Origin of the sequence: Campylobacter concisus (assembly GCF_003049065.1) — a bacterium.
GTDB classification, from domain to species: domain Bacteria; phylum Campylobacterota; class Campylobacteria; order Campylobacterales; family Campylobacteraceae; genus Campylobacter_A; species Campylobacter_A concisus_BE.
The window spans coordinates 171,302-228,972 of sequence record NZ_PISC01000001.1 but is presented as its reverse complement, the minus strand read 5'-3'; the positions used below and the strand labels follow the sequence as shown (position 1 = coordinate 228,972).

At 39.0% G+C, this 57,671-nt stretch carries 51 protein-coding genes and 2 tRNA genes (1 of these 53 cut by a window edge); 17 read left to right on the top strand and 36 right to left on the bottom strand.

Annotated features, from left to right (window positions below):
* The 34 genes from CVS81_RS01125 to gpmI form a co-directional block, all read right to left on the bottom strand.
* On the bottom strand, positions 1–651 hold the start of the coding sequence (locus tag CVS81_RS01125) for an asparagine synthase-related protein (protein ID WP_107964810.1). It extends 978 nt beyond the left edge of the window; 651 of the gene's 1,629 nt are visible here — the first part of the coding sequence; its start codon is at positions 649–651; its stop codon lies beyond the left edge, outside the window.
* An 11-nt stretch (positions 652–662) separates the two neighbouring features.
* Positions 663–2,387, bottom strand: coding sequence for an ATP-binding cassette domain-containing protein (locus CVS81_RS01120; protein ID WP_107964809.1), 1,725 nt, complete (start codon positions 2,385–2,387; stop codon positions 663–665).
* Positions 2,388–2,389: 2 nt separating this feature from the next.
* Positions 2,390–3,964: a hypothetical protein gene (locus tag CVS81_RS01115; protein ID WP_107964808.1), complete on the bottom strand. Its 1,575-nt coding sequence runs from the start codon at positions 3,962–3,964 to the stop codon at positions 2,390–2,392.
* Positions 3,961–5,028 carry a hypothetical protein gene (locus tag CVS81_RS01110; RefSeq protein WP_107964807.1) on the bottom strand — a complete coding sequence of 356 codons (1,068 nt, stop codon included), beginning with the start codon at positions 5,026–5,028 and terminating at the stop codon, positions 3,961–3,963. Before CVS81_RS01110 ends, CVS81_RS01115 begins: the two co-directional genes overlap by 4 nt.
* Positions 5,025–5,795 (bottom strand): oxidoreductase, encoded by a 771-nt coding sequence (locus CVS81_RS01105; RefSeq protein ID WP_107964806.1) that lies wholly within the window; start codon positions 5,793–5,795, stop codon positions 5,025–5,027. Before CVS81_RS01105 ends, CVS81_RS01110 begins: the two co-directional genes overlap by 4 nt.
* Positions 5,796–5,821: 26 nt before the next feature.
* Positions 5,822–7,114: a glutamate-1-semialdehyde 2,1-aminomutase gene (locus CVS81_RS01100; RefSeq protein WP_107964805.1), complete on the bottom strand. Its 1,293-nt coding sequence runs from the start codon at positions 7,112–7,114 to the stop codon at positions 5,822–5,824.
* Positions 7,111–7,827, bottom strand: coding sequence for a cytidylyltransferase domain-containing protein (locus CVS81_RS01095; protein WP_107964804.1), 717 nt, complete (start codon positions 7,825–7,827; stop codon positions 7,111–7,113). The genes CVS81_RS01100 and CVS81_RS01095 overlap by 4 nt, the downstream gene beginning before the upstream one ends.
* Positions 7,827–8,873, bottom strand: a complete 1,047-nt coding sequence (locus CVS81_RS01090; protein ID WP_107964803.1) for a nucleotidyltransferase family protein — start codon at positions 8,871–8,873, stop codon at positions 7,827–7,829. Before CVS81_RS01090 ends, CVS81_RS01095 begins: the two co-directional genes overlap by 1 nt.
* On the bottom strand, positions 8,870–9,529 hold the full coding sequence (locus CVS81_RS01085; RefSeq protein WP_107791151.1) for a PIG-L deacetylase family protein: 660 nt from the start codon (positions 9,527–9,529) through the stop codon (positions 8,870–8,872). Before CVS81_RS01085 ends, CVS81_RS01090 begins: the two co-directional genes overlap by 4 nt.
* Entirely contained in the window at positions 9,526–10,407 is an 882-nt protein-coding gene (locus CVS81_RS01080) for a formyltransferase family protein (RefSeq protein ID WP_107791150.1), read from the bottom strand. The genes CVS81_RS01085 and CVS81_RS01080 overlap by 4 nt, the downstream gene beginning before the upstream one ends.
* Positions 10,404–11,567 carry a UDP-N-acetylglucosamine 2-epimerase gene (neuC, locus tag CVS81_RS01075; protein WP_107964802.1) on the bottom strand — a complete coding sequence of 388 codons (1,164 nt, stop codon included), beginning with the start codon at positions 11,565–11,567 and terminating at the stop codon, positions 10,404–10,406. The genes CVS81_RS01080 and neuC overlap by 4 nt, the downstream gene beginning before the upstream one ends.
* The gene (gene neuB / locus CVS81_RS01070; protein ID WP_107964801.1) at positions 11,564–12,565 is read right to left on the bottom strand and encodes an N-acetylneuraminate synthase; all 1,002 of its coding nucleotides are present in this window, start codon (positions 12,563–12,565) and stop codon (positions 11,564–11,566) included. Before neuB ends, neuC begins: the two co-directional genes overlap by 4 nt.
* Entirely contained in the window at positions 12,555–13,442 is an 888-nt protein-coding gene (locus CVS81_RS01065) for a methionyl-tRNA formyltransferase (protein ID WP_087582844.1), read from the bottom strand. Before CVS81_RS01065 ends, neuB begins: the two co-directional genes overlap by 11 nt.
* Before the next feature lie 30 nt (positions 13,443–13,472).
* Complete coding sequence (locus CVS81_RS01060; protein WP_107964800.1) at positions 13,473–14,624, bottom strand: LegC family aminotransferase; 1,152 nt, start codon at positions 14,622–14,624, stop codon at positions 13,473–13,475.
* Positions 14,611–15,798, bottom strand: a complete 1,188-nt coding sequence (locus CVS81_RS01055; protein WP_107964799.1) for a UDP-N-acetylglucosamine 4,6-dehydratase — start codon at positions 15,796–15,798, stop codon at positions 14,611–14,613. Before CVS81_RS01055 ends, CVS81_RS01060 begins: the two co-directional genes overlap by 14 nt.
* Positions 15,799–15,893: 95 nt before the next feature.
* A complete protein-coding gene (gene argS, locus CVS81_RS01050; RefSeq protein ID WP_107964798.1) occupies positions 15,894–17,477 on the bottom strand; it encodes an arginine--tRNA ligase in 1,584 nt (527 codons plus the stop codon).
* A 9-nt stretch (positions 17,478–17,486) separates the two neighbouring features.
* Positions 17,487–17,708 carry a twin-arginine translocase TatA/TatE family subunit gene (tatA, locus tag CVS81_RS01045; protein ID WP_021087958.1) on the bottom strand — a complete coding sequence of 74 codons (222 nt, stop codon included), beginning with the start codon at positions 17,706–17,708 and terminating at the stop codon, positions 17,487–17,489.
* A 51-nt stretch (positions 17,709–17,759) separates the two neighbouring features.
* Positions 17,760–18,371, bottom strand: a complete 612-nt coding sequence (gene gmk / locus CVS81_RS01040; RefSeq protein ID WP_107964797.1) for a guanylate kinase — start codon at positions 18,369–18,371, stop codon at positions 17,760–17,762.
* Positions 18,372–19,901: a Highly acidic protein gene (locus tag CVS81_RS01035; RefSeq protein WP_107964796.1), complete on the bottom strand. Its 1,530-nt coding sequence runs from the start codon at positions 19,899–19,901 to the stop codon at positions 18,372–18,374.
* 56 nt (positions 19,902–19,957) lie between these two features.
* Positions 19,958–20,719: a flagellar biosynthetic protein FliR gene (gene fliR / locus CVS81_RS01030; RefSeq protein WP_107964795.1), complete on the bottom strand. Its 762-nt coding sequence runs from the start codon at positions 20,717–20,719 to the stop codon at positions 19,958–19,960.
* 90 nt (positions 20,720–20,809) lie between these two features.
* On the bottom strand, positions 20,810–21,454 hold the full coding sequence (locus tag CVS81_RS01025) for an ABC transporter ATP-binding protein (RefSeq protein ID WP_107964794.1): 645 nt from the start codon (positions 21,452–21,454) through the stop codon (positions 20,810–20,812).
* Complete coding sequence (gene tsf / locus CVS81_RS01020; RefSeq protein WP_107964793.1) at positions 21,454–22,518, bottom strand: translation elongation factor Ts; 1,065 nt, start codon at positions 22,516–22,518, stop codon at positions 21,454–21,456. The genes CVS81_RS01025 and tsf overlap by 1 nt, the downstream gene beginning before the upstream one ends.
* Complete coding sequence (rpsB, locus tag CVS81_RS01015) at positions 22,518–23,306, bottom strand: 30S ribosomal protein S2 (protein WP_002941277.1); 789 nt, start codon at positions 23,304–23,306, stop codon at positions 22,518–22,520. The genes tsf and rpsB overlap by 1 nt, the downstream gene beginning before the upstream one ends.
* Before the next feature lie 190 nt (positions 23,307–23,496).
* Positions 23,497–24,636 (bottom strand): beta-aspartyl-peptidase, encoded by a 1,140-nt coding sequence (gene iadA, locus CVS81_RS01010; protein ID WP_107964792.1) that lies wholly within the window; start codon positions 24,634–24,636, stop codon positions 23,497–23,499.
* A gap of 10 nt (positions 24,637–24,646) precedes the next feature.
* Positions 24,647–24,856: a hypothetical protein gene (locus CVS81_RS01005; protein ID WP_021092152.1), complete on the bottom strand. Its 210-nt coding sequence runs from the start codon at positions 24,854–24,856 to the stop codon at positions 24,647–24,649.
* On the bottom strand, positions 24,846–25,565 hold the full coding sequence (locus CVS81_RS01000) for a polyphenol oxidase family protein (RefSeq protein WP_107964791.1): 720 nt from the start codon (positions 25,563–25,565) through the stop codon (positions 24,846–24,848). Before CVS81_RS01000 ends, CVS81_RS01005 begins: the two co-directional genes overlap by 11 nt.
* A gap of 10 nt (positions 25,566–25,575) precedes the next feature.
* Positions 25,576–26,190: a riboflavin synthase gene (locus tag CVS81_RS00995; RefSeq protein WP_107964790.1), complete on the bottom strand. Its 615-nt coding sequence runs from the start codon at positions 26,188–26,190 to the stop codon at positions 25,576–25,578.
* A gap of 424 nt (positions 26,191–26,614) precedes the next feature.
* Positions 26,615–27,457, bottom strand: coding sequence for a YwqG family protein (locus CVS81_RS00990; protein ID WP_107964789.1), 843 nt, complete (start codon positions 27,455–27,457; stop codon positions 26,615–26,617).
* 11 nt (positions 27,458–27,468) lie between these two features.
* Positions 27,469–28,323, bottom strand: coding sequence for a CbrC family protein (locus CVS81_RS00985; protein ID WP_107964788.1), 855 nt, complete (start codon positions 28,321–28,323; stop codon positions 27,469–27,471).
* 205 nt (positions 28,324–28,528) lie between these two features.
* Complete coding sequence (gene accA, locus CVS81_RS00980) at positions 28,529–29,464, bottom strand: acetyl-CoA carboxylase carboxyl transferase subunit alpha (protein WP_002941254.1); 936 nt, start codon at positions 29,462–29,464, stop codon at positions 28,529–28,531.
* Between the two features lies 1 nt (position 29,465).
* Positions 29,466–30,677, bottom strand: coding sequence for a beta-ketoacyl-ACP synthase II (locus tag CVS81_RS00975; protein WP_021085320.1), 1,212 nt, complete (start codon positions 30,675–30,677; stop codon positions 29,466–29,468).
* A gap of 34 nt (positions 30,678–30,711) precedes the next feature.
* Complete coding sequence (acpP, locus tag CVS81_RS00970) at positions 30,712–30,945, bottom strand: acyl carrier protein (protein WP_002941395.1); 234 nt, start codon at positions 30,943–30,945, stop codon at positions 30,712–30,714.
* An 86-nt stretch (positions 30,946–31,031) separates the two neighbouring features.
* Positions 31,032–31,775 (bottom strand): 3-oxoacyl-ACP reductase FabG, encoded by a 744-nt coding sequence (gene fabG, locus CVS81_RS00965; protein ID WP_009294788.1) that lies wholly within the window; start codon positions 31,773–31,775, stop codon positions 31,032–31,034.
* A gap of 36 nt (positions 31,776–31,811) precedes the next feature.
* Positions 31,812–33,275, bottom strand: coding sequence for a 2,3-bisphosphoglycerate-independent phosphoglycerate mutase (gene gpmI, locus CVS81_RS00960; RefSeq protein ID WP_107964787.1), 1,464 nt, complete (start codon positions 33,273–33,275; stop codon positions 31,812–31,814).
* A 79-nt stretch (positions 33,276–33,354) separates the two neighbouring features.
* Here gpmI and mraY point away from each other — a divergent pair, with 79 nt between their 5' ends.
* From mraY to CVS81_RS00925, 7 genes are all read left to right on the top strand, one after another.
* Entirely contained in the window at positions 33,355–34,419 is a 1,065-nt protein-coding gene (gene mraY, locus CVS81_RS00955) for a phospho-N-acetylmuramoyl-pentapeptide-transferase (protein WP_107964786.1), read from the top strand.
* Between the two features lie 3 nt (positions 34,420–34,422).
* Positions 34,423–34,938 (top strand): hypothetical protein, encoded by a 516-nt coding sequence (locus tag CVS81_RS00950; protein WP_107964785.1) that lies wholly within the window; start codon positions 34,423–34,425, stop codon positions 34,936–34,938.
* 4 nt (positions 34,939–34,942) lie between these two features.
* Complete coding sequence (gene murD / locus CVS81_RS00945; RefSeq protein WP_107964784.1) at positions 34,943–36,160, top strand: UDP-N-acetylmuramoyl-L-alanine--D-glutamate ligase; 1,218 nt, start codon at positions 34,943–34,945, stop codon at positions 36,158–36,160.
* 169 nt (positions 36,161–36,329) lie between these two features.
* On the top strand, positions 36,330–38,204 hold the full coding sequence (locus tag CVS81_RS00940; protein WP_107964783.1) for a hypothetical protein: 1,875 nt from the start codon (positions 36,330–36,332) through the stop codon (positions 38,202–38,204).
* A 105-nt stretch (positions 38,205–38,309) separates the two neighbouring features.
* Complete coding sequence (locus CVS81_RS00935) at positions 38,310–43,586, top strand: hypothetical protein (protein ID WP_107964782.1); 5,277 nt, start codon at positions 38,310–38,312, stop codon at positions 43,584–43,586.
* 126 nt (positions 43,587–43,712) lie between these two features.
* Positions 43,713–43,788: transfer RNA gene (locus CVS81_RS00930), tRNA-Phe, on the top strand.
* A gap of 30 nt (positions 43,789–43,818) precedes the next feature.
* Positions 43,819–43,909, top strand: a tRNA-Ser gene (locus CVS81_RS00925).
* A 480-nt stretch (positions 43,910–44,389) separates the two neighbouring features.
* Here the strand turns inward: CVS81_RS00925 and CVS81_RS10165 are convergent.
* The gene (locus tag CVS81_RS10165; protein ID WP_258031156.1) at positions 44,390–46,633 is read right to left on the bottom strand and encodes a molybdopterin oxidoreductase family protein; all 2,244 of its coding nucleotides are present in this window, start codon (positions 46,631–46,633) and stop codon (positions 44,390–44,392) included.
* Positions 46,634–46,893: 260 nt separating this feature from the next.
* Positions 46,894–47,712 carry a tungstate ABC transporter substrate-binding protein TupA gene (gene tupA / locus CVS81_RS00910; RefSeq protein WP_103558927.1) on the bottom strand — a complete coding sequence of 273 codons (819 nt, stop codon included), beginning with the start codon at positions 47,710–47,712 and terminating at the stop codon, positions 46,894–46,896.
* Positions 47,713–47,784: 72 nt separating this feature from the next.
* Between tupA and tupB the strand changes: the two genes are divergently transcribed.
* The 10 genes from tupB (at position 47,785) to CVS81_RS00860 (ending at position 57,408) form a co-directional block, all read left to right on the top strand.
* Positions 47,785–48,477, top strand: coding sequence for a tungstate ABC transporter permease TupB (tupB, locus tag CVS81_RS00905; protein ID WP_107964781.1), 693 nt, complete (start codon positions 47,785–47,787; stop codon positions 48,475–48,477).
* Between the two features lie 9 nt (positions 48,478–48,486).
* Entirely contained in the window at positions 48,487–49,440 is a 954-nt protein-coding gene (gene tupC / locus CVS81_RS00900; protein ID WP_107964780.1) for a tungstate ABC transporter ATP-binding protein TupC, read from the top strand.
* Positions 49,441–49,685: 245 nt separating this feature from the next.
* Positions 49,686–50,381: a molecular chaperone gene (locus CVS81_RS00895; protein ID WP_107964779.1), complete on the top strand. Its 696-nt coding sequence runs from the start codon at positions 49,686–49,688 to the stop codon at positions 50,379–50,381.
* Positions 50,371–50,544 (top strand): twin-arginine translocation signal domain-containing protein, encoded by a 174-nt coding sequence (locus CVS81_RS00890; RefSeq protein ID WP_002941238.1) that lies wholly within the window; start codon positions 50,371–50,373, stop codon positions 50,542–50,544. The genes CVS81_RS00895 and CVS81_RS00890 overlap by 11 nt, the downstream gene beginning before the upstream one ends.
* A 30-nt stretch (positions 50,545–50,574) precedes the next feature.
* Positions 50,575–53,400: a formate dehydrogenase subunit alpha gene (locus tag CVS81_RS00885; RefSeq protein ID WP_107964778.1), complete on the top strand. Its 2,826-nt coding sequence runs from the start codon at positions 50,575–50,577 to the stop codon at positions 53,398–53,400.
* Position 53,401: 1 nt separating this feature from the next.
* On the top strand, positions 53,402–54,043 hold the full coding sequence (gene fdh3B, locus CVS81_RS00880; RefSeq protein ID WP_021087450.1) for a formate dehydrogenase FDH3 subunit beta: 642 nt from the start codon (positions 53,402–53,404) through the stop codon (positions 54,041–54,043).
* Between the two features lie 219 nt (positions 54,044–54,262).
* Positions 54,263–55,045 (top strand): formate dehydrogenase accessory sulfurtransferase FdhD, encoded by a 783-nt coding sequence (fdhD, locus tag CVS81_RS00875; protein ID WP_107964777.1) that lies wholly within the window; start codon positions 54,263–54,265, stop codon positions 55,043–55,045.
* The gene (locus CVS81_RS00870) at positions 55,038–55,781 is read left to right on the top strand and encodes a winged helix-turn-helix domain-containing protein (protein WP_107964776.1); all 744 of its coding nucleotides are present in this window, start codon (positions 55,038–55,040) and stop codon (positions 55,779–55,781) included. Before fdhD ends, CVS81_RS00870 begins: the two co-directional genes overlap by 8 nt.
* Positions 55,782–55,806: 25 nt before the next feature.
* Positions 55,807–55,995 (top strand): hypothetical protein, encoded by a 189-nt coding sequence (locus tag CVS81_RS00865; protein WP_002941192.1) that lies wholly within the window; start codon positions 55,807–55,809, stop codon positions 55,993–55,995.
* Between the two features lie 87 nt (positions 55,996–56,082).
* Positions 56,083–57,408 (top strand): aminotransferase class V-fold PLP-dependent enzyme, encoded by a 1,326-nt coding sequence (locus tag CVS81_RS00860; protein ID WP_107964775.1) that lies wholly within the window; start codon positions 56,083–56,085, stop codon positions 57,406–57,408.
* Positions 57,409–57,671: the final 263 nt, after the last annotated feature.

The window sequence follows — 57,671 nt, the reverse complement described above, 5'->3', positions numbered from 1 at the left end:
TTTAGCAGACAGATACTTTAGAGCAGACACCACTAGCCTAGAATCATTCCCAGCACTCAAAGGCACTACTATCTGTCTATTACCTATGTTTTTTAACATTTTTCTAAAAATTTTTAATGTTACATCAAATAACTCTTCTTGATAGGTTTTGTAATCTTTTTTTTCTATTTCTCCAAAATATTTATAGTACTGTATATACTTAAAATTATCATCTTTAAAAACTACTAACTCTCCAGCTTTTAAAGCATATAGCCCTTTATAAAAAGTTTTATTACCTATCGTATATCCAGACATAGAAGCCTCCAAAAGCACTGTTGTATCAACACCTACTTTTGAGTCATTTTGATTAATTATATTCTGTGGGTTGTTACTAATGTAAAAATTTTTATCAAATTTATAAAAAAATAACGGTGTACTTCTTATTTTATCTACCAGTATAAAAGATAGATCATTTTTCTGTACAGCAATAGCAAAGTGCCCATCGATACTATGTGATAGTTCTGCTATGCTACTTTCATCCTCTATACTATAAAGTAGCTCTATTAATTCATCTATAGAGTGAGAATATATGTACCCTTTTAAATATATACTCATCCCGTCTTTTTCAAATTTGTTCCAAAATTGATCTTGTTTTATATCTATAACTACCATATCATTCCTATCTAATCCATAAAAATACTCTGCTCATTGCACATAGATCTAAATTTAGAACTTTGATCATATAAATTTTTAAAAGTGCCACAGCTTAAAATTTCTCCATTTTCCATTAATAATATTAAGTCGCTGCCCATTACAGAAGATAGCCTATGTGCTACGGTTATAATTATCTTATCTTTTTTTATGCCATTTATAACACTTATTATACGTTTTTCTGTGATCGAGTCCAGAGCACTAGTAAATTCATCCAATATTAAAAGATCTGGCTCCCTATATAACTCTCTAGCTAAAGCAATAAGTTGTCTTTGTCCACCAGAGATATTTGTTCCATTCATATTTAGTTTTTCAACCCTTATCTTATCTATTCCGAGTAAATTTACTATGCCATCATACTTTTCTTTTTCAAACAATTCACCAAAAACAATATTATCCATAATACTTCCATCAAAAATAATGACTTCTTGTGATACATATCCGATCTTATTTCTAAAACTTAGATTATCGATACTATTTTTATTAATAGTTAGTTGCCCCGATAATGGCCTATATAAAAAAGTAAGTGTGTTTAAAAGAGTACTTTTACCAGACCCAGATTGTCCAACTAAAGCGTAGCTATTACCCTTTTTAAATTCAACATTTATATCCTTTAGTATAACCTTGCTATCTACAGAAATGAAGACATTCTCCATTTTGGCAGAGCCTATGGTTGAAATATGTTGTAAAGTATCATTTTGGCTTTGTTTTTCTACATTTTTTAAAATATAATTATATACATTCATAACAACTTCCACTGAGCCTATATTTATTAAAAAGTCTTGATACGAGTGCTGTATACTAAGTATCTTAACCAAGGTTCTATATAGTAGCAATCCTAAAAACACAACCGTCACAGTACTTTCATGAAACATTATTTCGTTGATAATAATTGTTGCCGAAATAGCCATTACACCAATAAATTCGGACATATTCTTTGGTATGGAATTTAAAAAAGACATTTTTTCCATATTATTACTATAGTCTTGTGAAATTTTATTAAAATTTATATTGTTATATTCACACCTATTGGTAGCTTTAATATATTTCATGCTATTTAATATTTGCAGTACTGCAAGATTTGTCTTGGCACTATAATCAACAACCGTTTTAGAATACCTAATAATAGCTTTTGTAATTTTTCTTTGAAGCACAACCACGACTAATCCGACCCCCAAAGACACTAAAACGAGCGTAAAACTAATATACATGGCAAAGAACAAATATGCCAAAGAATAAATAGCATTAACCCAAATTTGGAGAAAGTAACGTATAGACAAGGCACTCTTTTCTATCTCTTTTACAAAAATATTATTTAATACATCAATGCCCATTTTGTTATATTCTACAAAATCCATACTATACAAATTTGTCATAATGTTCTTTTTTACATTAAACATAAACTGATAACTAGACTTATAAATATAGAAATTTTGAATGTTTAAAAATATAAATTTAACAACAAATACTACAACAATTAAAATAGCAATATTAATTGTTGAATATTGTAAGCCAATGCTAGAAAAAATAAAATTGATTATATTAACAAGATCAGAACTACTCTGAGTATCCAAGAGAGGAATAAAAAAACCGATTCCAACTATCTCAAAAAGTGCACTTATGATCATTATAAAGAATAAAATAAAAATTGGAATTGGGATATTTTTTCTAAAATAATTTAAAATCTTTATACTCATGTCTATTGAAACCTATAAGCAAATTCAAAATCCATAATATACTTTCTATTAAAAGCTTCGGCAAATTGATCCTTATTGATTGTAGCCAAACCATTTTCAAAAGAACAATCAACAAAAGCTACTCTATTTTTTAGTGTTTCCTTTGCCTCAGATGTAAGCCCTGCTTTACATAAATCTATTAAGATCAACGGAGTATTAGAAGAAACAACTTCATTAAAAGATGTAGAATCAGCAAACGGAGTAATAACACAATCTACACTTTCTAAAAATTTATCCATAGGGCATTCATCCACATAACTAACATTATTAAATAATGATAATACCTTATCCTTAGGCCTTAAGGCCCCTTTTGGATGTGATTTTATACATACTTCGTAATCTTCGCCTATTAACTTTAATAACTTATATTTAAATTCGAAATATTGCAAATCACTAGGGTTAAAAATAGCCCTTCTGTTGACCCATAAATTTGAAGAAAGTATCCCTATTTTTTTAATATTTTTACCTTCAACAACCACATGCCCTTTATTGCTGCTACAACCAACACTTTTTTTTGTTTTAAGACATTTAAATTGTATGCTTAGTCCGTATTTATGTATCCTTTTATGTATTGTATCGACATCAAATTTATTAAATATATAAAAATTATTAGGTATTAAATATTCTATATACAGCCTAGGATCAAATTTATAATCAATATGAGAAATGGAGCCAGAATGCATACAAGAATTTGTTTCTACGCCAAAATTCTTAAGAACAGAAAAAATGACCCTGCTTTTGTAATTACCCATCGTTCCAGTAAATATTTTACTAAAATATATTTTCTTATTTTTCATTGCATTTTTGCAGTTTTTATAATCAATATATCCCTTATAAACTATTTTCTTTAAAATTGCCACCAAAAGATTGTAAAATTTATCTTTATCTATCTCTTCTGAGATTATTTGGGTTATATTTTTTGATATGTTCTCAATGAAACTATTCAACTTAGGATCATCAAATTTCACAATATCGTTTACTTTTATCTCGTCAAAAAAATATTCAAAGTCTATAATTGAATATTTTATATTTGAACTATTTAAAAACTCTATTAGCCATTTATTTCTATTTAAAACAACAACCTGTTCTTTTTTTGAAAAAAATATAAATATCTTTTTCAAAAAATACTTATAGTCCTTTTTATTATATATCTCAGATAAATAAAAATTAACAAATGGCACTTCTTTTCCACCAGAATACAGATCTGGCAAATAATATGGGGAGAGACATCTTTTGCCAATCTTGCTATCAATTATATTTTTATCAGTATAGATTACATCAAAACCACTTTTTTTTAAACGAGCATCTGCAAGGATATTAGAATATAATGCGATCAAATTTGAGATAATAAAAGGACATGTTATTTTTAAAACATCAGAAATCTCATCATTTTGATTTTTTATATAGTCAAAATAAAGAAAATCAAATACTTTTTCAACAAACCCATCAACATCATCACAATCAACAGGATCCCCTTGATTAATAGAAGATTGATATGATATATCTGGAGAGCAGTAAATATCTAAATAAAACTTCATGTCATACTTTCAAAAGAAGAAACACATGCCTCTCTAAAGCTATCTATATCTTTTAACAGTAAATTTTTATCAAAATATTTTACACCTCGAAATATTGGCACCATTTTTGTACCCATGCCTCTTTTAAAATGTGCTATATTTATCTGTTTTTCGTCCAAATAGTCTAAAAATCCATCCACTAAGTTATACCCTGCAGGCTGAGAGTACTCCATATGCTTAAAACCCATATCATGAAAATACTCGGTGGCTTTTTGCAAAATGGCGTGATATATAGGAATTCTCATATTTGTAAATTCTGGATCATCTGCAGCACTCATATATACAACAACTTCGCTCGTATGTAAAAAATAGCAAAGACCTATAAATTGGCCTTTATATCTTAATCCTATAATAGTAGCATTGCCATTTTGTAACATTTCATACTGCTTGTCAAATGTTATTTTAGGTCTTGTCTCTCTACCTGCGGCCTTTTTGTGAAGCTCTCTATATGCCTCATGGATTTCATAACTTGGATTTTCTTTAGATACGACAACAAAGTCATATTCACTATTTTTAAAAATTCCATTTATTAACGGCTTATAGCACTTTCTTAGTCTTGACCACAAAGTACTTTTTTCATCGCATAGATCAAGCACGCAGTTGCTGCCAGTAGCGTCTATAAAGCCATATTTGATAAGAAAGTTATATTTGTTAAAAAACTCCATAACTAAAGAGTCCAAATAAAACATTATCTTACTAACATTATAGCTTTTACTTATCTCAAAAATTTCTTTAAAAACTATGTCATAAACTCTATCGCTTATAGCAAGCGGAGCAACCGTAAAATATCCAGACAAAGATATAGAGACAACGCCATTTGCTTGCTCTACTGGCAAAAAACAAATTCCAACACACTTGTTGCTCTCAACAACCACAAAGCTTTCATCGCTAAGTATATCTTTAGAATAAAATTTCATATAGTCCAGATATGAGCTTAGATATCTTGGGCTGTGAATATTTTCTGAGATATATTCCTGCCATCTAGCTTCAAATTTCTCGCGATCCTCTTTATGGCGCACTATCATATGCTAAATCCATCATCAACTACGATATTTTGACCATTCACATACCTACTCATATCGCTAAGTAGATATACCAAGGTGCCTTTTAAGTCACTATTGTTTAGCATGCCCTTGTTCAGACACTGATCTTTATATTTTTCCAAAAAAGGCTCTGGCTGGTTATCAAATATACCGCCAGGACTTAGCGCATTTACCTTTATATTCATCCCTTTAAAATACTTTGCCATATATTTAGTAAGGTGAATAAGTCCTGATTTTATGGCAGCATATTCAACCGGCATAGTCATTGTTGTGTTATTATATATTTCAAATTTTGGAGCAACCACGCCATAGATCGAGCATATATTTATGATATTTCCATATCCTTGCTCTTTAAAATATCTTGCAAACTGCTGAGATGCGGCGAAATAACCACCCAAATTTAGTCCCAAATTTTCTATAAAGTCACTATACTCAACATCAAAAAAGTGCCTTCCATAGTTCTTATTTCGAGGGTATGCATTATTTACTAGTGCATCTATCCTTTTATACTTATCATGCAAATATTTTATACAAGCCTCCAAAGAGTCTTTAGAGGTGATGTCGAGTTTTACAAAGTCTATATTTTTTGAATTTAGCTCTTTAGATAGCGCCTCTTTTGCCTCTTGCCCTATTTTTTCATTTATATCCGCGATAATAGCTATGCCGTTGTTTTCAACAATGGCTTTTATAAATTCTTTACCAATAAGTCCAGCTCCACCGGTAACGACAACTACTTTATCTTTTAACACTGCTGTTCCTTATATAAATTTTACTTTTAGTTAAATTTTCTAAACACTGGCTTGATAGGGCTACCTACTAAATATCTTTCATATCCCTCATTAACTGCCTTTCTATAAACTTCAAAAGTTTTTTCTAGTGCGTTTTTAGTCTTTGTAAGTTCATTTTCTCCGTGAGCATAAGAAAGTGCCACCCAAGGAATAAGCACACCATTTTTGATCATTTCTTGAGAAAAAAGAGTTCTTAGCCCTAAAGAATTTTGACCATTTTTATCAAAGGTCAAATAGTACGGGCTGCACTCGATCCCGCCTGCTACGAAATTTCTTTCGATTTCATATTTTTTTGCAAGCTCATTTATCATCGAGATTAGTTTTGTGCCATAGTTCCAAATATACTCAACCACATTATGCTCTTTCATAAATTTCATAGCCGCAACAAAAGCACCTAAGCCACTCATCTCAGCGCCGTGTGTTGTTGATAGTAAAAAAACTCTCTCTTTTCCTTCAAATTCTATACTGCCAAGCTTCATTATCTCTCTTTTTCCAGCAATAGCCGCAACTGAAAATCCATTTGCCATTGCCTTTCCGAAAGTGCACAAATCAGGCTTAATGTCGTAATAATATTGAGCCCCTTTTAAATGCCATCTAAAGCCAGTTATCATCTCGTCAAGTATAAATACTGCTCCATTTTTATGGCACAGATCTCTTACTTTATGTAAAAAGTTATCTTTTGGATGCTCTGTTGCCGCTGGCTCTAAAATCACACAAGATATTTGATTAGGAAATTCATCAAAAAGCCTCTCTAGGCTTTCAATGTTGTTATAGCCAAACGTTTTTGTACCTTCAGTATCCTTTTGCGGTATACCCTTGGTAAGTTGCGTAGAGCCAATAAACCAGTCATCATAGCTAAAAAATGGGTGCTCTGCACATCTTGCAACCAACTCCCTTCCAGTGTATGCTCTACTAAGTTTGATAGCTGCTGTTGTTGCTGTTGAGCCATTTTTAGTAAATTTAACCATATCAACACTATCTATCATATCTATTAATAATTCAGCAGCCTCTAGCTCAATCATACTAGGCTTAGTTAGATTGTTTCCAAATTCTATTTGCTCGATCGCGGCTTTGTTTATTTCTTCATTCGCGTAGCCTAAATTTACAGCCCTAAGCGCCATTCCATAGTCCAAAAATTCTCTACCATTTTCGTCATATACATATGCGCCTTTCCCTCTTTTTAAAATTTGTGGGGCATTGGCTGGATACTGATCAAACCCTCTGCTATAAGTATGGGCACCGCCAGGTATTGCTTTTAATAATCTATCTTGATAAGTCATTTTTTATAACCTTTATAATTCATTATCGCTTCAACCATTACAAAATCATCAATATCATCTACCTCTAGTGATTTGTATTTTGGAACTTCATAGCCCATGGTGTTGTTATGATAAAATGTTTTTTTATCAAGCAAAACATCCGTCTTAGAGACATAGATCGTTCCTTCAAAGAAATAAACATCTTTTATCTCTTGTCTTCTTAAAACCCTCATATCTTTATTTTCATATCCAGAAATTAAGCCTTTTTCATCTTTTGAGACTAAAAAAGCTGGATTTTGACTCTCTGTTTTACAAATTCCAACAATCGAATCCGCTTGTGACTCTAGTAAAATTTCAATAGCCCTATCTATATCACAAACTTCTCTCAAAGGCGATGTAGGCTCTAACAAAACGATATAGTCAAACTCTTTTTTTAATTCGTTTTTATAATAATCTATAGTGTGTTTTACAGCATCAAAGGTTGTGGCGGTATCACTTGCCAACTCACTTGGTCTTAAAAATGGGACATTTGCACCATACTTTTTTGAAATTTCTGCGATTTTCTCATCGTCAGTGCTAACCATGACCTCATCTACATATTTACTTTTTTGTCCAGCCTCTATACTCCATGCTACAAGCGGCTTTCCGCACAATTCTTTAATATTTTTTCCAGGCAGACCTTTGCTACCACCCCTTGCTGGCACAATCGCTAAAAAACTATTATTTTTATACATTAAAAAACTTCTTTATACTCTTCATTTGCTCTTTGGTATTCTTCCATACGCCCAATATCAAGCCAATACTCTCTGATCGGGAATGATATAACATTTTTACTTAATTTTATAAGCTTTTCAAATAGCGCAGGCATGTCGTAAAACTCATCTTGTGGAATAAGATCTAAAATTTCAGGTGAGAGCATATATATCCCAGCACTTACAAAAAATTTCTGCACTGGTTTTTCTGCAATAGCAGTTATTTTATTATCATTCATCTTTACCACGCCGTAAGGTACCTCATAGTCGTACTCTCTGACGCACATTGTAGCTGTGGCTTTATGTAGCGTGTGATAGTTAAAAATGTGCTCGAAATTTACATTTGTAAGAAGATCACCGTTCATAACAAAAAATGGCTCACTTGGACGCTCTTTTAGCAAGCTTAACGCCCCTGCTGTACCCATCCTTTTTTGTTCTAAAACATAGTCTATATTTACACCAAATTCTTTTCCGTCGCCAAAATAGTCTCTAATAATGCTTGCATTAAAATTTACACACATCGTGATATTTACAAAGCCATACTCTGCAAATCTCTCGACTATCGTTTGAAGGATCGGCTTGTTTCCAACCTTTAGCATCGGCTTTGGCGTATCTTGTGTGAGCGGCCTAAGTCTAGTGCCAAGACCTCCTACCATTAGGATAACTCTATTTGTCTTGATCTTTGGCTCAACAAGCTCCTCTATCTCTTTTAAGTCTAAAACTATTCCATTATCATCTACTATTGGTATCTGGTGAAGTTTTTTAGATAATGCTATCTTTAAAATTTCCTCTTTTGTGCTAGAAATTTTTGCAATAGCCGGCTCTTTAAAAACGATCGTCTCTATAGGACTATCAAGGTCTAGCCCCCTTAATATACCCCTTCTTATATCGCCGTCTGTCAGTGTCCCAAGAAGCTTATCATTGTCATCAACAACCAAAGCTATCTGCATAGCTCCGCTATCTATAATCCCCAAAGCTTCCTTTATAGTAGCATTTTGTTTTAGCTTTATGTTTTTTATATTTTTCATAAAATTTCCTTTAAAAGCATAAAACTTTCAGCATACTCACATCCACAAGTTGCCCCCTTTAAGGTGGCTAATGCTCTTAAATTTCTTTCACTTCTTGGAAATGGATGTTCCCCTATTTCACTTTTAAAAATTTTCATTATTTCTATTTTTTTATCAAGATAATTGCTTATATCCACAAATGAATTTGGCATAAAAGCATCCTCTTTAACACCTGGGGCAAATTCTGTTTCACTTAGAATTTCCATCATATATATCTTTTTGATAAATGGATATCTAAATGCCTTTGTGCAGCTATAGCTCGCTTCAAAAATTTTCCTATGGTCGCTATGCACGTCACTTTTAAATGGAAGGTATATGATGTTTGGCTTTACCTCACTTATTACCTTTGAGACTTTGCCTATAAGCTCGCTCATACTATACTCATCTACTCGCATTGTATTAAGTCCCAAACTAAAAACACCATCAAATTTATAAGCATCCGAAGCTTGTTTTATCTCATTTTCTCTAGTGGTATAATAATCGCTATTCTCATCCGTTTTTGTGCAAATAAGCCAGTAAATTTCATCTCCATCATGCTTATGCTTAAGTAGCGTCCCTCCACAGCCCAATGTCTCATCGTCTGGATGAACAGCCACCACAAGAATTTTGTTTTTCATAAATATTCTCCTACTTTAGGCAGCTCTTTGAAACCATGGTCTATAATTTTGATTGCTTTATCGTATGTTTTTACCACAATACTTTTGCCATCATTTTCTAGAACTTTACCAAATTCAATATTATTTTGGTCAAATTCCACTTCCTCTACATTCCATATAGATATATCTTGCTCATTATATTCCACATGAGCTCCAACGTAAGGTTTTGTTAATGCTCGAACAAGATTGTATATCGCCCTAGAGGTCATCCTAAAGTCAATCTTCCCATCAACCTTACCTCTTTTTCTCCATACATTAGCCAAATCATTATTTTGTTTAATTGTCTTAAAACTATTGTTTTGTAGTTTGGGCAAAAAGTCTTCTATTTGTCTTAGTGCAATATTTGAAACTTTATCATATAAACTTTTAGCATTATCTTCATATAAAATTTTAACCTTTTCTTGAGACAATATATCACCATCATCTGCACCTTCTGTCATAAAAAAGAATGTAGAACCGCTGTCACTAAGCCCAAGGACTAAAGCCCAGATAAGTGGGTGCCTACCTCTATTTTTTGGCAGCAGGGCTGGATGATATCCAACAATTCCCATTTTTGGTAAAGTAAGTAAATCCTTTTTTATTAAATTTGACCAGCCAAAGCAAAATATAATATCTGGACTTAAGCTCCTTATCCAATCAATATTTTCATTAGAATTTATATCATCTACATATTTAAATGGAATATCTACCTTCTTGCAAAGTGGAGTTAAATCCTTAAAATCGGAGTTAAAGTCAGATTTTTTTTTGGTGCAAACTCCGACTATTTCCGCGTTTAGTTCAATAAGCTTTTTTAATGCTTTATATGAAAATTCAACAGTGCCTATAAACATAATTTTCATAAATCAACCTTTAAATCATAAAACGATTTCTTCAAAATATTTGTTAAATCCACTCCTTTTATAACTTCTATTATTTTTTTACTAGCACATCCATCACCATATGGATTTACTACATTTTTTAAAACTTGTTGAAAATCGCGAGAGTATACCTTATCAAAAGCTTTTAAAATAGAATTTTTATTAGCTTGGCAGTCTATTACACTAGAAGCTTTTATCCGTCCTTTTTGTCTATCACCAATATTTATGGTAGCTATTTTAAAACTAGGAGCTTCTGCAAGCCCACTAGAGCTATTTCCAACTACTGCATCTACATATTGAAGTGCGCTTAAGTATCTTATTTGCCCAAGAGAGGTGAAACAAACGGACTTGTTTTTATTATTGGACACGTATTTATCAATCATTAAATTTATAATTCTTCCATCTGTATCGCTATTTGCCTTAGTAAATATAATATTTGTATTTTTTTGCTCATCTATAGCATTTAATAACGCTTGAAATTGCTCTTCTGCAGTATTATTTTCCAAAGTAACAGGATGAAAAGTAACTAATAAATTTTTTTTATTTAACTTAAAATTTATTGACTCCTCAAACTCTTTTTTATTTAAGAGTTTTAGTCTTTTTATATTTTCTATCCCCATGCCACCTACATTATAAACTCTATCTGGATGCTCACCAAGCTGGATTACTCTATTTTTATATTCATTGGTTGAAGTAAAATGCAAATGGCTCATTTTCGTAATACTATGCCTTATTGCTTCGTCTATTAATCCCTCGGTTGCTTCTCCACCGTGGATATGAGCAATCGGAATTCGAGCTATCATTGCAGAACTGGCTGCACTAAATATTTCATATCTATCACCAAGTACAACAACAATATCTGGGCTGAGCTCTTCATAAGCCTCACTAAAAGATATCTGAGCTAACCCCATTGATTTTGAAATACCTATAGATGTATCCGACGACAAAAGATTTTCAACCCTTTTATCTATCTTAAATTCTTTTTCTATCTCTTTGTATGTTAGCCCAAACTCAGGACTTAGGTGCATGCCAGTAACAATGAGCTGAAGCTTAAGTTCACTATCTGCCTCAATCTCTTTTAAGAGCCAGTAAAGCAGACCATATTCTGCTCTAGTACCAGTTACTACACAAATTTTTCTCATATCAGCTCATCTTGTTTATAGTCTTTTTGTGAAATTTGTCCGATCACCTCATCCCACCTCATAGGATTTAAGCCATCTCCTGGGCGTTTTACGCAGATATTTTGCTCGCTAAAAATTTCACCCTTTTTTATATCTCGTTTTGCCACGATAGACTTTCTAGCTATTTTGATATTTTCGCTCTCGCTTTTGCTAAAGTGCTTTAGTCCGTCTCCAAGTGCTAGCTCGATATTTCTAATAGCCCTAACCATAGCCGCTAGCTCATCTGGCTCAAGGCTAGCCTTATGATCAGGTCCGGGCAGGCTCTTATCAAGCGTAAAGTGCTTTTCTATGATCTTTGCACCCATGGCAACTGCTGCGATATCAACCTCGATGCCAAGCGTATGATCGCTATATCCGACATCAAGACCAAAGGCATTTTTAAGAGTTATCATCGCCTTTAAATTTACATCCTCCATTGGCGTTGGATACTGCGTATTTGCATGAAGAAGGCTTATGTTTTCACGTTTCGTGCCACTTTTTACAAGTGCTTCTATCGCAGCTTCCACCTCGCCTAAATTTGCCATGCCGGTTGAGAGAATGATCTTTTTATTAAGCTCACCTATCTGCCTAAGATAAGGTAAATTTGTTATCTCACCACTTGGGATCTTAAATGTGCTAAGCCCCAGCTCATCAAGAAGCTTTATGCTGTCGCTATCAAAAGGAGTTGAGAGAAAAGTGATATTTTTTTGCTTGCAGTAGGCTATGAGCTCTTTATGCGTATTCTCGTCTAGCTCAAGCTTTTTTATCATCTCAAACTGGCTTTCATTTTTATCGGTAGTTTCTTTTTGATAGCTAGCCTTTTGTGCGTTTTTTGAAACAAGATTTTGAGCCTTAAAAGTCTGAAATTTCACCGCATCAGCGCCGGCTTTGGCTGCCACGTCGATCAGTTTTTTAGCTAAATTTATATCACCATTGTGATTTACCCCAGCCTCAGCTATGATAAAAACTCTATTTGACATCAAATCTATCTCCCACCTTAATCTTTCCATCATATTCATATTCCACAACTTTTACAAAACTATCTTGTGTTTTTACCAAAAAAGTATCACCGTCTTTACACAAAATTGCACCAGGAACACATTTATATTGTGGTGCATCTTTTACAAGCTCTACTTTATTTATCTTCATCTCTTTACCATTTAGAAATACCCTTGCTACTATAGCTGGATAACAAATGGCACGTACAAAATTAAACACCTCTCTACTTGTTTGATTAAAATTTAAATTTTCATCACCTTCAATACGTCTTGAGCAGTAAAATCCAATACCTTCTTGTTTTTTAGACCCTGCTTTGCCATTTTTAAACAAACATATCGCTTCGTATAAAATATTTGCACACTCGCTATGCGCTTTTGTTAGTATGCTTTTGTAGTCATCATTATCTGTTATAGTAAAACATTTTTGCAAGATTATATCACCAGTGTCTATACCAGTATCCATATAATGAACTGTTATTCCAAATTCTTTTTCGTCGTTTATCAAAGCCCAGTTTAGGATATTTCTGCCTCGATAAAATGGCAATTTACCTGCATGGCAGTTTATAGTTTTATATCTTGGCAAATTTATGATCTTGGATTGAAAAATTTGATTAAAAGACATTGACACAAACAAATCACAATCATAATGTTTTATTTTTTCAATAAACTCGTCAGAATTTATATCGTTATGTTTTAAATAGTCGATATTAAATTCTTTTGAATAATTTAAAAGTTTTTCATCATTTGAATCATACCTAGCACAGATAAATTTTATCTCTATATCTTTGTCTTTAATAAGCTTATCAAATGCATTGTGACTCCAAACTCCATCTGCAAAATACCCTATTTTAAGCTTCATGCCACTCTCCTTATTATTTTGCGTATATGGCTAAACTCTTGCGCTACTTGGGATATTTACTACCCTATCACTTAGAAATTTAGCATTTTTTAGCTCATCTCTTTGGCAGTCTTTAAACATATCAAGCTCATTCATAAGCTGCCAGATAGGGCGCGTAAAAACGCCATTTTCATTACTAAATTTCAAAAACTCATCTCGTTTTTCATGACTTTCAAAAAGCACCGCGTTTAGCCAAAAATTTGACCTAGCTTCCGCTAGCTCATCTATAAATTTCACATCATCAAATTTAGAAAAATACTCTTTATAGATCATCGCAAGTTCGCGTTTGCTCTTTAAAAATAGCTCCAAATTTTCAAGCTGCGCCACAAGCAGGGCCGCGTTTAAATTTGGCAAGCGGTAATTGTAGCCGACCTCGCTGTGACGATACTCAAAAGGGTGTGGCACCTTGGCCGTTGTGGTGATAAATTTAGCGCGCCTTGCTATCTCTTCGTCATTTGTGATGATAGCTCCGCCACCTCCGCTTGTGACTATCTTATTGCCATTAAAGCTCATCGCTGCAAGCTTGCCAAAATTCCCCGTATGAGTGCCTTTATAGTAGCTACCAAGGCTCTCGGCACAGTCTTCTACCAAAACGATGTTCCAACGCTTGCAAATTTCAGCTATCTCATCTATCTTGCAAGGAAGCCCAAAAGTGTGCATAGGCACGCAAGCACGCACTATCCTGCCGCTAGTTTTATTGACACATTTGCCGCCTTTTAGCTCGCAGTTTTTCTCCAAAAACGCACTAAGTGACGCTGGCGACATACCAAGCGTATCAAGATCAACGTCCACAAAAACTGGCTTTGCAAAAAGGTAGCTAATGGCGTTGCAAGTGGCTATAAAAGTAACTGGCTGCGTGATCACTTCGTCATTCTGCTCTACACCAGCTAGCTTTAGGCAGATGTGAAGCGCAGAGGTGCCATTTGTCGTAGCAACTGCAAATTTAGCACCGACCATTTGAGCTAGCTTGCTCTCAAACTCATCGACAAATTTGCCGACACTTGAGACAAAGCTAGAGTCGATGCACTCAAGCAGATATTTTTTCTCATTGCCTATAAATTTAGGCTCGTGAAGCGGGACTTTGTCCTTGCCAAAAGTGCTTTTTATAAATTTCAAAACCTCGTCAAAATCACATTTTTTCATCGAGATATTTTCCTGTTTCTTTATGCATAAAATTTGGTATGAGCTCGAAAACTTCGTGCAAAACGTCCTCTTTGCTCCATGTCAAGCTTGATTTTAAATTTAAGATGTTGTTTTTGAAAATTTCTAGCTTTTTGCTATCAAAATTTGCATCATTTTTGACTATGCCGATGTTTTGAAGTCTTTGCATGTCAAGTCTCTCGCCGTCAACGAAAAACTCCTCGTAGTCCTTCTCTCCAGTCGTGTCACTAGGCGTAAAAAGACAAGGGTAAAAGCCATCTTTTGGAAGCACTTTTGCAAGCTTTCTGGCCTCCTCCTCATTTTCACATAAAAATGGCTCGTAGCCTAAATTTGCCAAGTATCGCTTGGCTATCTCGCTAAATGTTATGAGGTCTAAATTTTCATCTAATTTTGGGAAAAATATATCTCTATTTTCGCCAAAAATAGTGCTTAAAAGGCAGAGCTCGCCGCTCTCTTTTGGCGTTAAAAAGTAGCGCCTGACATCGTTTGGAGCGACAATGGGCTGAGCCTTTTCTATGCGTTTTTGAAAGCCAAAAAGAAGCGAGCCGTCACTAAATGCTACGTTTGCAAACCTAGCCATCGAGACATCGATCTCTAAAGAGTGCTTAAACGCAAACATCTCCATGATGCGCTTGCTAGCTCCCATTAAATTTACAGGATTTGCGGCCTTGTCGGTGCTAACGCAGAAATATTTTTTTGACTTCATATCCGAAGCTTGAGCCAGCGTTTTATCGGTATTAAAGATATTTGTTTCAAGCATCCTCATGAGTGTAAATGGGTCTTTTTCACTTCTAACGTGCTTTAGCGCTGATAAATTTAACACGTAGTCAAATCCACCACTTTGCGCCAAAAGTGCGTCAAACTCAGCACTTGCAACATCTATGGCATAAGTTTTAAAGTCGCCACTTATATATCCAAACTCGCTTCTTATGTCGCGCACTAGCTCGACAAGGTTGTTTTCAGAGATATCAACGACGTATAGTTTTTTGGGTTCTCTTATAAAGATCTCTTTTGTCACAGCAGAGCCTATAGAGCCAGCCCCACCGATAACTAGAAAGCTTGAGCTTGAAACTATCTCTTTTAAGTCTTTATCAAGTGCATTTATGTCATCTTCAAAGAGATTTTTCGTACGTCCTATTAAGCTTAAGATATCCATTTTTATTTCACCATTAAAATTATTTCTATAAATATTTTTATTTAAATTAAAAATTAGGCTTTTTACTCCTTGCCAAATTGCGCAATAAATAAAGCCTACATCCTATCTTTAGCTGTGATTCCCATTATATTAAATGCTGTTTTTATCGAGACAGCAACGACTGCAAAGACTTTTAGCAAGCTATCTTCATTTTCGTTGCCAACCACGCGGTTTTCATTATAAAATTTATGAAAGCTAGCAGCTAGCGACTTTAGATAGTCTGGTATTTTTTGAAGCTGCCTTGAAGCAAAAGCATCCTCTAAAATTTCAGGCAAGATAAGCGCCTCAAAAAGTAAATTTTTAGCATTTTCATCTAGGCACTCAAAGTCCGCATTTATCACGTCACTAACGCTTTTTTCAGCCTTTGCAAAGACCTGATTTATCCTAGCGTGAGCGTAATTTATATAAAAAATAGGGTTTGAGCTATCCTCTTTTTTAAGCTCATCCACGTCAAATTCCAAACTGCTCGTGTTTGCCTTGCTTATAAAGATAAATCTAAGCGCCTCAGCACCGATCTCGCTTGCGATATCGCTCATCAGCACGGCATTGCCAGCGCGCTTGCTCATTTTGTATGGCTTGCCCTCTTTTAGCAGGCTAACCATCTGCATGAGTATCACTTCAAGCTTGTTTTCATCGTATCCAAGGAAATTTATCGCAGCCTTTAGCCTTGCGATATATCCGTGATGGTCTGCACCCCAAATGTTTATATAGTGGTCAAAATTTTTCTCAAATTTGGCATTATGATAGATGATGTCTCCGGCTAAATACGTCGGTCTGCCGTCATTTCTAACCACAACCCTATCGTTATCGTCGCCAAGTGCGGTCGAAGCGATATAAGTAGCGCCCTCTTTTTCATACATTTGATTTGAGCGTTTTAGCTTGTTTATGGTTGGCTCCAGGCGGTTGTAAAGTGCTTTTTCGCTGGCCCAGCTCTCTATAAAAATGCCAACATCAGCCAAGTCTTTTTTGATGATCTCAAGTACGATATCCTTGCCAAACTCAGCAAGCTCAAGGTTTCTGCTCTCATCATAAAAAATTTCCTTGCCAAATTTCTCATTTGCAAGCTTAGCGATATCTAAAATATAATCCCCGCGGTAATATTTCTCTGGATAGACGACACTTTCGTTAAAAAGCTGCTCTTTAGCCGCAAGTGATATCGATGTGCCAAGCAGATCTATTTGATTGCCCGCATCATTTATGTAGTATTCTGTTGAGATGGCGTAGCCAAGTCTTTTGCCAAGCCTAGCCAAAGTATCACCATAAACTGCGCCCCTAACGTGTCCGATGTGAAGCGGCCCAGTTGGATTTGCGCTGATGTATTCTATTAAATAGCTATCTTTTTTCGCATCTTCTTTTGCAAAATTTTCGCTATCTAGCAAAATTTGCTTTGAAATTTCATCTAAAAATTCACTCTTAAGCTTGAAATTTAAGTAGCCATTTACCGCGCTAGCTTCCACTATCTTGCTATCACTAAATTTATCAGCAAATTCGCTAGCTATCATAGCTGGAGACTTTCTTAGCTCTTTTGCGAGGCTAAAAAGTGGCGTCGCATAGTGGGCTAGATTTTTATCCTTTGGCTTTTCAAGTACAAATTCTCGCTCTAAAACCTTTGAAATTTCAGCTTTTACTTTATCTTTCAACTCTAAAACCTACGCGTTTTTAGTTGTTTCTTCTATCTTTTGACTAGCTGCACTCTCTTCTTTATGCTCTACTTTTTCGCTCTTTTCAGGGGTTGTATCCTCCATCTCAGCCTTAAAAGTCTTTATGCCTTTGCCTAGTCCTTTTGCAAGCTCTGGGATCTTCTTTGCTCCAAAAAGTAATACAATGATCGCTAAAACGATCAACCAGTGGCCAATACTAAAAGAACCCATCTTTTCTCCTTATCAAATTTTCTCAAAATATTATCATAAATTCCTGAATTTCTAACAATCTATCCACTCGTCGATGACGTTTCTTAAGTTTATCTTAGCACTTTTTAACCTCATCGCTCGAAGGATTGATTTTAGCCCTTTATAGCTCTTTTCTATATCATCATTTACTAAAAAATAATCATACTCTAAAATATGCTCCATCTCACCAACTGCGTTCATTAAGCGATTTTCTATTGTTTCGTCACTATCTGTTCCGCGGTTTTTCAAGCGTCTTTTTAGTTCTTTTTTATTCGCAGTTGTGATAAAAACTGAAGTGATGTAGCTTTTAAATTTCTCAAGTGCGATGTGAAAGCCCTGCACATCGATGTCAAATATCACTATCTTTCCAGCCTCAAGTGCCTCTAAAACTGGCTTTAGGCTTGTACCATAGTAGTTTTTATGCACCTGCGCCCACTCTAAAAACTCGCCTTTTTCTATGCCGCTTTTAAATTCATCTTCTTTTATAAAATAATAATCCACCCCATCAACTTCGCCTTCTCTTTTGGCTCTTGTTGTGCTTGAGATAGAAAAATACAGGTCTTTCTCCTCCTTTAAAAGACGGCCCAAAAGCGTGCTTTTACCGCTTCCACTAGGTCCCGAAACTACTAAAATTTGTCCTTGCAACTACTTTTCCTCGAAACTTATATTTATCTTGATGTTCATATCTTTTAGCACATCTCTTAACGAGCTCTCATTTAGTGACTCATGGACGTGTTTTGTGATCTTTTTAGTTAGCTCTTCCTTATAGTCTTCTTTTGCATCATTTTTTGAGCTTGTTTGAGGCATATCTTTTAGTCCAAATGCCGCTAACATCGTGTTTTCATCTATATCATCTATCGATGACGCGTCAAAATTTAACTCACTTGATGCCGCATCTTTATTATCATCTTTCACGTTTTCTTCTTGAGCATTTTCTTCTTCAAAAGTTTCATCCACAAGCCCTAGATCTTCTTTGGCTTCTGGCTCGCTCACATCTTCTAGCTCTTCTACTGGCATCTCATTAGAAGAATTTTCGCTCTCGCTAGACTCTAAATTTTCTAGCTCCTCACTTGAAATTTCATCCAGAGCCTCTTCTTCTATATCTTCTTCTGCTTTTTCATCATCTACTTGAATTTGCTCTTCATCAGCCTCAGATATCTCATCTAAATTCTCCTCATCTTTAGGCTCATCTTCTAAATTTAGCTCATTTTCAAGGCTATTTTCATCATCAAATTTAGCTAGCTCGTCTAAATTTAGCTCTTCTTGCTCTAAATTTTTAGCATCAGTCTCATCAACCTCTTCACTATTTAGCTCTTCATCAAGCGAATCGATCTCACTAAGCTCAAATTTACTCTGATCTATCTCGTCAAGCTCGCTACCAGCGTTCTCTTCATCAACCAAGCCTGCAACGTCATTTTGGCTAATAATATCATCTAAATTTTTATTTAGCTCTTCATCTGCTTCAGACTCTTCTGGCATATTTTCTATCTCATCGACAAGTGCGCTAAGCTCTGCTAGATCGCCATCTTTGCCCTCTTCGCTCTCATTTGCATCACTTATCGCTTCGCTAGTCTCTTCATCCACGCTCTCATCAGCAAGGTCTTCACTAGCAAGCTCTTGTAGATCCTCAAGCTTTTCTAAAGACTCCACATCGCTAGCTTCATTTTCCTCTTGCAAGTCGCTCTCGTCCGCCTCCTCGCTTGGGCTATCTATGCCACTTTCTAAAAGCTCTTTGTCAAGGTCTGCGAAATTTTCTAAATTTGTATCTATATCAGGCAGCTTAAACCCTGACATCTCGTCAAAATTTATAGCCTCGTCGCTAAAATCACCAAAGTCGCTTTCGCCCTGCTCACTAGCATTTTGCTCAGCAACTGGCTCATCTTTTGGGATATTTTGCTCAAAAACACTTATAAATTCAGTCGGTAAAAATGGTTTTTCAAGCATCAAAGTAGCAAATTCTGGTTTGCTCTCGCCACGACTTGCTAGATACATCACCTTTTTGTCTGTAGCTAGTTCGCTACTATCCACGTCACTGTCGATTATGATAAAGTCAAACTGAGCATCGTCAAATCCATTTAGATCCTCAAATTCGCTATATTCGGTGCCGATTTTATTCAGACTTAAAGTTATCAGACGTGAAACTGCTGGATTTTTATTTATTAGAGCAACTTTCATCATCCCTCCTTGTAATAGTAAAAGCCTATTCTATGATAAATTTCATTGCTATTTTCTTAAAAAAACAGAGCCGGCAGATCATTTATCACTTTTAAAAGTAGGTCGCTCATTATCTTCATAATGCCTGCTAAAATGGCTATCAAAACGGAAAATCCGATCGTCACTTTGATAGGATAGCCGATGACCAGTAGGTTAAACTGCGGCATCGTCTTCATGAGCATGCCAAAGATAGAGTCTGAGAGCAAAGATAGGGCGATAATGGGAAATGACATGATAAAGCCAAACATAAACAAATTTGTAAATAAATTTATCGCATAGCTCATGATGCCAGGTCGTGGATAAAAATCGCCAAGCGGCACAACAGCAAGCGAACTAGCGTAAAACTGAAGGAGCAAATGGTGACCGTCAAAGGCTAGAAATGTTAGTAGCGCTATGAAATTTATAAGGTTTGCTATGACTGGGGAGTTTGTGCCAGTTTGTGGGTCAAGTACAGAGGCCATAGAAAAGCCCATGACCATCGAGATTTGCTCGCCTGCCATTTGAAGCGTGGCAAAGATTATGGTTAGCATAAGACCTGCACTTAGACCCAACATGACCTCGCCTAAGATCTCGCCGATTAAGAAATTTATAGAGTTTGCATGAGCTTTTGAGATGGGAAATAGCACGACGCAAAGGACAAAAACTAAAAGCGTTTTTACGCTAAGTGGAATTTGATTGTGCGAATAAAATGGAAAAAATACGATGAGACCGCTAAGGCGTGCAAACAAAAGCATAAAAACTATTGTCTTATCAGCTCCAAAAAATTCTACTAGTTCCATTTTGCTCTTTTAAATTTTTTGCTAATTTTACAAAATTTTACTTTGTTTTTTAAATTTATGTGGTCGTTTTTAGAAATTTGAAGCTAAATTTTAAGAAATTTGCACAAGCTCTTTGTTCTCAAGCTTGTATGAGTTATCGCATTTCGCGGCTAGGTCGTTGTCGTGAGTGACTAGAACAAGGGCAGCGTTATTTTCATTTATATAGTCAAATAAAACTTGCATCACTTCATTTGCCGTTTGCTTATCAAGGTTGCCTGTTGGTTCGTCTGCAAAGATGATCTTTGGCTTTTTAGTAAGCACTCTAGCGATACTCACACGCTGCTGCTGGCCGCCGCTTAGCTCGCCAACTTTTTGATTTATCACACTTGAAATTTTAAGCGCTTCAAGATCATTTTTTTCTATATTTTCGCCAGATAAGATGCTTGCAAGCTCGATATTTTCATAAGCGCTAAAACCTTTAAAAAGATAGTGCGACTGAAAAATGATGCCAAAATGAAGCCTTCTAATGGCCAAAAGCTCGTTTTGAGAAAGCTCATAGATCGATCTATCTTGATAGATGACCTCGCCAAAATTTGGTTTTAAGAGCGTTGAAAGTATGTGTAAAAGCGTTGATTTGCCACAACCGCTAACACCTGTTATCGCGATGCTTTGTTTTTGATTGAGAGTTAAATTTATATTGTTAAAGAGCGTATAATCATACGCAAAGCCTAGATTAGACGCTCTTAAAATTTTCATTAGCCTATTTGAGCAGCAACTTCTGCAGCAAAGTCATCTACTTTTTTCTCTAAGCCTTCGCCAAGCTCGAAACGAACGTATTTTACGATCTTGATCTTGCCACCAAGCTCTTTGCTCTTCTCTTCGATAACTTGTTCGATAGTCTTTTTATCGTCCATTACATAAAACTGACCTAAAAGTGTGAGGCGTTGGTCAAGCACTGTGTTATCAGCGTAAAATCTCTCGATCTTACCAGGGATGATCTTGTCCCAAATTTTCTCAGGTTTGCCCTCAGCTTTTAGCTCTTCTTCGATCGCTTTTGTAGCTTTTGCAAGCTCAGCCTCACCTATCTGGCAACGGCTAGCATACTCAGGGATATGGTGAAGTGGCTTGCCTAGGCGTTTTAGCTCTTCATTTTCTTTTTCAAGCTCAGCGCGAAGTGCGATAAATTCTTTCTCAACAAAATCTTTATCAAGGTCTTTGTAGCTTATAACGCTTGGCTTCATAGCAGCTGCATGCATACATAAATTTCTTATAAATTCAGCTGCTTTGTTTGCAACATCAGCACTTTCGCAAGCTGCACCGATAAGCACGCCAACACGGCCATTTGAGTGAACATAGCCATTTACCACGCCCTTATCATCAGCGCTAATAGTCTCAAAGCGGCGAACTACGAGGTTTTCGCCGATAGTTGCGATCTGAGTTTTGAAGTATTCTTCAAATTTAACACCGTTTAAAGTGCTTGTATTTAGCTCTTCAACTGTTTTTATACCACTTGATTGGATGTGAGCGGTTGTGTCTTTTGCAAGCGCTTGAAACTGTGGGTTTCTAGCAACGAAGTCGGTCTCAGAATTTATCTCGCTGATAGTTGCTTTTTTGCATTTTGAGCAAACTTCAACACTTACTAGGCCCTCGCTTGCAAGGCGGTCAGCCTTTTTAGCAGCTTGACCTAGGCCTTTTTCGCGAAGGATGTCAACAGCTTTTTCCATGTCGCCATTTGCTTCGCCAAGTGCCTTTTTGCAGTCCATCATGCCAGCTCCGGTTGATTCGCGGAGCTCTTTTACCATTTGTGCAGTTACTTCCATTACTCTTCGTCCTCGCCAAAGTCTTCTTCACTCATAGCCTCAGCTACAACTGCGTCTTTCTCATCTTGGCTTACCTCTTCGCCAGCAGCTTGCTCGCCACCATCTTGCTCAAGAAGTGATTTGCCTTCGTTGATCGCCTCAGCCATCTCTTGGCAGAAAAGCTGAACAGAGCGGATCGCGTCATCGTTTCCTGGGATAGGATAATCAACAACGTCAGGATCGCAGTTTGTATCGATCGGTGCTACAACTGGGATTTTTAAGCGATTAGCCTCTTGAACGGCGATCTTTTCTTTAACTGTATCAACAACAAATATCATATCAGGTAGGCTTTTCATATTGCGGATACCGCCAAGAGTTGCGATAAGCTTCTCTTTTTTGCGGCGAAGCATCAAAGCCTCTTTTTTAGTTAGTAAATTTATCGAACCATCTTCTTCCATAGTCTCGATAACTTCTAGTTTGCGGATAGACTGGCGGATAGTACCAAAATTTGTCATCATACCACCTAACCAGCGGTGATTTACATAAGGCATTCCGCATTTTTCAGCGTACTCTTTTATAGCGTCGATAGCTTGTTTTTTAGTACCGACAAATAGCACTGACTTGCCTTCAGCAGCTGCGTCACGAACGATGTTGTAAGTGTAGCGGAAGTAGCGGATAGTCTTTTGTAGATCTATGATATAGATACCTTTTCTCTCGCCAAAGATAAATTTTTTCATCTTTGGGTTCCAGCGGCGTGTTTGGTGACCAAAATGTACGCCACACTCTAATAAATCTCTCATAGTTACCATGAGTTTCTCCTTGTTTTAGGCATTTTGCCTTGAATTTAGTTTTATCCTCCACGACCATTAATGCTTTCGCACAACCAAATTTAGGATTGTCGTGTGTGAAATAAAGCTTGGATTATATTGAAACTTGGCTTTATTGAAGCTAAATTTAAAGATATTTTTAGCTACAAATAAAGCTCAAATTTCTTTAAATTTACTCGAAAAAGCCTTTTTTAACGACCTTTTCGTCTTTAACGCAAAACTCGCCTTTTGCGATCACGTCATATAAATTTAGCTCCTCGTCAAAGACGCAAAGATCAGCGTCATTGCCGACTTTTATCTCGCCTTTTTGGTTTAAATTTAGATATCTCGCCACGTTTTTGCTCATCAAAGCCAAAGTATCTTCTATCTTTAAAATTTTATTTCTTACCAAAGCTTGCAATACCTCTAAATTTGACGCACATGACGCGCAGCCATATCCCACTAGCTCGCCATTTTCGTTAAATTTAGGCACGCTGCCGTTGCCATCTGAGCTCATCGTTAGGCGCTCTAAATTTAGCCCATTTTCAAGGCCATAAGCCACCACCTCGTGAAGTGGGGCAAATTTACTCCCACCACTTGTAATATCGACGTTTCCGCCCATTTTTTGAAACTTCAAAGCCTCGTTAAATAGATCTTTCGTCCTAGCGCAGTGTGTCGGCGAGAAGTAATGAACTGGGAATTCGTAGTCTTTTTTCACCTTAAAGACGTTGTCAAATTTCTCGCTTAGTCCGCCCATGTGCATGTGAAGCACGCCACCTTTTTTTGAGACCATGCCGCCTATGCGTATCTTGCTTAGAATTTTGATGAGCTCCTCTTTTGAGACGTAGCTGCCGCGGTTATCGGTCAGTGCGATTTTTACGCCGATCACTTTGTCGATTAGTATGAGATCCTTTGCGATGTCGCCGGTAAATGTCACACAGGGGCTTGCGTATGAGCCGGTGTGGATGAAGGTCGAGATGCCCTCAAGCTCGAGCGCTTTTGCTTTGGAGTAGAGATTTTCTAGGCTTCTAGTGACACCATCAGTCCCCAAAACGCCAACAAGCGTCGTAGTGCCGTATTTTACGATCTGGCTAAGCGTGATCTCAGGCGTTCTTGAGTGATATCCAGCCTCGCCGCCGCCACCCGTGATATGCACGTGCTGATCAATGAGACCTGGAGCTAAAACCTTGCCCTTTAGGTCGTAAATTTCTAGCCCTTCTACGCTAAAGCTTAGCCCCTCGCCGATGGCTAAAATTTTACCGCCACCTACCAAAACATCGCGCTTGCCAAGAAATTTTGGCGTGTATAGATTAGCATTTTTAAGCAAAAGCATATTTTCTCCTTTATTTGCTAAGTTGTACTTTTTCTTCTATCTCCATCAGTTTTATAAAAATTTGCTCGACATTTTCCCTATCCACGGCACTTAGCTCCATCTTTTTTGAGCTAAGTAGCATCTGCACAAACTCTTCATTCATAAGCTGCTCAAAGCCCAAATTTCTAGCGTTTTGAGCTATTTTTGCCGCTAGTGGATTTTTAAAGCTCTCATATCCCATTTTTATCCTTAAATTTCACTGCAAATCCGCAAAATCTACCGCACACGCCGTCTCTTCGGTATGAAAAATATCTCTCGTCGCAGTGCGTGCAGACCTCGCTAAAGTTTAAATTTCTAACCCCAAGTGCGCTAAATTCATCTCTCAAGGCTGCGTTCATATCAAAATTTCTACCTATCTTATATGCGTTAAATTCCCCAAGATCAAGCTCGCCCACCTCGTAGCAGCCGCCTTTTATATTTGCTCCGACAAAGACGCTGATGTCGCCTGCTCTTGAGCCAAATTTCTCGCCCATAAGCATAACCGCTTTTGTACAAATTTTTAGCATCACGCCAGCTCTGCCAGCATGAGCCACGCAGATAGCGCCCTGCCTCTCATCTATCATCACAACTGGCGAGCAGTCCGCCACCAAGACGCAGATGCCTACACCACTTAAATTTGTGATCACAGCGTCGCACTCTGGCAGCTCGTCCTCCTCGTTTTCAAGGACAAAAACCTTGTCCGAGTGGATCTGCTTCATAAATTTAAGCTGCCTAACGCCCAAATTTTTAGCCAAAATTTCTCTATTTTTTATGACATCTTTTGGCTCATCGCCCACGTGATCGCCTAAATTTAGCGAGCTAAATTTACCCTCACTAACGCCGCCAAGCCTGTTTGTAAAGCCAGCCACTATGCCATTTTTATCAAAAACGATCTCTAAATTTTCACGCATCTTCGCTCGCTTAGTAAAGGCTTGAAATTCTCTCGACCTCGTCCCAGCTAAGGCCGCCATTTTGCTTGGCCTCAAGCATCCTAGCCACGTAGCGAGCCAGCAGGTCACTCTCGATATTTACGCGTCTGCCGATCTTGAAAGTGCCAAAAAGGCTATCTCTAAATGTGATCGGTATGATCGTTAGCCTTATGCCCTTTGGTAAAATTTCATTTATCGTAAGGCTCACGCCCTCGACGCCCACCGAGCCCTTGTTTGCCATCAGAGCCATCGCCTCTCGCGGCAGGTCGATGTAAAAATCAACGCCGTTTTCATGCTTTTTTATAGCTGAGATCACGCCGATAAAATCGATATGCCCTTGCATCAAATGCCCATCCACGCGCTCTCCAAGCTTCATAGCTGGCTCAATATGCACCAAGCCACTTAAATTTTCAACCGCGACATTTGCCCTGCTCTCCGCGCTTAGCTCCACACTAAAGCCATCATCATATAGTTTGATAACGCTTAAGCAAGCGCCATTTACTGCTATGCTATCGCCTAAATTTGGGCGAAATTTAGCCTTTAGTCGTAAAACATTTTGTGAGTAGCTAATGACCTCGGCAAGCTCCCTGATTAAGCCATTAAACATATTTTGCCTTTAAATTTTTAAGGATTTTACTAAATTTTGCCTAAATTTGGCGCATGGATAGATTTGCTGGTTACGTGAAATTTAAAAGATATAAATGCCAAATATCACAACTGACATAAAGATACGCTTTTGAGCGGTCACGCAAAAAACAAAAAACGCGAGTGCAACCTAGGAAAAGAATGTAAAAATGCTGGCAAATTAGCGATGAGCCGCTAGCTTGGTAGCAAAAGTCACTTGCAAGGTAAATTTGGCTGGCGGTAAATTGCAAAAGATTTTAAACTTGATCTAGCCAGTATAAATTTAATCTGCCATTTGCCTTTAAATTTACACACTCTAGGCACAAAATTTAGATAGCGTGCCAAAAAACAGCAATAATAATTTTACTACCAGACGCATGTCAAAAGCTTTTGGCTAAATTTTGCCCCTAGCTCGTCTGCAAAACTAGCCACGTCTTGCTAAAATCACGCGCTGCCAGGTCGTCCCTCTTTATCCACAGATAAACTCTACCCTCTCCGTCCCAGTCCATGTCGCTATCCCAGTCGCTATCTATCTGCAAAAGCAGCTGCCACTGGGCAGCATTTTTCTCAAACTCTGCGATATTTGGGTGGTGATAAGCGCTACCATCGCCGCAGTCAAGGCCATTTGCCACGAGCTCGCACTCTAGCTCCATGCCATCTTGAATGTTGTCAGAGTGGCCAAGGAGCTTGTTTTCTTTGGCCTGCCAGCTTGGCTCGATGACCTCGTGATAGGCCTCCCACTCCTCCTCGCTAAATTTACCAAATGGCACGAGCGAGCTTTGCAAACTTGGCAAATTTAGCTCATTTTTAAAGCTAAGAGAGCGTGCGCCAAATGTGAAATTTCCGCCCTCCATGTTTTGGCGAGCAAGCTGGTCTTGAGCTGCCTCACTAAAGATCACAGCAAAGCCCTTTTTATCAGCAGGGTCGTAGCCCCAAATGCGTAAATTTATATCATAAAAAAGATAGAGCATGCCACTTTTTGGTAGTAACCCGTCGGTGTCAAATTTGCTAACTTCAGCAAAATTTATCTGCGCTATAAAGCTAAGCGCGCCGTTTTCATTTGAGGGCCAAGGCACGCTAGCTGGCAGATCTGGCTGCCCGCCAAATTTAGACGCTCCAACAGCGATATCACCGTCATCTTTAGCCTGCGCATCTATCTTTATAGCATTTTTGGCCATTGGCTTTAAAAACTCAAAAAGCTCATCCAAGCCGCGCTCTTTGCAGCCTTTTGCAATTTCATTTAGATCCATATTTTTCCTTTCTAGCAAGCATCAATGTAGATGTGATACTTTTTGCAGTGCAAGCAACGAAACAAATATCCAGCAAAATCGCCACCCGCTACGAGCAGCTCGCGAGCCATTTTCGCGTCGTAATCGTCCCTTTTTGCGTAGTCCGCAAAGACCTCGTCTGCGATGCCGAGCTCAAGAAGCTCCTTCGTGCCCACATCTCCCAAAAATGCGCAATAATCATCACAGCACGCCACCCAGTGCTCGCCCTGCCAGCTCTCATAGCCAGGTGTTCTTTCAAAGAGCTCCTCATCTTTTTTGGCGTCATCCGTGGCAAGATTGTCGGCGCCCTGCACAAAGGTAGCGTCAAATTTCTTAGCAGCTTCGCCATTTGCGATGCAGGCTGGGCAAAGATAGGTGACATCTTGCTCGCTATATATGCCATTGTTGTAATAAATTTCTGTGTTTTTACCGCAACACTCGCAGATGACACTCATATCATCTTTAAATGCGCCAGTTTTTAATGGCTCTGGGTGATAGCGAAATTTTGGTAAGGTGGCAGCCTTTGCCTTTTGAGCTAAAATTTGCCCTTTACTTTTTGGCCTTGGCACCGCCCATTTATCGCCCTCATCTACAAACTGCGCAAGATAACCAAGCGTTTTTAGCTGCTTTTTGTCGTTTTTATCGTGTATCTTTAAAAGTAGCTCATAAGCGCTCTTTTGCATAGACAAAAGCTGATAAATATCTACCAAAACATGTTTTTCCTGTATATCTTCGCTTGCCTCAAGCTCTTCTTTAAACTGATACAAAGCCTCCACGCTCGCCGCATTGCCGTTATTTTTGTAGTAATCTTTTGAAAGTTTTATATATTTTTCTTGAAATTTATCCACAAATAGCCTTTATGAAATTTGCTAAGAATTTTAGCTTTAAAGACTTAAAAGTCGCATAGGTGAGTTATTAAAATTTAAAAGAGTGGGATAAAAATATAAAATTGTTTAAACTTTTAAAATTTAAAAAAAGACACATTAAATTTAACGTCAAGGATAGCCGCAAGCAAATTTACTTAAACTTTCAACTCACTTGCGACTATAAATTTTACTCTTCGTAAGCCCCGATAGAGAGGATTTTATCTATTCTTTTTGCGACAAGCTCGTTTATATCAAGCTTCTCAAGCTCGGCTAGCTCTGAGATGAAGTAGTTTGCAAGTGCTTTTGCGGCACCGTCTTTATCTCTATGAGCTCCATTTATCGGCTCGTTTATCACGTCATCTATAAGCGATAAATTTTTTAAGTCATCAGCCGTTATCTTCATAGATTTCGTGGCTTGCTCTTGTTTAGCTGGGTCGTTCCAAAGTATCGCTGCACAACCCTCTGGCGAGATGACTGAAAAGACAGAGTTTTTCATCATAGCAAGTCTATCAGCCACACCAATAGCTAAAGCACCGCCACTTCCGCCTTCGCCGATAACGACAGCTATTATTGGAGTTTTTAAATTTGCAAATTCAAATAAATTTCTAGCTATGGCCTCGCTTTGACCTCGCTCTTCAGCGCCAACACCAGGATATGCGCCCGGAGTGTCTATCAAAAATAAGATAGGTAGGTTAAATTTCTCAGCCAATTTTGCTACGCGTAAAGCCTTTCGGTAACCCTCTGGATGAGGCATACCAAAATTTCTTTTAAGTTTATTTTTAGTGCCACGACCTTTTTGCTCACCTATAACGACAGCCTTTTTGCCTCCGATATAACCGATGTAGCAGACTATTGCTGGGTCGTCGCGAAATGCCCTGTCGCCATGGATCTCATAGCCATCAACTAAAAATGAATTTATATAATCAATAGCATATGGTCTATCTGGGTGACGAGCAAGTTGCAAACGTTGATATTCGTTTAAATTTTTATATACTTTTGATATCTCTTTAGATAGGTTCTTATTTAAAATTTCAACAGCATGTTCATCGCCTCTGATCTTAGCATTTGCTATATCTTCATCAATTTGCTTTATGCTCTTTTCAAAATCTAAATAATTTGACATCTTAATCCAACTTTTTAAATATCACGACGCCGTTTGTTCCACCAAAGCCAAATGAGTTGCTCATAACAGCTTTTATATCAGCTTTTCTAGCTTTATTTGGAACGTAGTCTAGATCACAGTCTGGATCTGGCGTTTCGTAGTTTATCGTTGGAGGGATGATGCCATCTCTCATTGCCATTATAGATATGACGGCTTCGATCGCACCAGCACCGCCCAAGCAGTGTCCAGTCTGACCTTTAGTTGAACTAACTGGTGGGCACTTATCACCAAAAACAGCCTTTAGTGCAGCTGTCTCATTTTTATCATTTACTGGCGTTGAAGTACCATGCGCATTGACATAGTCTATCTTTACGCCTTTTGCCATATCAAGTGCTTGCTTCATCGCACTTAATGGGCCTTCAAGTGTTGGTGATGTGATGTGATGTGCGTCTCCGCTCTCACCAAAGCCAACTACTTCAGCGTAAATTTTAGCACCTCTTGCAACAGCCGACTCATACTCTTCAAGCACAAGTGCGCCAGCGCCCTCACCCATTACAAAGCCATCGCGGTTTGCATCAAATGGCCTTGATGCCTTACTTGGCTCATCGTTTCTTGTTGATAGCGCTTTCATCGCTGCAAAACCACCTATGCCAACGCCACAGATAGTTGACTCAGCACCGATAACTAGCATATTTGTTGCTTGACCGATCATTATGCATTTTGCAGCTTGTGATATCGCATGAGTGCTTGCCGCACAAGCTGTTACGCTTGATAAATTTGGACCTTTTAGTCCGTGGTTTATTGAAACTATGCCACCTAGCATATTTACAAGTGCAGATGGGATGAAAAATGGCGAAATTCTCTTTACACCTTTTTCAAAATATGTGATTGAGTTTTTCTCAATATTTGGCAAACCACCTATGCCAGCTGCTGAACTAACGCCAAATTTATGAGCATCAAACTCCTTAAAATTTGCATCAGCCATAGCTTCATTAGATGCTTTTATGCCAAGCTGTATGAAACGATCTACTTTTTTCACCTCTTTGCCGTCTAAAATGCTATTTGGATCAAAATCAGTTATCTCGGCAGCAATTTTAACAGGGAATTCGCTTACATCAAAGCTCGTGATCTCTTTCACACCTGTTTTACCCTCGCAAATAGCCTTAAAAGAGCTCTCTTTATCAAGACCAAGTGCGTTTATCATGCCAATACCAGTTACAACGACTCGTTTCAATACATCTCCTTAAATCAAACTATGCAAATTTAAATTATTTGCCTAGTTTTTCTATATAATTTACAACGTCTTGAATGCTTACTAATTTCTCTGCTTCGCTATCAGGAATTTCTACTTCAAATTTCTCTTCTAAAGCCATAACTAGCTCTACAACGTCAAGTGAATCAGCGCCTAAATCTTCGATGATTTTAGACTCTAGTTTTACCGCTTGTGGATCTACGCTTAGTTGCTCTACAACTACGTCTCTTACGTCTTCAAATACTGCCATTTAAGGTCTCCTTATAAAAAATGTCTGTTATCTTATAATATTTACGCTTTTATTTATTTTAAATTTCAAAACTTGTTGAAATTTCATTACATATAAAGTCCGCCGTTTATTTTTAGCGTCTCGCCAGTCACGTAACTAGCGTGATCACTTAGTAAAAATGCCACAGCCTCGGCCACCTCACTAGCGCTGCCAAAGCGTTTAAGCGGGATATTATCGCTATAAGTTTTTTTCACCTCGTCACTTAGCCCATGCGTCATATCAGTCTCGATAAAGCCCGGAGTTACGCTGTTAAAGCGGATATTTCTGCTTGCGCCCTCTTTTGCAAAACTCTTACTCATAGCGATTAGTCCGCCCTTGCTGGCTGAATAATTCACCTGTCCTGCATTTCCCATCTCACCAACGATAGATGCGACGTTTACGACCGCTCCAAAGCGCTTTTTACTCATCACTTTTAAAGCCTCTCTACATCCTATGAAGGCTGAAGTTAAATTTGCATTTATCACATCTGTAAATTCGCTAGTTTTCATGCGAAGTGCTAGCTTGTCATTTGTGATACCAGCGTTATTTACGAGGTAGCTTAGCTCACCGTCGCTATCAACTATCAAATTTATACCTTTTATAAACTCATCTTCGTCTGTTGCGTCAAATTTTATCACCGCAGCCTTGCCACCATTTTGCTCGATCTCAGCCTGCAAAGCGTCTGCTACTTCAGGCTTTGAGCGGTAGTTTATCCACACTTTTAAGCCCATATTTGCAAGCGTCTTTGCGATCTGTGCGCCGATACCTCTGCTTGCACCTGTTATTAGCACGTTTTTTCCGCTAAATTTCATAGATTCTCCTTATAAATTTTGCTTATATTATCAAATTTAAAATAACGCCTCGTCCATCTCAGCTGGGATCTCAAGCCCCATGAGCTTTAAAACGCTAGGCGCGATGTTGTTTAGACCGCCATTTTTTAGCTCTTTAACTCCCTCAGCCATCACAAAGCAAAAGACGTCATAGGTCGTGTGATTTGTCAGTAGTTCGCCACTGCTATCACGCATCTCTTCGCAGTTTCCATGATCGCTCGTGATGATCATAGCGTAGTTTTTTTCTCTTGCTTTTGCGTAAATTTCTCCAAGAGCCGCATCCACCGCTTCGACTGCTTTTATAGCGGCCTCGTAGTTACCAGTATGTCCCACCATATCGCCATTTGCGAAATTTACCACGATAAAGTCTTGCTCGTCATCCATGCCCTTTAGCACAGCTTTGCAAACCTCTGCAGCGCTCATCTCTGGCTTTTCGTCGTAGGTTTTTACTTTTGGACTAGGGATGAGCACCCTAGTTTCGTTGCTGGCTAGCTCCTCGACGCCGCCATTAAAGAAAAATGTTACGTGGGCGTATTTTTCAGTCTCAGCCGTGTGAAGCTGCCTTAGGCCAGCAGCCGCTATGACCTCGCTTAGAGTGTTTTTTATCTTTTCATTTTTAAAGAGCACTTCAAATTTAAAATTTGCGTCGTATTCGGTCATGGTGATTAGATTTTTGATAGCAAATGGTCGCTCAAACTCGCTAAATTTCTCCTCGCCAAGAGCCTGGCAAATCTCTCTTGCTCTATCATTTCTAAAATTTATTACGATCACGCCGTCATCTTCGCCCATGCCACTAAAGCCATTAAAGCTTGCTGGCTTTACAAACTCGTCAGTCACGCCCTCATCGTAGCTTTTTTGTAGATACTCACTTGGCGAAAGCTCGCTTAAATTTGCTCCCTTTACCAAGCTATCATAGGCCTCTTTTACGCGCTCCCAGCGTTTATCTCTATCCATCGCGTAAAATCTGCCACAGACGGTTGCTACCTTAAATTTAGCCTCCAAGCTTTTTATGAAATTTAGACCGCTATTTGGGCTAACGTCGCGTCCGTCGGTGATAGCGTGGGCAAAAACTTCGCAGCCACTTTTGCTAGCAAGCTCACACATGCCATCAAAATGCTCCATGTGAGAGTGTACGCCACCGTCGCTATAAAGCCCTATGACGTGGATCTTTTTGCACTTTTTAAAAAGAGCCTTTAGCGCTTCATTTTCTGCTACTGAGCCGTCATTAAAGCCGCGTGAAATTTTGACCAAATTTTGATATAAAACTCGCCCACTTCCTATGCACATGTGCCCTACTTCGCTATTTCCCATCTGCCCTTCAGGTAGTCCCACAGCGTTTCCAGAGGTTTTTATGAGTGAGTTTGGAATTTCTTTAAAAAATTTATCGTAGTTTGGCTTTTTAGCCGCCTCAAATGCGTTAAATTTGCCATTTTTGTTTGAACCAATGCCATCAGTTATTATAAGTATAGTTTTTTGAGCCATTTTTAAATTTTATCCTTAAATTTAGATAATTTTTAAGGCCATTATACTAAAATTGCTTTTTTTTAAAATAAAGGCCCCTATGTTTTACTATATCTATGAAATTTTAAATTTTAATATCTTTCAGTATATCACCGTTCGCGCTGGCATCGCGTTTTTCATAGCATTTATCTTGACAGCTTATCTGATGCCTAAATTTATCGCTTGGGCAAAGGCAAAAAACGCCGCACAACCTATCTACGAGCTCGCGCCACAAACTCACCAAAAAAAGGCTAAAACGCCGACCATGGGCGGACTTGTCTTTGTCTTTACAGCCGTGATCGCCACGATCATCTGCGCTAGGCTTGATAACGCCTTTGTGCTAGCCTCGCTCTTTTGTCTAGTTTGCTTTACTCTGCTTGGTTATAAGGATGATTACAGCAAAATTTTAGGTGCGAAAAACCACGCCGGTCTAAGTCCAAAGGCAAAGCTCTTTTTTCAGTTTTCAATCGCCTTTTTACTCGCAGCCTTTTTATACATCAGCAAAGAGCTAAACACCGAGTTTTACCTGCCATTTTACAAGCAGCCGATCTTTGATATGAAAATTTTTGCCATTTTCTTTTGGACGCTAGTCATCGTCGCAGCCTCAAATGCGGTAAATTTAACAGACGGACTTGACGGACTTGCCGCCGTGCCATCGATATTTTCACTTCTAACTCTTGGCGTTTTTGCCTACATCTGTGGCCACGCTGTCTTTAGCTCGTACCTACTTTTACCAAAGATCGCAGGCGTTGGTGAGAGCGTCGTCGTAGCCTCTGCGCTAATTGGCTCGCTCATGGGCTTTTTGTGGTTTAACTGCCATCCAGCTGAAGTCTTTATGGGCGATAGCGGCAGCCTAAGCGTTGGTGCATATATCGGCTTTATGGGCGTTGCGACCAAAAACGAAATTTTACTCATCATCATCGGCCTCATCTTTGTCGTTGAGACACTAAGCGTCATCTTGCAGGTGGGCAGCTTTAAAATTTTTAAACGCAGAATTTTTCTCATGGCGCCTATACATCACCATTTTGAGATAAAGGGCTGGGCGGAAAATAAGATCATCGTGCGCTTTTGGATCATCGCACTTTTAGCAAATTTGATCGCACTAACGGCGCTAAAGATCAGGTAGATCATGCGAGCGCAGATAGAGCCTGACTTTGAGAGTGCTAGAAAAAAATATGATGAAATTTTGGAGCAAATTTTAGCCTACACCGACTATTGCGACGAATTTGGCGATGAGGACGGCGAAGAGTACCGCAAGGTAGAGCAGCGTCTAGCCAAGATCAGTGGCAAGGATATGAGTAAATTTAGCCTGCACGAGTGGTGGGAGGCCGAGGGTGCTGAAAATCTCGCCTTTGACATCGCCTTGCCAGAGCCAAAAGTGGTGCCAGATATAACAAAAGACGAGCTTAGGCAGATAGTGGAGCGCATGTTAGCACCTGTGCCTGAATTTGATGATGATTTTTTAGAGGCATTTTACGTAAGAGTGACATTTGCTTGCAAGGGTGCATATTTTGCAGAGTTTTTGAAGCTAAATTTTGCCAAAACCTTTAGCTTTGAGCTCTTTGAGCGCCGCGAGATAGAAGGCGTGATGCGTGAGCTTAGCGCAAATGAGATAGTAGAAATTTTATGGGGCAAAAGAGGATAAAATCATGAGAAAATCACTATTTGGCTATGGTGGCACGACAAAGGCGATTTCAAAGAATTTTATAAATGATGGTTTTTGGGATATCTATGATGATAAATTTAGCGAAATTTCAAAAGATGAGTTTGGCAACGCTCTTTTGCCAGTTAGCGAATTTGACCCAGCAAAAAGCAGCCTAGAGATACCAAGCCCTGGCATTCCGCCTCACCACGAGCTTATAAAAAAAGCTAAAAATTTAGTTAGCGAATATGACTATTTTTATGAAATTTACAAGGCGCATCTGCCATTTAACGTCTGGATAAGCGGCACAAACGGCAAGACGACAACCACAAAGATGATGCAGCACCTGCTAGAGAGCAAAGGCTCAGTCATGGGCGGAAACGTCGGCATCGCGCTAGCAAATTTAAACCCGCATACTAAAATTTGGATACTTGAGACCAGCTCATTTACCCTGCACTACACAAACCGCGCAACGCCTGGCATCTACGTGCTTTTGCCGATCACTCCAGATCATCTAAGCTGGCATGGCAACATGAGCGAGTACGAAAAGGCAAAGCTTAAGCCACTTGCTAGCATGAGTGAAACAAGCGTAGCTATCGTGCCTGAAGCTTACGCTAAAACGCCTACAAAGGCCAAAGTGATCGCCTATAAAGATGAGAGCGATCTGGCTCGTTTTTGCGGTGTAAATTTGGGCGATATAGCCTTTAAAACGCCATTTTTACTTGATGCACTGCTAGCACTTGCGGTTGAGAAAATTTTATTTGATCGCTGCGATGTGGGACTTTTAAACACATTTGTCATCGAGGCAAACAAGCTCGAAGAATTTACTGATAACAAGGGTCGAACCTGGGTAAATGACACAAAAGCGACCAACATAGATGCGAGCATTCAAGCTGTAAAACGCTACAAAGACCACTTCATGCACCTGATCTTAGGTGGCGACGACAAGGGCGTTAGTATGGATGAGCTATTTGAAAATTTAAAGGGTCTTAAAGTCAAAATTTACGCCATCGGCTCAAACAGCGACAAGCTTATGAATTTAGCTGCTAAATTTAACGTGCCTGCCCTAAAATGCGACTTTTTACAAAACGCTGTAAATGAGATAAGCAAAGAGCTAAAAAGTGGCGAGATAGCGCTTCTAAGCCCAGCAGCTGCGAGCCTTGATCAGTTTAAGAGCTACGCCGAGCGAGGAGATAAATTTAAAGAGTTTATAAGGGCTCTTTAAGCACAATTTTCTCTTAAATTTAACCTGCTATTTCATAAATTTATAGGCTTTTTTGATCTGAAGCAACGATATCACCTAGTATCTTTCACTAAAATCACAAAAAATAATACTTTAGCTATATACGTTTTATAAATTTGTCCGATATGGCTTAGAATACAACGAGGAAAAGATGAAAGATAAAAAACTAATCATAAAAGACATTCAGGGTGAAATTTACATCATAAGCCAAGACGGAAGCATAAAAATGCTAAAAGATGGCGATGAGATTTACGCTGATCAGAAAATTTTTACTAAAAATTTAGACGCCAAGATCACTTTAGAAGGTGGCGAGGAGATAAATTTAAGAGCTCATCAAAGCATAAATTTAGATGAAATTTTAAAAATTTCAACAAAACCAGCAGAAGAAAAGGGCGAGAGCGAGCACGGATACGGATCATCGGCGAGCGAGGGCATATCTTTGAGCATGGCTAGTTTTGCTACAAGCGGACATAGCGCAAATATCCATCAAATTTACAACCAACACAGATCTTTAGAGCCAAACATAAGTAGCACCCAGCCAAGCGAGCTAAAAAGCGTCTCAGGTGCCTCTAGTACGCTGGTAGAAAAAAGTAGCACCACTGCGGAGCCAAAAGAAGAGCCATTTATAGATACCATAAATGTGTTAAACGTCACAAACAGAGGGCTGGATGCAGATATTTGGCTTTATGACTCAGCTAGAAACCATGGTCGGGGGCTTGATTATTATGATTTGGAGCGAAGCAAAAGCATACTAAAAGAGTGGAGCGCAAACCATCACGTAAGTGCGACAAGTACATTTAATGACTTGCGTTATGCAACTGGTAATCAATACAGGCCACCTTTTTCGTCAGAAGAACTAAATGTAAAAGTACGTAACCGCACTCCATCAGACATCGAGCTTGCTAGGATAGGACGAGACCCAAATGTAAATTACACCAAAGATAGAATCGATAGAGGTTTTGACCCAAATGTTGAACCACCTAATAAAAATGGTCACTATAAATTATTCGAGTCCAAAATCACTGCAGATGGAGTAATGGTCAGCATGGATGGCTGGATATTTATAAAAAACCGTAGTGCTATCGACAAGTTTTATTATGAGATAAAACAACAAAGGCAGAGTTTTAAATTTGAATTTGATGGTAGAGAAATTTCATGGCAGCCATTTGCAGCAGCAACTAGAAATGGTGGCATAGATGAAGATAGTGCCTCACAAAGCGAAAGTACAAATAGCCTAAATTTAACAAATGATTATGGATTTTATAAAGTACATATAGAAGTATCCGATGAAAGATATAGTTATATGTTTAGAGTGCATCCAGATAGCACTTTTAGTAGAATTATTTCAAATGACCCTAACATAAAACTAGTTAGCAACGCTTATATGGAGGCTCTTGAACACAATCATCTTGTGACAAAAGAGAGCGATACGTTTTATAAGGCAAAAGAAATAAATGGTACAAAATTTGGCGATAATGCAAGCGATTTTGATAAGCCATTTGATCTAGAATTTAAAGGTACAAAAGACGTTGGCAGCAACCTTGATGACAGATTTATCTTTAACTCGCACGATATCGACGCAAAAGGTGGCATAGATACGCTAGTTTTTACCCAAAACGTGGATCTAACAAAGATAAGTGAGCTAGATAAGCGCCTTGAGAGCTTTGAGCGCATCGAACTTGATCACACAAAGGCTGTGAAGCTAAAGCTAAATGGGCAAAACATAATCGACATGATAGACTCCAACCCTACCAAAGGGCCTGATGGCTTAGAAAGCCTAAATACCATTCTTAAAATTTCAGGTGACAGCGACGACGTGGTGCAGCTCGTTGGAAATTTCATAAAAGCTAAAAGCGCCGAGATAACCGCGCTAAATGCAAAAAATAGCGTAATCGGAGCTGATTATAACGAGCTCAAAGTAGAGCCAAGTGGCGAAGCGGTCAATCAAGTCTATAAAGGCGAAAACAACGCTGGGCAGACATTTTTCGTAGAGATAGATAAAAATGTGCATGTCGAGGTGATGTAGTAAATTTACAAGAGCCAAAGACCTCATCCCAAAAAACCACCAAACTATTTAAATTTTAAGAGATTTTCCGATATTACAATACACACTTTTTACAGGGATGAAGAAATGCCAAATTTTGACGCCATAAGGATCGGCGTTATAAAAAAGATCAAGGGTGAAGCCATTGCCATAAGCAGGGACGGCACTATGAGAGTGCTGCACAAAGGCGATGAAATTTACCTTGGTGATGATATAAAAACGAGCGAAAACTCGAACCTTACCATTGTTTTTGATGACGGCGAAAAGGCTTATGTCGGCTTTAGCTCGGTATTTCACACTATAAACGTCTTTGCTGAGCATAAAGGCGAGCTAGTCATCCCAAAAAATGCAAACATCCTTGAAAATCACAAAGAACACGCAAATGACGATGATCAAATCTCCCATCAAGAGCTATCTTCTCACGGCTCATCATCGCAATACTCTGCTTCAGTGGGCAGTGGTGGCATCAAATTTGAACTAGGTGGCCACTACTCAAATATCTACGACTTCTACACTGGTTTGCGTACTCTTGAAGCGAGGCATGACGAGGTCAAATGGCCAGTTGGCGAAGCTAAGATCGGCGGGGTCTCTTACGCTGGATTTGGCGCGCAAAACCTAAATTTTACACCGCCAGAGCCAAACATCGTGCTAAATTTCAACCTTACAAGCGATACTGGCGAGAAAAAGGGCTTTTTAGGAGGAGCGCAGCTAAACTCACTACCAAAAACTCCTGATGGCAAAAAGATCATCACAAGCATAGGCGTTTATATCCCAGACGTTGCTAAAAATGGCGACATCATCACGATAAAGACAAATATGAAAGGCGGTGGCAAAACTAGCAACTACAAAGTAAATACGATAACAAACGAGCTAATCCCAGTTGATAGCACCGGCACGCCCACTGGAGCGCCTCCTATACCTATCGTAAATGGCAAAGCAGAGATCACTGGGGTTGAAATTTTAAACCATGGCAAAACGACCGTGACAAGCTCATACACCACTGGTGGCAGAACATTTACCGCGCCGCCAACTGCCTATGAGCTAAACGACACGCCAGCCATCTCAAAAGTGACAGCCACGCTCGATCTTGATAAAAATGGCGACGGCGTGATAGATGCGACCGAGCTAGGATATGGCAGCGGCACGCAAACTAGCGGCATGAAATTTATAGTGCCTGACGAGCTTAGCACTGGAGATAAGATCACGTTTAAGCTAAATGAACCGGGCAAACCGCCAGTTGAGAAGAAATTTACGCTAGATAAAGAAAATGGCACAGCCACTGACGAGGATGGCAACACATATACATTTACGACCGATGAAAATGGCGCAGTTAGCTTTAGCGTGCCAAACATCGCAAACATCACAGCAGGAAGCAGCATAGAAACTGGCGTTGTTGATAAATTTGGCAACGTCTCAGCCACAAGCACTACGCCAAGCAGTAGCGTAAGTGACACCGTCAAAGTGACGCTAACAGCTGATAAAAACGGCGATGGTCTGATAAGTAGCGACGAGATAGGAGATGGCACTTCAAAGGTTGAGATAAATTTACCTCGCACTATAAAACCAAAAGAGAGCGTCACTATAAACATAGGCGGCTCGCCAAAAGAATTTGTCGTAAGCGACAATGGCATAAGCGTTTATGATAAAAACAGCCCAAACGTAGTAGTGCCAATAGTTAATGGTAAATTTGAAGTGCCAGGCGTAAGCGTGCCAGTGACACCTGGCTCAAGTGTATCTATAAGCACAACAGTTAATGGCCAGCATGGCACGCCAAAACCAAATGGCACAAGCAATCAAACCACTCCAAGCGTCGTGGTAGCTCCACCTGTAAAATCAGCCAAGATAAGCTTTGATAGTGACTTGGGCTCTAGCAATAGAACACCAGATGGCAAGATAGATACCTCAGAAAACAGATACAATGACGGTGACCCAACAAAAACCGAGGCGTCTATAAAAATCCCAAGCGTGATAAAAGAAGGCGATAAGATAGCCATCGATGTCACCAACCCAGACGGCAGTAAAACGCACAAAATTTACACATACACTAATGGCAAGATAATCGCCCCTGATCACAATGAAGTGCCACTAAATGATGGTAAATTTAAGATCACAGTGCCAATAGAGCATGGCAAAACCACAAGCATAACGACGACCATGATGGACAAGGCTGGCAACAAAGGCGAGAGCGATACAAATGAGATAAAATTTAGCGACAGCCCAGTGGCTAAATTTGTCAAAGACGCTGACGGAGATGGGCTCATAGATGACACCACTGGAGCCATAACGACCTCTGATGTAAAGGTCTATCTCCCAAGTAGCGCGGTGCCAAAAGATGAGCTAAAGATAAGCATCCTAAACCCACTTACTAACAAACAATCAACCGTGAGCTACATCCTAGACGATGATGGCGTGCATATGATAAACAAAAAAGACCCAAGCGATATAAAAGTGATAAGTGACGGCGCTATCACCATACCAGACGTGACGGTAAGTAGCAAGCGCCCAACCTTAGTCGATGCGACCCTTATAAAAGACGACGGAAGTGCGATCTCTGGCACATCAAGTGGCAGGCTATTTGCCTTTGGCGTGCTGGACTACATAGACGATGTAAAGCTTGTTACAAAGATAGATAATGCCGATATCCACTCCGCAAAATACCTAAACGAAGAGGACTACGAGCACATCATCTCGACAAGCCAGTATGAGTCAAATTCGACCCAAAAGATAAACTACAACATCGCTCTTACAAATGACGAACAGCCATACATTAAATTTGGTATAAATAAGCCTGACACCACAAGCGACGGCAAAGGCTACGTGCTAATAGAGATAAAAGATGAAAACGCAAATGTAAGTGATAGCTTTATAGCTAAGATCGAAAACAACACCGTCATAGCAGACTTTGAAAAGGTTGGCAAAAAGCTAGATAGAACTCACCATATCATAGACGCCACCTACGTGGGGACTGATGGCGTGCCTCAAAGAGATGATAACCTAACTATCACAGTCGATCTCGACTCAAAGCCTGATAAGCTAATAGAATCTGACTTTGATAATATAAAAAATGGCTCTGGCAACTACGCTATAAATTTTAGTGGCAAAGGCGAAGCCGCAAACAATCCACACGATGAAAAATCAAAAGATGTAGAGGTCATAGACGCTGAGACATCTGAGAAGACGACACTTACACTTGATAGAAATTTAAGCTACTCTGGAAGCTTTAACGTAGCACAAAATACTGGCAGCAAAAACTACATCGTTGAAAGACTAGATGATGCAGGAAATTTAGCCGTTCAAACCGTGACTATGGTGGCAAACAAAGGCCTTGATGTTGATATGTGGTTTTATGATTGTACAAATAAAGAATTTATAAATAAATTTATGTATCCTGGACCATTTTTGCCAACAGATAGCGCAAATTTATTTTATGTAAAGCATCACTATAAAGAGTGGATGGAGTGGGCAGGCGCTAGCGCTACTACTACATTTGATGAAGTCTCTTTTAGAGGAGGCAAAGACTATAAATTAAGCTGGACTAGACCATCAGCAGGCGAGCTAAATACAAATGATATGGCAAGAGTAGGACACTCTCCTATGGCAAGCGATACAGACCACACTGGCACTCACTACAATGTAAATCACTCAGGTAACTACACCTTGCTAGAAGCTGAGACGGTAGGAACAGACCTTATCATGCATATGAGCGGATGGATATATATAGAAGAAGATGGCGAGTATCACGTACGAGCAGACCACTTTCAAGATCATGTATATATGGAACTTGGTGACTATAAAATAGTTGCGTCATATTGGAATGGCGACCAACAACCACATCCTCCACAAAATCCAAACACTTGGTCTACAAGAGAGGTTAATATAGTGGGCGATAGTTTTTTAGGATACCCAAACGTAATAAAATTAAAAAAAGGCTTTTACAAACTAAATATAGAATATATAGATCAAAGAACGGATGTGGATCTTGATATACAGATAAGAAAACATAAAAATCCTATATATACGGATGCTGACTTTAAAAATATTGGCTCGCAAGGAAGTGGCACACATCTTTTTAGTAATAGCTATATAAAAGCTTTGGAAGATAAAGGATACGTTAGTAGTGCTGACGCAAATGGCTATAGAAAAGCACTAAATGGTTATGGAAATGACCCAGATGATTTTAATAGAGTAATGCACTTAAAACACAATACAAATACTCTTGAAGGAAGTAATCTAAATGATGTCTTTATCTATAATGGCAAGAGTATAGATGCAAAAGGTGGTGTAGATAAGCTGATATTTGTTGAAGATACAAAACTAGAAGAAGTAAGTAATTTAAATGATACTTTAAAAAGTTTTGAACGTTTGCAACTAGGTACTGAAACCCAAGCTGTCTCAATATCACTAAATACTAAAAACGTTCTTGATATCATAGACTCAAAAGAGACCACCATAACCATTGGCTCAGGAAGTGGCAGAAAAAAGATACAAGATACACAAAGTATGAATACTGTCTTAAAAATCTCAGGCGATGATGAAGATGGCGTTAAGCTAATAAGTGATGGAAATAATAAATTTGAACTAGCTACTGATAAAGAAGTGACTATGCTTAACTGGAAACATAGTCAAGCCATAGGAGATGAATTTAACAAAGTAGAAGTCACAGCTGATAGCGGCAGTAAAACATATCATGATCATAAAAACGTAATAAATGATGCCAGCGGAAATACTACGATACTTAAAATAGACCATGCAGTAAATCAAGTCTATAAAGGCACATACACTAATGGAGCTAACACAAAGACATTTTTCGTTGAGATAGATAAAAATATCAAGATCACTCACGAGGGAGATGATCAAAACAATACATTTACCTACGAAGACAACAAGATAGACGCAAAAGGTGGCGTTGATACGCTCATCTTTACTGAAAATATCGATCTTAGCAGGGTGGCTGACCTAAACGATAAACTAAAGAGCTTTGAAATTTTACAGCTTGGTAGCAAGAGCACTCAGGCGGTCTCGATAGGACTAGATGCCAAAAGCGTGCTTGATATCATAGACGCACAAGTAACAGATGGTGGTCTAAAAAGTGTAAATACCGTGCTAAAGATCAAAGGCGATAATAACGACAAAGTGGCGCTAGAGGGCAAAGGCACTATCTTCGCACAAGCAACAGATGGCGAAGTAGCGGTACTAAATTTAAAACATAGCGCTTTAGGCGATACACATAACCAAGTAGCAGTTGATGGTAGCGGTCACGCTGTAAATCAAGTCTATAAAGGCGTATATGGCAGCGGAGCAAGTATGCAAACATTTTTTATCGAAATAGATAAAGATGTAAGTGTAATAAATTTGGTGCATTAAATTTAACTTTGTCGGGCTAAAATTTATAGTTTTAGATTTAAATTTCTTAAAAACAAAAGCTTCTTGTATATTTTTAAACTTAGTTTAAATATTTAAAATGTATAATCCAATTTCTTTTATCAAGGTGGTTGGATAGCTCAGTCGGTAGAGCAGCAGACTGAAAATCTGCGTGTCGGCAGTTCGATTCTGCCTCTAACCACCATTTCTTTTTAATAAAATTTTTCATGAACGTGGACAGATGGGTGAGCGGCTGAAACCACACCCCTGCTAAGGGTGCAGCTCTTAATCGGGGCTCGAGGGTTCAAATCCCTCTCTGTCCGCCACCACTTATAAACAATTACAAACTTTTACCAACTTTTGCAAACATTGATCCACGATTTTAACGTTATTTTAAAGCCTTTATTCAAAAAATTACAAACTATCACAAACAATGACAAACTATTATTATCATAACTTTTTAGCTGACTATTTGGCTGACTAGCTCAAAAGACAGCCAAAACATTTGCCTTAGTCAGAGTCAGCTAAAAGAAAAACAATACCTATACTCTCACGCCACTTAGTGATCACAGAATTTAAAAGTTAAAGCCAACAAAAGCTTTTCGATGCATGCAAGCTCTAAAAGCATAAAAGTCTTAATAAATTTAAAAGAGAAAACTTAGAGATAGCACTTCATAGCAATTTTATAAAAATAACCCATTCTTACTATGAAATTTCATCTAGAAACAATAGAAAATTTTAGTTAATAAAAGTTGATTTGCTATGAAAATTTGAATTAAAAATTCAAGGGCATTGCGCCCTTGAAATTATGATCTAACAGGTGAAAGATAAGGTTTTTCAGAGTGCATAGACATCTCGTTTTGTTGTCTAAATGCTATATACTCCTCTTCGCTTAACCTTTTTATGTTAGCTATAGTGATCTTAAGAGGTGTGATACCTGAGAGTGGGTCGTGATCTTGTGCGTTTGCAAGCTCGTTACCGTCAGCTTCACTATAGTGGAAAGTCGTAAATATCGTGCTTTCTCTAAGGTCAGGATTTACGCGAAGTTTAGCTGCGATCCTACCACGTTTATTCTCTACCATTGCGTAGCAGCCATCTTCTAGCTCTCTTTCTCTTGCGATATCAGGGCTTACTTCGATTAGCGGACCTTCGATACCAGCACCATACTCTAGCGGCGGGCACTCTCTTGTCATCGTTCCTGTGTGGTAGTGATAAACTTTTCTGCCCGTCGTAAATAAGCAAGGATAGACCTCATCAGGTACTTCACTCATTGCACCTGAGCCTACTGGATAGCCATCAGGTATATGCATTTTGGCTTTAAATTCAGCCTCCATGCTCGCACGCTTATCTTTATCGTCAGCGTAAAGTACTGGAGCTAGGCGGAATTTACCATCAGGTAGCATTGATTTGTGATCGGTATAAAGATCAGGTGTACCTGGGTGATCTTCATCAGGGCATGGCCAGCTGATGCCACCTAGTTTTTCAAGTCTATAGTAGCTGATACCACCAAAGAATTTAGGCATTAGTTTTCTAAGCTCGTCCCAAACCTCTTCTGCACTTAAGAAGTCAAATCCCTCAAGTCCCATAGCTTTTGCGATGTTGCAAACTACTTTCCAGTCAGGCTCTACGCCACCTACTGGTTCGCTTGCTTTTCTAGTTCTTTGAACACGGCGAGATGTGTTGATAAATGTTCCATCTTTTTCGCCCCAACCAGCTGCAGGTAAGACAACATCAGCTTTTTGAGCACTTTCAGTGAAGAATAGATCTTGCACGATAAAGCAGTCTAGGTGGTGTGTAGCATGCACAAAGTGCTCTGTCCAAGGGTCACTCATAACAGGGTTTTCGCCGTAAACATAAAGCACTTTTAGCTCGCCGCTATCCATCTTATCAGGTGCGTATGTTAGTTTAAAGCCAGGCACTGGATTAAGCTCGAAGTGCCAAACTTTGCGAGCTTGCTCTTGTGCGTAAGCGCTATTTACTGCACCTGCTGGGATGACGTTAGGTAGTGCGCCCATATCGCATGAGCCTTGAACGTTGTTTTGTCCACGAAGTGGATTTACTCCAGCGCCTTTTTTACCTAAATTTCCTGTTAGGATCGCTAAATTTGAAAGTGAGAATACATTTGATGTACCGTCGCTAAACTGAGTGATACCCATAGTGTAGCAAATAGCAGCACTGCCAGCTTTTGCATACATCCTAGCAGCCTCAGTGATAAGCTCTTTTTTGACGCCAGTCTCACGCTCAAATCTCTCAGGAGTGAAGTCTTTTACCGCTTCTTTTAGGTACTCAAAACCTTCTGCATATTTTTCGATAAATTCTGTATCTTGTAAATTTTCAGAGATGATGACGTTCATCATTGTGTTTAGTGTTTTGATGTTTGAGCCAACTGGAATTTGCAAGAATATATCGGCTTTTTTAGCCATATCGGTGCGTTTTGGATCCACAACGATCATTTTTGCACCACGCTCTAAGCCTCTTTGCATCTGCATAGCGATGATAGGGTGGCATTCGCTTGTGTTTGTGCCTATTAGTAAAAATACATCTGTATCAGTCGCAAATTCAACAAGATCGTTTGTCATTGTTCCGTTTCCAAGGGTGCTGGCAAGACCTGCCACTGTTGGAGCGTGTCAAAGACGAGCGCAGTGATCTACGTTGTTACTTCCTAAAGCACGAAAGAATTTTTGAAATACATAGTTGTCTTCGTTGTTTGAACGAGCTGAACTAAAGCCCATGATAGAGCTTGGACCATATTTTTCAACGCTATTTTTAAAAGTCTTTCCTAAAAATTCATAAACCTCTTCAAAGCTAACCTCTTCAAGTTTGCCCTCTTTGTTAAACTCTCCGTTTAGTTTTCTCATCATTGGTTTAGTTAAACGTTTTGGAGAATTTACAAATTCCCAACCAAACATACCTTTTAAGCACAACTCGCCATCATTTACATGGTGGTTATCAGTCGGCTTTGCATCGACTATCCTACCGTTTTCTACGATAAGGTCTATGCCGCAACCAGTTCCGCAATACGGACAGGTTGTTTGAACAATCTTTTGCATAGATTTCCTTTCAAGTAATATTTCTAAAAACTCGGTTATTATATACCTTAGAATATAAAATTATTTTTAAAACTAATATTTTTTTTTAATTTTCTTTTAAGTAAATATGCAAAATTTGCATATTTCTTTGACGCTGAATTTACGGAGCCTTTTGCCGTTTTTGTCTTATTTTAAATTTGTTTTTTTGCCTTAAGTGATTAAAAACAAATTTAAAAAATATGAAAATTTATAAAAAGATGGGCGATTGCTCGCCCATTGTATTAGTTCTTGCGTGTGTTTGCGTCTGGAGTGAAAAGTGGCTTGTCAAGAAGTTTGAAGTCGCCTATAAATTTCTGACCCTCTTCGCTTGTTGCCCATTTTATAAATTTCTCTGCATTTTCGATGTCAGTTTTAGGGCAGTGTTTTGGATTTACTGCGATTAGAGAGTAGAAGTTTTTAAGGTCGTTGTCGCCCTCGTTGATGATGACCATCTCAGGATGACCTTTTTGGTTTGCTTCATATTTAATGTAAGTACCGCGATCAGTAAATGTAACGCCTTTTTGCTCAGCAGCAGCATTTATCGTAGCTAGCATGCCTTGACCTGTTTGCATATACCAGCTATCTTTTTCAGGGACTTCGCCAGCGATCTTTTTCCAGATGCCTTTTTCTTTATTATCTGTGCCTGATTTGTCGCCACGTGAGAAGAATTTGATACCATCTTTTTTGATAAGCTCAAAACTTTGTTTGATATCTTTACCTTTAAATTTATCAGCGATTGATTTATCAGCGATAACGACGAAATCATTGTACATTACGGCATTTCTTTTTAAGCCAAAACCTTTTTCTACAAATTCTTTCTCAACTTTTGGTGAGTGAACGAAAAGTACGTCAGCGTTGCAGTCTTCGCCAAGCTTTAGAGCTGCACCTGTGCCAACAGCTGTCCATTTTATATCAACACCTGTTTTTGCCTTATAAACTGGGTAGATCGCGTCAAGCAAGCCAGTGTTATCCGTACTTGTTGTAGTCGCCATGATTAGTTCATTGTCAGCGCCAAACGCCAAAACTGCGGCTGCTAGTGAGCCTAAAATAATCTTTTTCATTTTTCTCCTTTTTAGAAAATGTGGTATTATAGCATATTAAAATAATATGAATAAAAAAATTAGGAATAATATTTGGATTTTTTACTTAATGGCTTTACAGAAGCCTTTAATCTACTTTTAAACGGCAATCTTGAAACATATTCAGCTATCAAGGCTACCCTTTACACATCAAGCGTATCGATACTTCTTGCCGTTATCATGGGCTTTCCGCTTGGTTTTATACTTGGCTTTTATGACTTTAAAGGTCGCAAAATTTTACGCCTTCTAAGTGACACAGCTCTAGCCATGCCAACGGTTGCCATTGGTCTTATTTTATACGCTTTTATCACGAGAAATGGCCCGCTTGGTAGCTTAAATTTACTCTTTACGCTAAAAGCGGTCATGCTAGGCCAGTTTGTGCTAGCCCTTCCTATCATCATCTCGCTTACTGCAAGTGTGGTTGAAAATATGGAGAAAAAGCACTATCTAACTATCCTAAATTTACGCCTTGCACCGGCAAAGCTAGTTTTTTGTGTGCTTTACGAGCTACGCTACGCCCTCATGGTCGTCATCGCCACAGCATACGGCAGGATCGTGGCTGAAGTGGGCGTTGCGATGATGATAGGCGGTAACATCAAGTATTTTACCCGCACGATCACCACAGCCGTTTCGCTTGAGACAAATAAGGGCGAATTTGCCATGGGTATAGCGCTCGCAATGGTTTTGATATTTATCGCATTTTTAGTAAATTTAGCGATCTTTGCGCTAAGAAAACTCGACAAATAGGAGCAAATTTTGATAAAGATAAGAAATTTACACCTAAACTACGGCAAAAGCGAGATCCTAAATATCCCAAGCCTTGATATAAATACCAAAAAGATAACCGCTCTAATGGGCAGTAATGGCAGTGGCAAAAGCACGCTAATAAGAATTCTCTCGCGCCTGCAAAGCCCAGATAGCGGCGAAATTTCACTTTGGGGTGAAAATAGACCAAGCCTTGAAATGCTGCGTAAAATTTGCGTTTTGCTGCCTGAGCCTGCCCTTTTAAAAAGAAGTGTTAGAGAAAATTTCAAAGTCATCTTAAAAAGTAGAAATTTACTAAGCGAATTTGATGAGCGAACCAGCGAAGCACTCGCTCTCGTGGGACTTGATGAGAAATTTTTAGACAAGCGCCACTTTGAGCTAAGTTCTGGTCAGACGCAGCGCATCGCATTTGCACTTGCGCTTTCTTTAAGAGCGCCATTTTATCTGCTTGATGAGCCGACAAATAGCGTTGATATCGGCACTTCAAAGCTATTTAGCAAGGCTATAAATTTGATGCACGAGAGATATGGCTGCGGCTTTGTCATCGCAAGTCACGACGAAAAGTGGCTTAGTATGTTAGCAAACGAGTGCGTGTTTTTGCACAAAGGCAGGGTCTGCGAGTTTGAATACAAAAATATCTTCGAGATAGAGGGTGGTGTGCTAAGCTTTGGCGACGAAGCAAAGTTAAATTTAGCTTCAAATTTTAAAGGCAAAAGCAAGATCACGATCAATCCAAGCAAGATAAAAATTTCTAAAATAGGTGGTGAGGGTCAAATTTCAGGGATTTTGCACTCGGCCTCGCTTTATATGGGCGATGAAAAGCTTTTGAAGGTCAAAGTTGGCGACTTTTTGATCAAAATTTTTAGCCACGATGATGAAATTACAAAGATCGGAGAGAGGGTATTTTTAGAATTTGAAGATGGCTCGATGCTAGCTTTGGAGTAAAATTTACTCCCGCTCTCTAAATTTAGTCCAAATTTAAAAATGGATATCAAAAAAGAGCTAAATTTTAATAATCCTGCTAAAAAATCATATCTTACATAAATCCCTAAAAATGGCGTTTTTAAATATGCAATTAAGGCATATTTAAGCTTTTTTTAACTTTTCTAATTTATTTTATTTTAAGCCACATTAATAAGGCAATTAATTGTATAGTTTCGGTGTCGTTAAAAAACTATTTAAGGAAAAAGGTGAGCACAAAAGAGGAATTTGCAGCTGGCAGAAAACTTTACTACGCTACTTTCTCTAAATTCTTCGTATTTAGTGAAGATGAAAAGAGATTTGATGGCCTTAGTAAAATGCTTGATCTCATAGAAGAATATAGCTTAAACGATGAAGTCTCGCGAGCTGCTACTAATATAAAAAGTAAATTTAATGAAAAAAATCCAGAGAATTTGATCACCGAATTTGATGACATCTTTCACACTCCGCCAAGTCCGCTTCGAAACTCGCTCTCTTTTTACGATGAGGGTTATGAAGTGGGTCATGCTTGTGCTGATGTGCGTAAAATTTTGGCTAAGACAAACATCAGAAGAGATGAGAATAAATTTAAAGAGAATGAAGATAATGTAGGCTTTGTCTTTACACTTATGAACGAGTTTATCGGTAAATTTGACGAGTGCGAAGAGGAGCTTTTTAAAAATATTATAAATCCAAACATTGATGAGTTTATAGAAAATTTATATGAGCATAAAAATAGTGAAATTTACAAGGATGTGGCCGTTTTGCTAAACGAATTTATAGCGTTTGAACGCGTGGCACTAAACTCACCAAAACCGGTCAAGATAGACCACAAAAAGAGCGATGGTCTTTCAAGATCTGAAAGCATAAGAAGAGAAAAAAATAGGATAAGAAAACTAAGAACGGAGGGTACATATGCAAAATAGACGCGAATTTCTAAAAAAAGTCGGTCTAGTTGGCGCTGTGGCAGCAAGTGGTGCGGTAGCAGCAAATGCTAATGAAAATTTAAAATCAGGAAAGAGTAAAAAGACCGAAGTGCTTTATAAAAGAAGCAAAAACTGGGAACTTTACTATAAACAAGCAAAATAAAATTTGATAGAAATTTAAGAAAGGATGAAAATGTCTGAAGCTAGATTAAACGCTACGCCAAACAACATCGGTCGTAGATCGTTTTTAAAAATGGCTGCATTAGCAGGTGCTAGTGGAGCGGCCGGCTTTGCAGCAAGCAATGTCACAAGAGAAGCAACAGCTCAAGAGATGGCAAACCCATTTCCAGACTCAAAAATAGTAAAAACTGTCTGCACAGTTTGCTCTGTAGGATGCGGAGTACTAGCAGAGGTAGAAAATGGTGCATGGGTACGTCAAGAAGTAGCACAAGATCACCCAGTAAGTGCTGGTGGTCACTGCTGTAAAGGTGCAGACGTTATCGATATGGTGCGCTCACACTGCCGTGTAAAATATCCGATGAAAAAAGTTGGTGGCAAGTGGCAACGCATCTCTATGACGCAAGCACTTGACGAGATCGGCGCAAAACTAAAAGCTTACCGCGAGAAAAATCCAGAGCAAGTTATGTTTTTGGGTTCAGCAAAAGATAGCAATGAGCAGAGCTACTACATCAGTAAATTCTCTGCGATGTTTGGGACAAACAACCTAGATCACCAAGCAAGAATTTGACATAGCGCAACAGTCGCCGGTGTGGCGAATACGTGGGGTTATGGAGCTATGACAAATCACCTTGGAGATATCCAAAACGCGAAGTCTATCTTTATAATCGGCGCAAATCCAGCGGTAAATCACCCAGTTGGTTTTAGACACTTTTTAAAAGCAAAAGAGAATAATGGCGCAAAACTAATCGTTGTCGATCCAAGATACACAAGAACTGCGGCAAAGGCTGATTATTTCGCACAAATTCGCCCAGGCACAGACATACCATTTATGTATGGCATGATGAATCTCATCTTTGAAAATGGCTGGGAAGATAAGAAATTTATAGATGAACGCACATACGGCATCGATGAGATCCGCAAAGAGGCTGCAAAATGGACACCAGAAGTCGTTGAAGATGTGACTGGAGTGCCAGCTGCAACGCTAAAAGAGATCACAGAAATTTATGCTAAAAACCGCCCTGGCTCAGTCGTTTGGGCGATGGGTCTAACTCAGCACACAATAGGCAGCTCAAATACTCGTATAGCTCCGATCTTACAACTAGTTCTTGGCAACATGGGCGTAAGTGGTGGCGGATGCAACATCCTAAGAGGCCACGACAACGTTCAGGGCGCTAGCGACATGGCAAACGCACCTGACAGCTTGCCTGGATACTACGCTAAAAACGAAGCTACATGGAAATATTTTGCCAAAATGTGGAAAGTGGATTACGAGTGGTTACAAGGAAATTTCGTAAAACCAGAGTGGATGATGAAGCCTGGATTTACCCTAGCTCGCTGGTGGGCTGGTGTGCTTGATGGCAAAGATGGCAACGACGCTATTGAAAACGCAGGCGATAGCCTAAAAGCTCTTGTAGTTATAGGTAACGGCATAACATCTACTGCACAGCAAGCAAAGGTTCAAGAGGGTCTTGACGGACTTGAGCTTTTAGTACTTATGGATCCATTTGTAAATGATGCTGGCGTTATCACTAATAAAAAAGATGGCGTTTATCTTCTCCCAGCAGCAACTCAATATGAAACTAGTGGCACAGTCGTAGCTACAAACAGAAGTGGTCAATGGAGAAGCCAAGTATGTAAGCCACTTTATGAGAGCATGCCAGATCATGAAGTTTTATTTGAACTAGCTAAACGCATAGGTTTCTATGATGAGCTAACTCGCACTATAAGGGACGCTGATGGCAAGATAGAGTGGCCAGAAGCTGCTACCCGCGAGATAGCAAATATCGTAAAAAGTATCGGACTTACAGGCTGGACACCTGAGCGCCTAAAACGCCACCAAGAGAACTGGGATAAATTTGATGAAAAAACACTTATGGGCAAAGAGGGCACTGACGTAGCTGGTGAGTATTACGGCTTGCCATGGCCTTGCTGGACGGAAAAACACCCAGGCAGTCCAAATTTATATGATATAAGCAAACCAGTAATGCAAGGTGGTATGGGATTTAGAAACCGCTTCGGCTTAGAGCACAACGGCGTTAATCAGCTTGCCGCAATTGGCTCTGCTCCAGAACAAGGTGCGATAAATGGTGGATATCCTGAGATAACAAAGAAAAATATCGAAGAGGTTCTTGGCATAAAACTTACAGATGAAGAGCGCGAAAAAATGGGCGCTACGTGGGCTACTGATGGCAGTGGCATAATAGCTGAAAAATGTATGCAAAAGGGCATAGCTCCATACGGCAATGCACGTGCTAGAGCGATAGTTTGGACATTTGTTGATCAAATCCCTCAGCATAGAGAGCCGATCCACTCACAGCGTCAAGATCTTGCGCAAAAATATCCAAGCTTTGAGGATAAACCAAATCACTACCGCGTCTATACGAAGTATAAGAGCTTGCAACAAAGTAAGGACTTCTCAAAAGAATTCCCTATCAACCTCATTACAGCTCGTCTAGTAAATTTCAGTGGTGCTGGTATGGAGACGCGTGCTAGCAAGTATCTATCACGCATTACGCCTGAGATGTTTGCCGACATCCACCCAGAGCTAGCGGCTAAACATGGCATTAAAAATTGGGATTTTGTTTGGGTTCATTCACCTGAGGGTACTAAGATCAAGGTTCGCGCAAGGATCGTACCATCGGTTAAGCCAAATATGATCTTCTTGCCATTTCACTGGGCTGGATATATGCAAGGTGTTGATATGACTGGAAATTTCCCTGAGGGAACAAGACCTTTTGCAGTTGGCGAGAGTGCAAATACCGTAACAAACTACGGATATGACATAGTCACTCAAATCCCAGAAACAAAAAGCGGTCTTTGCCGCATAGAAAGGGCATAATATGAGCGCATTTAACGATAACAATAGACTTAAATTTTACTGCGACACAGATAGATGCATTGATTGCAACGGCTGCGCAGTAGCATGTGATGAAGCTCATGAGTTGCCTATCGGCGTTAGAAGACGCCGCGTCGTCACACTAAATGAAGGTATGCCTGGCAAAGAAATTTCAACGTCAATCGCATGTATGCACTGCGAAGACGCGCCTTGTTCGCTTGTTTGTCCGGTTGATTGTTTCTACATCAGAGCTGATGGCATCGTGCTTCACGATAAAGATATCTGTATAGGTTGTGGATACTGCTTATATGCTTGCCCATTTGGTGCGCCACAATTCCCTAAAGATGGTGCTTTCGGTGCAAGGGGCGTAATGGATAAATGCACCATGTGTGCAGGCGGTCCGCTACCAACTAATAGCGAAGAAGAGCGCGAAGTATATGGACAAGATAGAATTTCTGAGGGCAAGGTGCCAGTTTGTGCTGCGATGTGCTCTACAAAGGCTCTGCTAGTTGGCGAGTCAGATGTCATCGAAAAAATCTACAATGACAGAGTTGCTGCAAGAGGTTATGGCGAAAAAGACCTAAAACAAACTACTGTTTGGAAGATCGCTTACTACGCTGGCGACAGACTAAAACTAAAAGCGTAAATTTATAGGTGCTTTTTGCACCTATAAAATTTGTTATTTTCTCTAATTTTATACTTTAAGAAATATGCCTATTTTGCATATCAAATTTTAATTATAGTAACGTTTATTTCGTATCAAAATGCGTTTAAGCTTTTTGCTTTGTTTAAGCAAGTTTTTACTACAATCCAAAATTAAATTTAGCTTTTTGGGCTATCATTTGTGAAAACTTCAAGGAGCAAGATGGAACCGATTTATAAAACGCAGATCATCAAATATAAAGGCGAGCAAAAAGCGCAGGTTGATGATATCTTGGTGCGTGAGATCAAGCTTGAAATTTACATAAATGACAAAAAATTTGGTGCCGTTATGGCAACGCCTACCGATCAAAAGGCGCTTGCTGTGGGCTATTTGATCAGTGAAAACGTCATCACAAAGCCAGAGGACATAACAGAAGTTAGGCTCTCAAGCGACGAGCTAAGCGTCTATGTAAGCGCCAAAGTGAACGAAAAACGCCTAGAGCAGTTTGACGAAGAAAAGGTCATAATAAGTGGCTGTGGTAGAAGCTCAACGGCAAATATCGACCCACAGGCGATGGCAGCAAGAGCCGTAAAGAGCGGAGCTAAATTTAACAAAGATATGATCCTTGCTCAAATGAGTGAGTTTTATACGCAGTGCGAGCTTTACGAGATGACTGGCTGCGTGCATACAGCAAAGCTCTTTGTGAGCGAAGATAAATTTTACATAGGCGAGGACATCGCTCAGCACAACACGATCGATAAAGCCGTTGGCAAGGCCGTTTTAGACGGAGCTAACTTAGCAAATTCATTTTTGATGGTGAGTGGCAGACTTAGCTCAGAGATGGTAGCAAAGGCCGTTATGCACGGGGTGCCAGCACTTATCTCAAGGACAGCGCCAACTAGCCTTGGCGTGGTGATCGCTCGTAAATTTGAGCTTACGCTTTGTGGCTTTGCAAGGGGCGAAAATATCAACGTTTATAGCGGCGAAGAGAGAATTTATGAGTAAAAATTTAGAAGAGCTGATAAAACAAACGCTAAATAAAAGCGGCAAACTTGACTGCGGCACGGCTTTTAAGATCGCAAATAAGCTTAGCATAGAAGTCAGCGAGGTAAGCGACGAGGCGACTAGGCTTGGCATCAAGATAGACAACTGCGAGCTTGGGCAGTTTGGTGGTTTGGATAAAGACCGCGGTAAATTTACATTGTCACTTAAACTAAAAGAAGTTAGCGACGAAAAGGGCAGAGTTTTTTGCAAAGATGCAAGGGAGATGGCGGCAGCTAATGGCGGACTAAAGACCATGCGCTCGACGCTTAGAGACTACGGCTTTGACGTGAAGTACTGTCAGCTAGGCTGTTTTAAGGAAAAGAAAGGCAAAAAGATGAGAGTAAAGACGAAGACTTGGATAGAAAACGACGAGGGCGAGCTTATATTTGGCAAGGGTAAAACCGAAGTTTTAGACGTTATAGCCGAGGTTGGCTCGATATCAAAGGCAGCTGAAATTTTAGGTATGAACTATAAAAAATGCTGGTCGCATCTACAAATTTTGCAAAAGAATTTAAAAGAAGATCTCTTTACGACCAAGCAAGGTGGCGGAGATAGCGCTGGCACTACGCTAAATGATAGAGCTTATGAGCTCATAAACGCTTATAAACAGCTTCAAAATGACATCGAAGACTACGCAAACAAGCGCTTTAAAGAGCTATTTTTAAAACAAGACGAGAAGAAAAACGATAAAAAATAAACCAAATTTTTAAAAGGAGAAAAACATGTATGTAAAACTAAACGACAGGACTTATCTAAACAAAGATAAGATCACTAGAATCAAGATCGATAGCGTTCAAGACGGCATTCGTATCCGTTTTTATGAGGGTGCAAACCAAGTTGCTAAGAGCCAAAGATTTGAGAGTGAAGCAAAAGCTAACGAGTGGTTAGAAAAAAACTTCTTAAACAAATAAACACACGCGAGTGGGCACCCTGCCCGCTTGTAACCTCACTTTATACAAAATTTCATTATAATCGCGCTTTTAACCAAAAGGAAAATCGTGCCAACCATAGATGAAGTAAGAAAAAATATCATTTTAAAAGATGGAATTTACTATTTTGACTACACGGCCTCAGGCCTTGCCTATGCGCCTATCGAAGATGAAATTTCAAAATTTTTAAAAACCTACGCAAACACCCACTCAGACAGCAGTTCAAGCGCCGTGCTAACGCAAAAACGCTATGAAAACGCAAGGTCTGAGCTAAAGGAACTTTTGGGGCTTGATGAGAGCTTTTATCTAATAGCAACAGGCCAAGGCGCAACGGCTGCGATAAAGAAATTTCAAGAGATAATGGGAATTTATCTGCCGCCAGCAACAAGAGCCTTGATCGGCGAAGCAAATTTAAGAAGCGTAAATTTACCACTCGTGCTGGTTGGACCCTATGAACACCACTCAAACGAGATCAGCTTTCGTGAAGGGCTTTGCGACTGCGAGCGCACCTTGCTTGATGAAAACGGCGAGATAGACTACGTGATGCTTGAGAGGACGCTAAAACTAAACGCAAAAAGAAAGATCATCGCCTGCTTTAGCGCCGCCTCAAACGTCACAGGCGTGAAAACCGACTACAAGAGAATTTACTCACTCGTTAAGAAATTTGGCGGAGTGGTGGCATTTGACTGCGCGGCAACCAGCTCGCATGAAATTTTAGACGCCGCATACTTTGACGCAGCCTTTTTCTCACCTCACAAACTACTTGGCGGAGTTGGGAGTTGTGGGCTTTTGGCGATCAAAAAAGAGCTTTATACAAGCGATATACCAAGCTTTGCAGGTGGCGGCACCATCGCGCTTGCGACGCCATCAAAGCACCTTTTTATAAAAAATGCCGAGCAGCTTGAAGAGGCTGGCACGCCCTCTATATTGGGGCTGGTGCGAGCAAGCCTAGCCTACAACTTGCAAGCAAGTGTCGGAGTGGGAAATATCAAAGCACACGAAGATGAGCTGGCAAATTTCTTTGAAAAAGAGCTTAGTAGCATCGAAGATATCACTATTTATGGGCCTAAAAATGCAGAAAAACTGCCTATTTTTTCATTTAATGTGCGAGACATTTCGCCATATGACTTTGCTGCAACGCTTAGCAACAACTACGGCATACAAAGCCGTGCTGGCGTGATGTGCGCTGGGCCTTATGCTTTTGATCTATTGGGGCTTAAAGAGAATAAGATCTTAGAGAAAAAGCCAGGTTTTGTAAGGGTGAGCATGCACTACACGCACACGAAAGAGGAAGTGCTCTATCTCATAAACGCTATCAAATCATCTATCAAAAAACACCGCGAGCTTTGGGGCGAAGAAAAAGCGATGTATGAGATGTTCGGCGGTAAAATTTAGGCTAAATTTATTAGGCATTGAAATTTAAATGCTTTGCCTTAAACAGCTTCTGCAAAATTAGTTTTTCTAAATTTAAGCTGGCTTTACCTATATAAAATTTAGTCAGTCTGAAATAAATTTTAAAATTTATCATGATAGCACATAAGCTCAACAACAAACCTTGCCTGCCCACTCAATAAAAATATTCAAATTTAACTTGTAACTTTAGTGGCGGTTACAACTTTCGATTTGCCTAAATTTTAATAGCAAAGTCTTTTAAAAAT

Bases quoted from the DNA above. Each gene is read 5' to 3' on its own strand.
- CVS81_RS01120 (WP_107964809.1), bottom strand. From the start codon at position 2,387: ATGAGTATAAAGATTTTAAATTATTTTAGAAAAAATATCCCAATTCCA.
- CVS81_RS01115 (WP_107964808.1), bottom strand. From the start codon at position 3,964: ATGAAGTTTTATTTAGATATTTACTGCTCTCCAGATATATCATATCAA.
- CVS81_RS01110 (WP_107964807.1), bottom strand. From the start codon at position 5,028: ATGATAGTGCGCCATAAAGAGGATCGCGAGAAATTTGAAGCTAGATGG.
- CVS81_RS01100 (WP_107964805.1), bottom strand. From the start codon at position 7,114: ATGACTTATCAAGATAGATTATTAAAAGCAATACCTGGCGGTGCCCAT.
- CVS81_RS01095 (WP_107964804.1), bottom strand. From the start codon at position 7,827: ATGTATAAAAATAATAGTTTTTTAGCGATTGTGCCAGCAAGGGGTGGT.
- CVS81_RS01090 (WP_107964803.1), bottom strand. From the start codon at position 8,873: ATGAAAAATATAAAAAACATAAAGCTAAAACAAAATGCTACTATAAAG.
- CVS81_RS01085 (WP_107791151.1), bottom strand. From the start codon at position 9,529: ATGAAAAACAAAATTCTTGTGGTGGCTGTTCATCCAGACGATGAGACA.
- CVS81_RS01080 (WP_107791150.1), bottom strand. From the start codon at position 10,407: ATGAAAATTATGTTTATAGGCACTGTTGAATTTTCATATAAAGCATTA.
- neuC (WP_107964802.1), bottom strand. From the start codon at position 11,567: ATGAGAAAAATTTGTGTAGTAACTGGTACTAGAGCAGAATATGGTCTG.
- neuB (WP_107964801.1), bottom strand. From the start codon at position 12,565: ATGTCAAATAGAGTTTTTATCATAGCTGAGGCTGGGGTAAATCACAAT.
- CVS81_RS01065 (WP_087582844.1), bottom strand. From the start codon at position 13,442: ATGAAGCTTAAAATAGGGTATTTTGCAGATGGAGTTTGGAGTCACAAT.
- CVS81_RS01060 (WP_107964800.1), bottom strand. From the start codon at position 14,624: ATGAAAAAATGTGATTTTGACGAGGTTTTGAAATTTATAAAAAGCACT.
- CVS81_RS01055 (WP_107964799.1), bottom strand. From the start codon at position 15,798: ATGGATATCTTAAGCTTAATAGGACGTACGAAAAATCTCTTTGAAGAT.
- tatA (WP_021087958.1), bottom strand. From the start codon at position 17,708: ATGGGTTCTTTTAGTATTGGCCACTGGTTGATCGTTTTAGCGATCATT.
- CVS81_RS01035 (WP_107964796.1), bottom strand. From the start codon at position 19,901: ATGAAAGTTGCTCTAATAAATAAAAATCCAGCAGTTTCACGTCTGATA.
- fliR (WP_107964795.1), bottom strand. From the start codon at position 20,719: ATGGAACTAGTAGAATTTTTTGGAGCTGATAAGACAATAGTTTTTATG.
- CVS81_RS01025 (WP_107964794.1), bottom strand. From the start codon at position 21,454: ATGAAAATTTTAAGAGCGTCTAATCTAGGCTTTGCGTATGATTATACG.
- tsf (WP_107964793.1), bottom strand. From the start codon at position 22,518: ATGGAAGTAACTGCACAAATGGTAAAAGAGCTCCGCGAATCAACCGGA.
- rpsB (WP_002941277.1), bottom strand. From the start codon at position 23,306: ATGGTAACTATGAGAGATTTATTAGAGTGTGGCGTACATTTTGGTCAC.
- iadA (WP_107964792.1), bottom strand. From the start codon at position 24,636: ATGCTTTTGCTTAAAAATGCTAATCTATACACGCCAAAATTTCTTGGC.
- CVS81_RS01005 (WP_021092152.1), bottom strand. From the start codon at position 24,856: ATGGGATATGAGAGCTTTAAAAATCCACTAGCGGCAAAAATAGCTCAA.
- CVS81_RS01000 (WP_107964791.1), bottom strand. From the start codon at position 25,565: ATGCGTGAAAATTTAGAGATCGTTTTTGATAAAAATGGCATAGTGGCT.
- CVS81_RS00995 (WP_107964790.1), bottom strand. From the start codon at position 26,190: ATGTTTAATGGCTTAATCAGGGAGCTTGCCGAGGTCATTAGCTACTCA.
- CVS81_RS00990 (WP_107964789.1), bottom strand. From the start codon at position 27,457: ATGGATCTAAATGAAATTGCAAAAGGCTGCAAAGAGCGCGGCTTGGAT.
- accA (WP_002941254.1), bottom strand. From the start codon at position 29,464: ATGTCAAATTATTTAGATTTTGAAAAGAGCATAAAGCAAATTGATGAA.
- acpP (WP_002941395.1), bottom strand. From the start codon at position 30,945: ATGGCAGTATTTGAAGACGTAAGAGACGTAGTTGTAGAGCAACTAAGC.
- fabG (WP_009294788.1), bottom strand. From the start codon at position 31,775: ATGAAATTTAGCGGAAAAAACGTGCTAATAACAGGTGCAAGCAGAGGT.
- gpmI (WP_107964787.1), bottom strand. From the start codon at position 33,275: ATGGCTCAAAAAACTATACTTATAATAACTGATGGCATTGGTTCAAAC.
- mraY (WP_107964786.1), top strand. From the start codon at position 33,355: ATGTTTTACTATATCTATGAAATTTTAAATTTTAATATCTTTCAGTAT.
- CVS81_RS00950 (WP_107964785.1), top strand. From the start codon at position 34,423: ATGCGAGCGCAGATAGAGCCTGACTTTGAGAGTGCTAGAAAAAAATAT.
- murD (WP_107964784.1), top strand. From the start codon at position 34,943: ATGAGAAAATCACTATTTGGCTATGGTGGCACGACAAAGGCGATTTCA.
- CVS81_RS00940 (WP_107964783.1), top strand. From the start codon at position 36,330: ATGAAAGATAAAAAACTAATCATAAAAGACATTCAGGGTGAAATTTAC.
- CVS81_RS00935 (WP_107964782.1), top strand. From the start codon at position 38,310: ATGCCAAATTTTGACGCCATAAGGATCGGCGTTATAAAAAAGATCAAG.
- tupA (WP_103558927.1), bottom strand. From the start codon at position 47,712: ATGAAAAAGATTATTTTAGGCTCACTAGCAGCCGCAGTTTTGGCGTTT.
- CVS81_RS00890 (WP_002941238.1), top strand. From the start codon at position 50,371: ATGCAAAATAGACGCGAATTTCTAAAAAAAGTCGGTCTAGTTGGCGCT.
- fdh3B (WP_021087450.1), top strand. From the start codon at position 53,402: ATGAGCGCATTTAACGATAACAATAGACTTAAATTTTACTGCGACACA.
- fdhD (WP_107964777.1), top strand. From the start codon at position 54,263: ATGGAACCGATTTATAAAACGCAGATCATCAAATATAAAGGCGAGCAA.
- CVS81_RS00870 (WP_107964776.1), top strand. From the start codon at position 55,038: ATGAGTAAAAATTTAGAAGAGCTGATAAAACAAACGCTAAATAAAAGC.
- CVS81_RS00865 (WP_002941192.1), top strand. From the start codon at position 55,807: ATGTATGTAAAACTAAACGACAGGACTTATCTAAACAAAGATAAGATC.